The 56,240-nt window shown below is 70.8% G+C and carries 51 protein-coding genes (2 of these 51 cut by a window edge); 32 read left to right on the plus strand and 19 right to left on the minus strand.

What is annotated here, in order from left to right; genetic code table 11:
- Positions 1-2,460, minus strand: partial view of a discoidin domain-containing protein gene (locus ACZ3I4_RS12800; protein ID WP_465382052.1) — the 5' portion only. 612 nt of this gene lie to the left of the window's left edge; the window shows 2,460 of its 3,072 coding nt (coding positions 1-2,460); the start codon lies at positions 2,458-2,460; its stop codon lies beyond the left edge, outside the window.
- A gap of 613 nt (positions 2,461-3,073) precedes the next feature.
- On the opposite strand from ACZ3I4_RS12800, the gene ACZ3I4_RS12805 reads away from it, so the two are divergent.
- The 4 genes from ACZ3I4_RS12805 to ACZ3I4_RS12820 all read left to right on the plus strand — a co-directional run bounded on the left by ACZ3I4_RS12805 (position 3,074) and on the right by ACZ3I4_RS12820 (position 7,410).
- A complete protein-coding gene (locus tag ACZ3I4_RS12805; RefSeq protein WP_465382053.1) occupies positions 3,074-3,430 on the plus strand; it encodes a YciI family protein in 357 nt (118 codons plus the stop codon).
- Positions 3,431-3,612: 182 nt separating this feature from the next.
- Entirely contained in the window at positions 3,613-4,884 is a 1,272-nt protein-coding gene (locus ACZ3I4_RS12810) for an RNA polymerase sigma factor (protein WP_465382054.1), read from the plus strand.
- Between the two features lie 539 nt (positions 4,885-5,423).
- Complete coding sequence (locus tag ACZ3I4_RS12815; protein WP_465382055.1) at positions 5,424-6,113, plus strand: response regulator transcription factor; 690 nt, start codon at positions 5,424-5,426, stop codon at positions 6,111-6,113.
- Positions 6,106-7,410, plus strand: coding sequence for a sensor histidine kinase (locus ACZ3I4_RS12820; protein ID WP_465382056.1), 1,305 nt, complete (start codon positions 6,106-6,108; stop codon positions 7,408-7,410). The genes ACZ3I4_RS12815 and ACZ3I4_RS12820 overlap by 8 nt, the downstream gene beginning before the upstream one ends.
- On the opposite strand, the gene ACZ3I4_RS12825 is transcribed toward ACZ3I4_RS12820, so the two are convergent.
- Complete coding sequence (locus ACZ3I4_RS12825; RefSeq protein WP_465382057.1) at positions 7,404-8,180, minus strand: DUF5995 family protein; 777 nt, start codon at positions 8,178-8,180, stop codon at positions 7,404-7,406. The genes ACZ3I4_RS12820 and ACZ3I4_RS12825 overlap by 7 nt on opposite strands.
- A gap of 166 nt (positions 8,181-8,346) precedes the next feature.
- Positions 8,347-11,151 (minus strand): helix-turn-helix transcriptional regulator, encoded by a 2,805-nt coding sequence (locus ACZ3I4_RS12830; protein ID WP_465382058.1) that lies wholly within the window; start codon positions 11,149-11,151, stop codon positions 8,347-8,349.
- A 179-nt stretch (positions 11,152-11,330) separates the two neighbouring features.
- On the opposite strand from ACZ3I4_RS12830, the gene ACZ3I4_RS12835 reads away from it, so the two are divergent.
- The 3 genes from ACZ3I4_RS12835 to ACZ3I4_RS12845 all read left to right on the plus strand — a co-directional run bounded on the left by ACZ3I4_RS12835 (position 11,331) and on the right by ACZ3I4_RS12845 (position 16,735).
- The gene (locus tag ACZ3I4_RS12835; RefSeq protein ID WP_465382059.1) at positions 11,331-11,963 is read left to right on the plus strand and encodes an adenylate/guanylate cyclase domain-containing protein; all 633 of its coding nucleotides are present in this window, start codon (positions 11,331-11,333) and stop codon (positions 11,961-11,963) included.
- A 184-nt stretch (positions 11,964-12,147) separates the two neighbouring features.
- The gene (locus ACZ3I4_RS12840) at positions 12,148-14,199 is read left to right on the plus strand and encodes a DNA gyrase/topoisomerase IV subunit B (protein WP_465382060.1); all 2,052 of its coding nucleotides are present in this window, start codon (positions 12,148-12,150) and stop codon (positions 14,197-14,199) included.
- Between the two features lie 13 nt (positions 14,200-14,212).
- Positions 14,213-16,735 carry a DNA gyrase/topoisomerase IV subunit A gene (locus tag ACZ3I4_RS12845; protein ID WP_465382061.1) on the plus strand — a complete coding sequence of 841 codons (2,523 nt, stop codon included), beginning with the start codon at positions 14,213-14,215 and terminating at the stop codon, positions 16,733-16,735.
- A 70-nt stretch (positions 16,736-16,805) separates the two neighbouring features.
- On the opposite strand, the gene ACZ3I4_RS12850 is transcribed toward ACZ3I4_RS12845, so the two are convergent.
- The 3 genes from ACZ3I4_RS12850 to ACZ3I4_RS12860 all read right to left on the minus strand — a co-directional run bounded on the left by ACZ3I4_RS12850 (position 16,806) and on the right by ACZ3I4_RS12860 (position 18,394).
- Positions 16,806-17,456 (minus strand): hypothetical protein, encoded by a 651-nt coding sequence (locus ACZ3I4_RS12850; RefSeq protein WP_465382062.1) that lies wholly within the window; start codon positions 17,454-17,456, stop codon positions 16,806-16,808.
- Between the two features lie 72 nt (positions 17,457-17,528).
- Positions 17,529-17,891: a DUF2203 domain-containing protein gene (locus ACZ3I4_RS12855; RefSeq protein WP_465382063.1), complete on the minus strand. Its 363-nt coding sequence runs from the start codon at positions 17,889-17,891 to the stop codon at positions 17,529-17,531.
- A gap of 35 nt (positions 17,892-17,926) precedes the next feature.
- Complete coding sequence (locus tag ACZ3I4_RS12860; protein WP_465382064.1) at positions 17,927-18,394, minus strand: TM2 domain-containing protein; 468 nt, start codon at positions 18,392-18,394, stop codon at positions 17,927-17,929.
- Between the two features lie 35 nt (positions 18,395-18,429).
- Between ACZ3I4_RS12860 and ACZ3I4_RS12865 the strand changes: the two genes are divergently transcribed.
- The 8 genes from ACZ3I4_RS12865 to ACZ3I4_RS12900 all read left to right on the plus strand — a co-directional run bounded on the left by ACZ3I4_RS12865 (position 18,430) and on the right by ACZ3I4_RS12900 (position 27,961).
- Positions 18,430-19,290 carry an NAD-dependent protein deacetylase gene (locus ACZ3I4_RS12865; protein WP_465382065.1) on the plus strand — a complete coding sequence of 287 codons (861 nt, stop codon included), beginning with the start codon at positions 18,430-18,432 and terminating at the stop codon, positions 19,288-19,290.
- 165 nt (positions 19,291-19,455) lie between these two features.
- Positions 19,456-20,457 (plus strand): LacI family DNA-binding transcriptional regulator, encoded by a 1,002-nt coding sequence (locus tag ACZ3I4_RS12870; RefSeq protein ID WP_465382066.1) that lies wholly within the window; start codon positions 19,456-19,458, stop codon positions 20,455-20,457.
- Between the two features lie 89 nt (positions 20,458-20,546).
- The gene (locus tag ACZ3I4_RS12875; protein ID WP_465382067.1) at positions 20,547-22,235 is read left to right on the plus strand and encodes an ABC transporter substrate-binding protein; all 1,689 of its coding nucleotides are present in this window, start codon (positions 20,547-20,549) and stop codon (positions 22,233-22,235) included.
- A 75-nt stretch (positions 22,236-22,310) separates the two neighbouring features.
- On the plus strand, positions 22,311-23,447 hold the full coding sequence (locus tag ACZ3I4_RS12880; RefSeq protein ID WP_465382068.1) for an ABC transporter ATP-binding protein: 1,137 nt from the start codon (positions 22,311-22,313) through the stop codon (positions 23,445-23,447).
- A complete protein-coding gene (locus tag ACZ3I4_RS12885; RefSeq protein WP_465382069.1) occupies positions 23,444-24,424 on the plus strand; it encodes an ABC transporter permease in 981 nt (326 codons plus the stop codon). The genes ACZ3I4_RS12880 and ACZ3I4_RS12885 overlap by 4 nt, the downstream gene beginning before the upstream one ends.
- A gap of 3 nt (positions 24,425-24,427) precedes the next feature.
- Entirely contained in the window at positions 24,428-25,498 is a 1,071-nt protein-coding gene (locus ACZ3I4_RS12890) for an ABC transporter permease (RefSeq protein WP_465382070.1), read from the plus strand.
- Positions 25,499-25,500: 2 nt separating this feature from the next.
- Positions 25,501-26,505 carry an ABC transporter ATP-binding protein gene (locus tag ACZ3I4_RS12895; protein WP_465382071.1) on the plus strand — a complete coding sequence of 335 codons (1,005 nt, stop codon included), beginning with the start codon at positions 25,501-25,503 and terminating at the stop codon, positions 26,503-26,505.
- A 67-nt stretch (positions 26,506-26,572) separates the two neighbouring features.
- Positions 26,573-27,961, plus strand: coding sequence for a GH1 family beta-glucosidase (locus ACZ3I4_RS12900; protein WP_465382072.1), 1,389 nt, complete (start codon positions 26,573-26,575; stop codon positions 27,959-27,961).
- A gap of 23 nt (positions 27,962-27,984) precedes the next feature.
- Here ACZ3I4_RS12900 and ACZ3I4_RS12905 read toward each other — a convergent pair whose 3' ends face one another.
- Entirely contained in the window at positions 27,985-29,223 is a 1,239-nt protein-coding gene (locus ACZ3I4_RS12905) for an ROK family protein (RefSeq protein WP_465382073.1), read from the minus strand.
- A gap of 101 nt (positions 29,224-29,324) precedes the next feature.
- On the opposite strand from ACZ3I4_RS12905, the gene ACZ3I4_RS12910 reads away from it, so the two are divergent.
- The 5 genes from ACZ3I4_RS12910 (at position 29,325) to ACZ3I4_RS12930 (ending at position 33,207) form a co-directional block, all read left to right on the plus strand.
- The gene (locus ACZ3I4_RS12910; protein ID WP_465382074.1) at positions 29,325-30,155 is read left to right on the plus strand and encodes a class I SAM-dependent methyltransferase; all 831 of its coding nucleotides are present in this window, start codon (positions 29,325-29,327) and stop codon (positions 30,153-30,155) included.
- A 53-nt stretch (positions 30,156-30,208) separates the two neighbouring features.
- Entirely contained in the window at positions 30,209-30,424 is a 216-nt protein-coding gene (locus ACZ3I4_RS12915; protein WP_465382075.1) for a hypothetical protein, read from the plus strand.
- 481 nt (positions 30,425-30,905) lie between these two features.
- Positions 30,906-31,229 (plus strand): hypothetical protein, encoded by a 324-nt coding sequence (locus tag ACZ3I4_RS12920; RefSeq protein WP_465382076.1) that lies wholly within the window; start codon positions 30,906-30,908, stop codon positions 31,227-31,229.
- Between the two features lie 104 nt (positions 31,230-31,333).
- Entirely contained in the window at positions 31,334-32,056 is a 723-nt protein-coding gene (locus tag ACZ3I4_RS12925; protein WP_465382077.1) for a hypothetical protein, read from the plus strand.
- A gap of 71 nt (positions 32,057-32,127) precedes the next feature.
- On the plus strand, positions 32,128-33,207 hold the full coding sequence (locus tag ACZ3I4_RS12930) for an App1 family protein (RefSeq protein WP_465382078.1): 1,080 nt from the start codon (positions 32,128-32,130) through the stop codon (positions 33,205-33,207).
- Here the strand turns inward: ACZ3I4_RS12930 and ACZ3I4_RS12935 are convergent.
- Positions 33,181-33,360, minus strand: a complete 180-nt coding sequence (locus ACZ3I4_RS12935) for a hypothetical protein (protein WP_465382079.1) — start codon at positions 33,358-33,360, stop codon at positions 33,181-33,183. The genes ACZ3I4_RS12930 and ACZ3I4_RS12935 overlap by 27 nt on opposite strands.
- A 17-nt stretch (positions 33,361-33,377) precedes the next feature.
- On the opposite strand from ACZ3I4_RS12935, the gene ACZ3I4_RS12940 reads away from it, so the two are divergent.
- Entirely contained in the window at positions 33,378-34,040 is a 663-nt protein-coding gene (locus tag ACZ3I4_RS12940) for a hypothetical protein (protein ID WP_465382080.1), read from the plus strand.
- Positions 34,041-34,106: 66 nt separating this feature from the next.
- Here ACZ3I4_RS12940 and ACZ3I4_RS12945 read toward each other — a convergent pair whose 3' ends face one another.
- Positions 34,107-35,633: a DEAD/DEAH box helicase gene (locus tag ACZ3I4_RS12945; RefSeq protein ID WP_465382081.1), complete on the minus strand. Its 1,527-nt coding sequence runs from the start codon at positions 35,631-35,633 to the stop codon at positions 34,107-34,109.
- 309 nt (positions 35,634-35,942) lie between these two features.
- Here ACZ3I4_RS12945 and ACZ3I4_RS12950 point away from each other — a divergent pair, with 309 nt between their 5' ends.
- Entirely contained in the window at positions 35,943-36,824 is an 882-nt protein-coding gene (locus ACZ3I4_RS12950; RefSeq protein WP_465382082.1) for a sigma-70 family RNA polymerase sigma factor, read from the plus strand.
- A gap of 60 nt (positions 36,825-36,884) precedes the next feature.
- Here the strand turns inward: ACZ3I4_RS12950 and ACZ3I4_RS12955 are convergent, their stop codons facing one another.
- On the minus strand, positions 36,885-37,400 hold the full coding sequence (locus ACZ3I4_RS12955) for a hypothetical protein (RefSeq protein ID WP_465382083.1): 516 nt from the start codon (positions 37,398-37,400) through the stop codon (positions 36,885-36,887).
- Between the two features lie 175 nt (positions 37,401-37,575).
- On the opposite strand from ACZ3I4_RS12955, the gene ACZ3I4_RS12960 reads away from it, so the two are divergent.
- The gene (locus tag ACZ3I4_RS12960; protein WP_465382084.1) at positions 37,576-39,906 is read left to right on the plus strand and encodes a HelD family protein; all 2,331 of its coding nucleotides are present in this window, start codon (positions 37,576-37,578) and stop codon (positions 39,904-39,906) included.
- Positions 39,907-39,948: 42 nt separating this feature from the next.
- On the opposite strand, the gene ACZ3I4_RS12965 is transcribed toward ACZ3I4_RS12960, so the two are convergent.
- Positions 39,949-40,863: a sigma-70 family RNA polymerase sigma factor gene (locus tag ACZ3I4_RS12965; protein WP_465382085.1), complete on the minus strand. Its 915-nt coding sequence runs from the start codon at positions 40,861-40,863 to the stop codon at positions 39,949-39,951.
- Between the two features lie 226 nt (positions 40,864-41,089).
- Here ACZ3I4_RS12965 and ACZ3I4_RS12970 point away from each other — a divergent pair, with 226 nt between their 5' ends.
- Positions 41,090-41,605 carry a DUF456 domain-containing protein gene (locus ACZ3I4_RS12970; RefSeq protein WP_465382086.1) on the plus strand — a complete coding sequence of 172 codons (516 nt, stop codon included), beginning with the start codon at positions 41,090-41,092 and terminating at the stop codon, positions 41,603-41,605.
- 3 nt (positions 41,606-41,608) lie between these two features.
- Here the strand turns inward: ACZ3I4_RS12970 and ACZ3I4_RS12975 are convergent, their stop codons facing one another.
- Complete coding sequence (locus ACZ3I4_RS12975; protein WP_465382087.1) at positions 41,609-42,829, minus strand: D-alanyl-D-alanine carboxypeptidase family protein; 1,221 nt, start codon at positions 42,827-42,829, stop codon at positions 41,609-41,611.
- The gene (locus tag ACZ3I4_RS12980) at positions 42,826-43,254 is read right to left on the minus strand and encodes a hypothetical protein (protein ID WP_465382088.1); all 429 of its coding nucleotides are present in this window, start codon (positions 43,252-43,254) and stop codon (positions 42,826-42,828) included. Before ACZ3I4_RS12980 ends, ACZ3I4_RS12975 begins: the two co-directional genes overlap by 4 nt.
- A 200-nt stretch (positions 43,255-43,454) precedes the next feature.
- On the opposite strand from ACZ3I4_RS12980, the gene ACZ3I4_RS12985 reads away from it, so the two are divergent.
- Positions 43,455-43,805 (plus strand): histone-like nucleoid-structuring protein Lsr2, encoded by a 351-nt coding sequence (locus tag ACZ3I4_RS12985; RefSeq protein WP_465382089.1) that lies wholly within the window; start codon positions 43,455-43,457, stop codon positions 43,803-43,805.
- 35 nt (positions 43,806-43,840) lie between these two features.
- Here ACZ3I4_RS12985 and ACZ3I4_RS12990 read toward each other — a convergent pair whose 3' ends face one another.
- The 4 genes from ACZ3I4_RS12990 to ACZ3I4_RS13005 form a co-directional block, all read right to left on the minus strand.
- A complete protein-coding gene (locus ACZ3I4_RS12990) occupies positions 43,841-44,728 on the minus strand; it encodes an LLM class flavin-dependent oxidoreductase (RefSeq protein ID WP_465382090.1) in 888 nt (295 codons plus the stop codon).
- Positions 44,729-44,742: 14 nt separating this feature from the next.
- Positions 44,743-45,204: a MarR family winged helix-turn-helix transcriptional regulator gene (locus ACZ3I4_RS12995; RefSeq protein ID WP_465382091.1), complete on the minus strand. Its 462-nt coding sequence runs from the start codon at positions 45,202-45,204 to the stop codon at positions 44,743-44,745.
- Positions 45,205-45,274: 70 nt separating this feature from the next.
- Complete coding sequence (locus ACZ3I4_RS13000) at positions 45,275-46,417, minus strand: PP2C family protein-serine/threonine phosphatase (protein ID WP_465382092.1); 1,143 nt, start codon at positions 46,415-46,417, stop codon at positions 45,275-45,277.
- A gap of 92 nt (positions 46,418-46,509) precedes the next feature.
- Entirely contained in the window at positions 46,510-46,902 is a 393-nt protein-coding gene (locus ACZ3I4_RS13005; protein WP_465382093.1) for an ATP-binding protein, read from the minus strand.
- A gap of 160 nt (positions 46,903-47,062) precedes the next feature.
- Here ACZ3I4_RS13005 and ACZ3I4_RS13010 point away from each other — a divergent pair, with 160 nt between their 5' ends.
- Together ACZ3I4_RS13010 and fgd are read left to right on the plus strand one after the other, a co-directional pair.
- Positions 47,063-48,928 (plus strand): sigma-70 family RNA polymerase sigma factor, encoded by a 1,866-nt coding sequence (locus tag ACZ3I4_RS13010; protein WP_465382094.1) that lies wholly within the window; start codon positions 47,063-47,065, stop codon positions 48,926-48,928.
- Positions 48,929-48,938: 10 nt separating this feature from the next.
- On the plus strand, positions 48,939-49,937 hold the full coding sequence (fgd, locus tag ACZ3I4_RS13015) for a glucose-6-phosphate dehydrogenase (coenzyme-F420) (RefSeq protein WP_465382095.1): 999 nt from the start codon (positions 48,939-48,941) through the stop codon (positions 49,935-49,937).
- On the opposite strand, the gene ACZ3I4_RS13020 is transcribed toward fgd, so the two are convergent.
- A complete protein-coding gene (locus ACZ3I4_RS13020; RefSeq protein WP_465382096.1) occupies positions 49,934-51,136 on the minus strand; it encodes a glycosyltransferase family 2 protein in 1,203 nt (400 codons plus the stop codon). The genes fgd and ACZ3I4_RS13020 overlap by 4 nt on opposite strands.
- A gap of 293 nt (positions 51,137-51,429) precedes the next feature.
- On the opposite strand from ACZ3I4_RS13020, the gene ACZ3I4_RS13025 reads away from it, so the two are divergent.
- The 5 genes from ACZ3I4_RS13025 (at position 51,430) to ACZ3I4_RS13045 (ending at position 55,353) form a co-directional block, all read left to right on the plus strand.
- Complete coding sequence (locus ACZ3I4_RS13025) at positions 51,430-52,302, plus strand: LLM class F420-dependent oxidoreductase (protein WP_465382097.1); 873 nt, start codon at positions 51,430-51,432, stop codon at positions 52,300-52,302.
- 2 nt (positions 52,303-52,304) lie between these two features.
- Positions 52,305-52,961: an HAD family hydrolase gene (locus ACZ3I4_RS13030; protein ID WP_465382098.1), complete on the plus strand. Its 657-nt coding sequence runs from the start codon at positions 52,305-52,307 to the stop codon at positions 52,959-52,961.
- A 69-nt stretch (positions 52,962-53,030) separates the two neighbouring features.
- Entirely contained in the window at positions 53,031-54,701 is a 1,671-nt protein-coding gene (locus ACZ3I4_RS13035; protein WP_465382099.1) for a sodium:solute symporter family protein, read from the plus strand.
- A 12-nt stretch (positions 54,702-54,713) separates the two neighbouring features.
- The gene (locus ACZ3I4_RS13040; RefSeq protein WP_465382100.1) at positions 54,714-55,013 is read left to right on the plus strand and encodes a hypothetical protein; all 300 of its coding nucleotides are present in this window, start codon (positions 54,714-54,716) and stop codon (positions 55,011-55,013) included.
- Positions 55,014-55,101: 88 nt separating this feature from the next.
- Positions 55,102-55,353, plus strand: coding sequence for a hypothetical protein (locus ACZ3I4_RS13045; RefSeq protein ID WP_465382101.1), 252 nt, complete (start codon positions 55,102-55,104; stop codon positions 55,351-55,353).
- A gap of 5 nt (positions 55,354-55,358) precedes the next feature.
- Here the strand turns inward: ACZ3I4_RS13045 and ACZ3I4_RS13050 are convergent, their stop codons facing one another.
- Positions 55,359-56,240 carry the 3' portion of a PQQ-dependent sugar dehydrogenase gene (locus ACZ3I4_RS13050; RefSeq protein WP_465382102.1) on the minus strand. The gene runs 240 nt beyond the window's last position, so the window shows 882 of its 1,122 coding nt (coding positions 241-1,122); the start codon falls outside the window, past its right edge; it ends in the stop codon at positions 55,359-55,361.

The following is a 56,240-nucleotide window of genomic DNA, read 5'->3' on the forward strand; positions in this document are numbered from 1 at the left end:
GTCACCCTGCGGATCCGACACGTTGACCGACACATTCAAAGTCCCTCCCGCCGGTACGGCGGTCTGGTTGGCCACGGTCATACTGGCGATCTCCGGCGGCGTGTTGGCCGGCGTCCGCCCGGTCCAGGCCCGGCTCAGCGAGTAGTAGCCGTGCCGCCGCCACCCGCCGGTCGTGGTGTTGAGCCACACCCCGCCGAAGTCGTTCTCGAGTCCGTAGTGGAACTCGGTCGCACCCAGCGCCACGGCCGGGTGCGCGTTGATCGCGGCCCAGCTGCTCGCGTACTGGTCGCGCTTCTTGAGGTCGCTCGGCTCGGTCGGCACCCCGTTGACGTCGTTGGGCACCTCCCACTCGCCCTCCGGGCCGGCCTCGGTGACGATGTACGGCTTGGTGTATCCGCCGGACACCCAGTCGTTGTAGATGTTGCCGATCGCGCCGTACGAGTTGACCGCGAGGAGGTCGAGCGCGGGGGCGTACTGCTTGTAATAGGGCCAGGCGCCGGTGTAGGCGTCGGTCGACGTCACCGGGTGGTTCGGGTCGGCCGCGTGGATCGCCACCGCCACCTCGTTGACAAACTTGGCGTACCCGATGCGCCGCGCCTCGACCTCGGCCGCCGAGAGACCGTGGTCCTGCATGGTCAGGATGACCTCGTTGCCGACGTCCCACAGCAGGACGCCGGGGTGGTTCTTCAGCGTGTTGACCCGGGCCACGATCTCGGCCTTGACCGAATTCTTGTACGCGGTGTCGTTGACGTAGTCGGCGCCCTGGTTGAGCCAGTGCCCGACGATCACCTTGAGGCCCTGCCGGGAGGCCCGGTCGAGCAGCGTCGGCGTGTTCGCGTCGTCGACGCCCCAGGTGCGGATGGTGTTGGCGCCCATGTTCTTCAGGTCGCGCATGTATCCGTCGGCGGCGGCCTGCGGCGGACCGTAGGTGAGGCCCTTGACCTGGTACGGCGCGCCGTTGACCTGCAGCTGCCAGTTGCCCTGGCTGCCGGTGACCTTGACGACGCTGGGACCGCCGGGCACGGCCGGGTCGGTCATCGCCGCCGGGACTGTGCCGGTGGCCGTACGGGCGACGCTGACCGAGTCGACGCTGAGCACGCCGCCCGAGGTCGTGTCCGCGGCCGGGGTCGTGCGGCCGGCCACCGCGTTGGGCAGCGAGCCGCCGATCGCCAGGTCGAGCCGCAGGAAGAAGCCGTGGTGCACGGCCGCGTTCCAGGCCGCCACGCCGACCTGGGACTCGCGCACGATCCAGGTCTGCCGGCCGTCGAGGTAGAACCGGATCTCCTCGTCGGTCTTCGTACGGTCGATGATCTGGGTGTATTCGTGATAGCCGGTCTGGCAACCGGCGCAGGTGGCGAAGCCGGAGGAACGACCGTTGTACTCGGCGCACACCCCGTCGGGCGCGGTGCCACAGTGCAGGGTCTGCGCGAGCTGGCTGCGGCCGTTGACGTTGGTCATGATGTCGGTCTCGCCGACGCCCGGCCAGTTGTTGTAGTTGCCGCGGTACGCCGCTCCGGTCGCCCGGAAACCCGGCCAGTAACCGAGCGCGTTGGCCACATCCGGCTGCTTGAGCACGGCGGTGAACTTGGTCTGCTGCCCGGCCAGCGGCTCGAAGTCGGTGCGCTGAGTCTCGAGGCGGCCCGACGTCCAGTTGCCGCCGCCGTCCTTGATGGCCTTGATCGAGAGCTTGCCGCTGCCGTCGAGCGAGACGTTCGCGGTGCTGTTGCTGGCCGTCTCGACCTCGCCGGTGCCCCAGTTGGCGGCGCCGCCGGGGTAGCTCGTGCCGGTGCGCAGGAGCCAGTTCGCCGACGACGGCGAGGTGCCGGCCGGACCGTCGAAAGTGTCCTGCCAGACCGTGGTGAAGTTGCCGGGCGGCTGGGTGGTCGGCGGCGGATCGGTTGGCGTGGTTCCCCCGATCGTGCCGTAGACCTTGAACTCCCACAGCGAGTATCCGTAGCCGCCGTTACGCGCCGTGCCGTACAGGCGGACATAGCGGCCGCTGCCGTTCACGGTCAGCGTTTCGGTGCCGCCCGTCCCGCCGGTCTTCGACGAGATCGAGGTCCAATTGTTGCCGTCGGCCGAGGTCTGGATCTGGTACGCCGTGCCGTAAGCGTTCTCCCACTGCAGGACGACCGACGTGATGGTCGCGGTCGCGCCGAGGTCGACCCGAAGCCACTGCGGATCCGAGAACTGGCTCGACCAGCGGGTGCCCGCGTTGCCGTCGGTCGCGTTGGCGGCCACGGTGTCGGCGGTCTCGTTCGACGAGGAGGTGGTGGGTTTGCCCTGCGAGATCAGGGTGTCGGCGGCGTACGCGCTGCCGTGCGCCGTCACGGCGAGGCCGGCCGCGACGAGGGCCGTGGTGAGGGGGATGGCGAGGCGGCGCCACAGGCGCGGCGGGGAGGAAGCCGTGTTCACGGAAACTCCTGGGGATGTCGGGACGCTGGGGAAAGCGCTCTCCATGAATGGCCGAAGTGTTACGCCGGGCTTTCATGTGTGTCAATAGTGGTGCGCGAGTCGTGCCCGTCCATGCGGTGTAAAGCCCAGCAATTGCCGCATCACACCCTCATTGTGGATCATGTGGGAGAGCGGTTTCCAGGCGTAGGCGGATGCTGCCCGTGGAGGGGCGGGCGTAGGGCTTTGCGCTGGCCGAACCGATACATGCGGGCGGGATGCCGAGCGGCGGGCGAGGCCGTATCCGATGCGCGCGCGGGAGGGACCGGCGGGCGGACGAGGTCGTATCCGATACGCGCGGGAGGGACCAGGCGGGCGGACGAGGTCGTATCCAATGCGCGCGGGCGGGACCAGCGGGCGGACCAGGTCGTATCCGATACGCGCGGGCGAGACCAGCGGGCGGGCGAGGCCGTAGGCGGCTACGTGCGCGGACCCGGTTACCCGCTCACCGCCACCGCGTCGTGCGGATGGGAGCGTGATGCCGTCGATGGCGCGAGTCGCGATCGACGTTGAGCCGGTCGAGGATTTCGCGAAGAAATGTGGCGGAGGATGTCGAGGGGCGGGCGGCGGCTCCGACTACACCGCGAAAGCCGAGAGCTGAAGGGGTCCGACGATGAAGTACATGCTGATGATGTTTGGTGACGGCGGCGAGATGGCGGCCGCGGCCGACCCGGCCTGGGTGGGCGAGATGATCCGGTTCATGACCGACTTCGACGTCGAGCTGCGCAAGACCGGCGAGCTGGTCGAGGCCCACGGGCTGGCGTTCCCGTCCACGGCCAAGACGATCAGCTACTCCGAGGGGCAGGTCGCGGTCACCGATGGGCCGTACGCGGAGAGCAAGGAGTCGCTGGCGGGCTTCTGGATTCTTGAGGTGGCGAGCGAGGAGCGGGCTGTCGAGCTGGCCGGCCGGGTGGCGTATTGGTCGCGTAAGGCGGAACTGCGGGAGGTCCTCGACCAGGCCCCGGACTACGACGCCTGACCAAGCTTCGGGTGCGGTCCTACCGGCCGTCACCCGCCGGGTCGGGGCAGGTCGGTCGGCGGCGGCATGGTTGCGGTGGGGCGACGAGAGTGGTGGCTAAATCGTGCTGCGGCCGACGGCGGTGGTGGCCCGATTGTGCTGCGGGCGATGGCGGCGGTGGTGGCCTGAGCGGGCTGCGGGCGATGGCGGTAGTGGTGATCGGGCTGGGTGCGACGACGAGGGGAGCGGCCGTGGGTGAGCCGGGGGAGTTGGATGGCTTGCTGCGCGAGCTCGCCCCTCAAGTGCTCGGGGCGCTGATGCGGCGGCACGGGCAGTTCGACGCGGCCGAGGATGCCACCCAGGAGGCTCTGCTGGCAGCCGCCGTGCAGTGGCCGCGGGAGGGCGTACCGGAAAGTCCGCGGGCGTGGCTGGTCTCGGTGGCGACGCGGCGGCTTGTGGACGAGTTCCGCAGCGACAGTGCGCGCCGCCGCCGGGAGGTTGCCGAGGCGGTGAAGGAGACCGCGGGTGCCGAGGCGCGGGATCGGGACGACACGCTGGAGTTGCTTTTCCTGTGCTCGCATCCCTCGCTCTCGCCGCCGTCCCAGCTCGCGCTCACCCTGCGCGCGGTGGGCGGGCTCAGTACGGGGCAGATCGCGGCGGCGTTCCTCGTGCCCGAGGCGACCATGGCTCAGCGGATCAGCCGGGCCAAGCAGACGATCCGGCGGGGCGGGCCGGGCTTCCCGCCTCCCGCGCCCGGCGCCGAGACGGCCGAGCGGCTGAGGGTCGTACGGCAGGTGCTGTATCTGATCTTCAATGAGGGTTACACCGCGAGCGGTGGGCCGGAACTGCAGCGGGCCGAGCTCACGGGCGAGGCCATTCGGTTGACGCGGATGCTGCTCGATCTTGTTCCCGGCGATCACGAGACCGTGGGGCTGCTGGCCCTGATGCTGCTCACCGACGCCCGGCGGGCCGCGCGCGCGACGGCGGAGGGGGAACTCGTGCCGCTGGATCGGCAGGACCGGTCATTGTGGAGCAAGGAGCGGATCACCGAGGGTGTCGCGTTGGTGTCGTCGGCGCTCGGGCGCGGGCCGATCGGTCCCTACCAGGTGCAGGCCGCCATCGCCGCGCTGCACGACGAGGCCGCCTCCGACGGCGAAACTGACTGGGCGCAGATCCTGGCGCTCTACGAGGTGCTGGAAAGGATCTCGCCCGGCCCGGTCGTCACGCTCAACCGGGCCGTCGCGGTGGCCCGCACACAGGGACCGCTCGCGGGGCTGGCCGTGATCGGCGACCTGGTCGGGGATGAGCGGATGGCCGGCAACCACCGCCTCGCGGCCGTACGGGCCCACTTGCTGGAGCAGGCCGGCTTCGCCGACCAGGCACGCGGCGAGTATCTGGCCGCGGCCAAGCTGACGACGAGCGCACCCGAACAGCGCTACCTCACGGCGCGAGCCGCCGCGGTGGGGAGGGCGTAGTCCGCAGTGCGTGGCCCCTTGCCGGGCAGTGTCGCAGCCCGACCGCCTGCAGGGCGTCTGCCTCGGCCCGACCATGTGTTGGGCGGGTTTCCGCGACCGGCCACCTGCTGGCTGGGTGCTGCGGCGCAGCCATGTGCCGGGTGGACGCAGCTGCCCGGCCGCCCGCCGGGTGAGTGCAGCGGCCTGACCACTGGCTGGACCGTTGCAGCGGCCTGACCACCCGCCGGGTGGGTTTCGCGGGCCGACCACAGCCGGGGCCCAAGTGGTTATGCGGGATGCGTCCGCCGCCCGGTCTCTGGGGCCGGCCACCCGCCGGGCCGTGCGGGCGCTACGGCCTTGCGTTACGACCGGATGGCCGCGGCAGCCGCCGAAGGCGGAGTACGGGCCGAGTGCGGTTCAGGGAGTCGACGAGGCGTACGTCTGCGTCTTGGCTCTGACTTGCCTCGGACGTCGCGGTCAGGCTCCGGCATGGCTCCCACGTTTCTCGCTCTTACATTGCTCGAACGTCGGGGACCTCTCCGGAACGGCATGATGGGGCGGTGACCGACGCCTCCCCCAAGGGTCTCGTCCTCGTCGTGGAGGATGAGCGGCCCATCGCCGACCTCGTTCGGCTTTATCTGAGCCGGGACGGGTTCGGGGTGCACGTCGAGGGTGACGGCTCGGCGGGGCTGGCGGCGGCGAAGAAGTTGCGGCCGGTGGCCTGCATCGTGGATATCGCGCTTCCGGGGCTCGAAGGCACCGAGATCGTGAAGCGGATGCGTGCGGACGGTGACTGGACGCCGGTCATCCTGCTCACGGCGCGCGACGACGAGGTCGATCGGATTCTCGGGCTCGAGCTCGGCGCCGACGACTATGTGACCAAGCCGTTCAGCCCGCGGGAGCTGGTTTCGCGGGTGCGGGCCCTGTTGCGTCGCGCCGCGGGGCCGCCCGATGACAACAACGTTCACGTGCTTGGTCCCGTACGCCTTGATCCGGCGCGGCGGGCGGCGACGGTTGGTGGGGTGCCGCTGGGGCTCACGACGACCGAATTTGATCTGCTGCGGCATCTGCTGGCCCGGCCGGGACGGGTTTTCACGCGTGATGAGCTGCTGGCCGCGGTCTGGGGGTACGCGTCGGCGGCGGGCACCCGCACGGTCGACGTCCACGTGGCGCAGGTGCGCGCCAAGCTGGGTGACGCCGCGGCGCTGATCCGCACGGTCCGCGGCGTCGGATACACCGCCGATGCGTAGGACCCTGACCGGCCAGGTCGTGCTGGTCACCGTGGCCACCGCGGTGGTCGCCGTGCTGATCACGGCGGCCGTCGCGATTCCCGTCTCGGTTCGTTCGATCAACACGCAGTTGCGGGCCGAGCTGCAGGAGAAGAGTGCGCTCGCCGTCGAACTGCTGGCCACCGAGCGGCCCGCGGCCCGCGAGCGCATCGTCCGGTCGCTGCGCCGCGACGACATCCGGATCTATCTGATCCGGCGCGGCGTCGTCGACCATGCCGGACTGCCGGACCGGGTCGTGCGGCAGGTCGCCGGCGGCGCGCTCCTCGACACCCGGGCGATGGTCGACGGCCGGGCCGCTTTCGTCGCCGGCCGACCGCTTACGGGGCAGAACAGCGGCGTGGTCCTGACCCGCGACGTCGCCTTCGGGACGGCTTCGCGGGTGTTGAGCACGGTCTGGATCGCGCTGCTGGCCGGCCTGCTCGGCGGCATTCTGGCCGGGGCGCTGCTGGCCCGGTTCATCGCGCGGCCGATCCGGCGGGCGGCGGGCGCGGCGAGCCGGCTGACGGCGGGGGACCGGTCGGTGCGCATCTCGAACAGCGGTCCGGCCGAGTCGGCCGAGCTGGCCGACGCGATCAACCAGCTGGCCACCGCGTTGCAGGTCAGCGAGGGACGGGAACGCGAGTTCCTGCTGTCCGTCTCGCACGAGCTCCGCACGCCGCTGGCCACGCTGCGCGGATACGCCGAGGCGCTGGCCGACGGCGTCGTCGGTCCGGACGACGCCGGGAAGACCGGCACGATCATGCTGGCCGAGGCGGAGCGGCTGGACCGGCTGATCTCCGACCTGCTCGTACTGTCCCGGCTGGAGGCGGCCGACCTGCCGATCGATCTCGCCCCGGTCGACCTGGTCGAGCTGGTCGGGGCGGCGGGCGAGGCCTGGAGGACCCGCTGCCCGTCTCTCGTCGTCGAGCTGCCCGATCGTCCGGTGGTGGTGACGACCGACGCCGGCCGGATCCGGCAGGTCGTCGACGGGCTGTGCGAGAACGCCCTGCGGGTGCTGCCCGAGGGGAAACCGCTGGTTCTGGCCGTGCGGGACAACAGCGTGCAGGTGCGTGACGGCGGGCCGGGCCTGACCGACGAGGACCTGGAGGTCGCCTTCGACCGGGGTGCCCTCAACCGCCGTTACCGCGGGACCCGCAAGGTGGGCAGCGGCCTCGGCCTGGCCCTGGCCGAGCGCCTGGTCACGCGTCTCGGCGGCCGTATCACCGCCGGTCATGCCCCGGAGGGCGGCGCGATGTTCACAGTGGAGCTGCCCTATTGAAGGAACGCGCCCATCGGTGAGAGCAGCAACTTGTTGACGCCGGTGGCCGTGTTGTCGAGCACCGCCCGCTCACGGTCTGTGGCGTTCATGTCATGCCGTACGCCCCAGAGCTTCTGGGCGTTACGCCAGGCGACGTTGCGGGTGTATTCGACCGCCTCGCCCTGCCACCAGTCGTCGAGGCGGCCGTTCATCATGTCGATGAGCAGCTGCCATTTTTCCAGGTAGCCGCGGCGGAGCCCGGGGATCGACTCCGCGAAGATCTCGTTGATCTCGAGGTAGTCGAAGTGCTGTTCGCTCTCGTCGATCGGGTCGGTGCCCAGATGGTCGAACGTGGTCACCAGCGCGAACGGCAGGTCGAAGTTGATGTGCGCGTTGACCCCGGCGCAGGCCGAGGGCAGGGGGCGGCAGTCCGGTCCGCCGATCCGCTGGAACAGGCTCGACCACACCTGCGGGCAGCGCGGGCTCGCCCCGGCGCCGGACCACGCCCGCAACGCGTCGAAGTAGCGCGCGGCGAACTCCACGTCGAGCCGGGACAGGAAGGCCGGGTCGCGGAACTTGCCGGCGTACAGCCGCTCGAGCACGCCCTCGGTGATCGTCAGGTACAGCTTGTTGAAGTCGCAGAGCGGGTTCTCGCCCATCAGCGGGGGGACCCGGGTCAGGATCGCCTGCAGCTCACGCAGCTGCTCGACCACGCCCGGGACGTCGTCGGGGTGGTTGCTCAGGAGATCCGCCATCTCCTGCCGCGCCGGTCCCCAGACCGACTGGATCATGGTTCTCCTCCACAACATCGGCGGAGGGCCCCCTAGCACCACCCGGCGGCGGTGGCCGCCGGGTGGTGCTCCCCCGTGGCCACAGACTTCCAAAGGCGGCCTACGCGGGGATCGGTAGAACGACGTAGTTAAGCGTACGTATCCGCGCCCGAAGATAACGAAAAGGTCACGCCGCGGTGAGATAGACCCGGCTCGCCTGTACGCGGGTGCGTACCTGGAGCTTGTCGAAGATGTGCCCGACGTGGACGCCGACCGTGCGCTCGCTGATGAACAGCCGCTCACCGATCTCGCGGTTGGTCAGGCCCTCGGCCAGCGCGGCCAGCACCTCACGCTCGCGGGTGGTCAGCATGCCCAGCTCGTCGGCCGGTCCGGGCGAGGGCGCCGGCATGGCCAGGGTCGGCATGTCGTCGGCCAGCGCGACCCGGTAGCGCTGGGCCACCGTGACGATCTCGTTGGCGAACGGCCGGGCGCCCATGGCGATCGCCGTCGCGTACGCCTCCCGCAGCGCGGTCGTCGCCACCGCCCGCCGCGACTTGCGTTTGAGGACAGCCTCACCCTGACGCAGGCGCGAGTAGGCCGCCGGGTAGGGCTGCCGGCGCGTGTCCCAGGCGGCCGCCGCCCGGGCCCAGAGCGAGGGGTCGTGACGGCCCTCGGCCCGGCTCAGCTCGGCCGCGCACAGGTCGAGATAGCCGTCGATGGTGGCCCGGACCGGCGCCGCGGCGTTGCCGACCCCGGCCGCCATCCGCTCGACCGACACCTTGAGCCGCCGCAGCGCGCCCGGGTCGACCGGCTGCCCGGCCGCGTGCGCCTCGGCCTCGGCCCGCAGGCCGTGCCAGGCCAGCACCCCGATCAGCACCAGGTCGTCGGAGCGGGTCTCGGTCAGCCCGCGCTGCACCGCGGCCCGGGCCTCGGCGTGCCGGCCCTGCCACATCGCCAGCCCGGCCCGCAGCGTCAGCATCGGAAGCACATGCCGGGCGCCGCCGCCGGCCAGCAGGGTGGCCACCGCGTCGAGGTCGCGGTGGGCGGCGTCGACATCGCCGAAGCCGACCCAGAGCTGGCAGCGCGAGAGCAGCAGCTCGACGGCGTCGGCGCCGGACGGCCGGTGCCGCATCGCGACGTCCAGCACGGCGTCGGCCTCGGACCACTGCCCGACCCGGAACAGGCCCTTGGCCGCCAGGGCGAGCAGGCGGGTCCGATAGGTGCGGGCGGCCCCGAGCGAGGCCAGGCGGTCGGCGCCGCGCCGGGCGACCAGGACACCTTCCTCGATGTTGTTGAGCGGGCCGATGAGCAGCTCGGCCAGGTGCAGATAGGCCACGCCGAGCTCGTCCGGGTGCCCGCTGCGCTCGGCGATCTCGACCGCGTGCCGGATCACCGACAGGCCGACGTCCGGGTCCTCGCGGAACGCCGCGCTGAAACCCAGGGCGGCCGACGCGCGTACGAGGTCCGCTGTGGAGCCGTTGACCTCGGCCATCTCCAGCGCCTCCTGGGCGCGGGCGTTCGCGTCGGCATAGCGGCCCAGGTGCAGCAGCAGCTCGGCCAGGCAGGCGGCCGCCGACGCGCGCTGCCGCGGGGAGCAGTCGGGCGAGGCGAGGACCCGCTCGTATTCCTCCTCGGCGGTGGCCGTGCGCCCGGCCGCGGCCAGGTAACGCGCGCGGCGCAGGTGCAGGTCGCACTGGCTGGGCGCGTCGGGCCGGTGAGCCAGCGAATCCAGGCAGCTCAGCGCGCGCGAGTGCTCGCCGCACAGGTGGGCCGACTCGGCCGCGTGGGCCAGCAGCTCGGTGCGCTCGGGAGCGTCGTCGGTGATCAGCTCCAGCGCCGACGACCAGTGCCGATGCGCTTCGGTGAAGCCGTAGAGCTCCTCGGCCGACCGGGCCGCGGCGACCACCGAGGGCAGCGCCCGGGCCGGCTCGCCCGCCCGCTGCCAGTGGTGGGCCAGCCGGGCGTGGTCGGTCACGGCGTCGTCCTCGAGCGCCTCGGCGAACCGCCGGTGCAGGGCCATCGCCTCGGCCGGCAGCACCTCGGCCGCCAGCACCTCGGCGACCAGCCGGTGACGCAGGCGGTAGCCGTCGCCGGCGCTGGCCACGAACCGGTGCGCGACCGCGGCGCGGACCGCCTCGATCAGCTCGCTCTCGCCCAGCGGCACGACCCGGGCCAGCACGGCGTGCTCGACCGGCTCGACCCCGGCCGCGATCGCGTGCACCACCGCGTGCGCGTTCGGCGCGAGCTCGTCGATGCGGGACAGGAAGATCTCGCGCAGCGTGTCGGACAGCTCGACCCGGCCGTCGCGCAGGTCACGGGCCAGTTCCTCGGCCACGAAGGGGTTGCCGCCGCTGCGCTTGTAGACCCGGTCGGCGTCCTCGGTCTCGACGGTCTCGCCGGCCACCGCGGTCACCAGCTCGACGGTCTGGTCGCGGTCGAGCGGCGCGAGGTCGACGACGCGTACGGACCTCAGCCGGCGCAGCTCGGCCAGCACCTTGCGCAGTGGGTGGGCGCCCTGCAGGGCCTCGGCGCGGACGGCGGCCAGCACGGCGATCTTCACGTCGCTCAGGCCGGCCAGCAGATAGAGCAGCAGCTGACGGGTGCTGCGGTCGGCCCACTGCAGGTCGTCGAGCACCAGCAGCAGCCGCCGGTCGCCGGCCACCGCCAGCAAGTCACGCGAGACGCGATCGAGCAGGTCACCGGCGTCGGCGGCGACGGCCGGACCGCCGTGGCCGGACTGGCGCAGCGCCTGCAGCACAGGGTGCAGGGGCGACGCGTCACCGATGTCGAGACAGGTGCCGGACAGCACGGAGAAACCCGCGTCGCGCATCGCCCGGGCGGTCTCACGCAGCAACCGGCTCTTGCCGACGCCGCTCTCCCCGGTGACGAACACCGCGGAGGTCCCCCCAGGGCCCGCACTGCGCAGGTCGGATTGGATCTGGGTCAACGTGCCGGCGCGTCCGACAAGTGGCCCGTCCTCCTCGCTGGCCATGAAGGTCACCCTAGTGCCCCTCGACCTGGAACCTTCTCGTCGGTTCGGTCTGTTCTCGGTCACATCACCGACGAGCCGGCCGGGCGCTGTCGGAGATACGTCGTTCTGCAGATCCGGTAGTGGACTGCGCCTGACACCGTTCTTCCGGGGCACAGCACGAACTGGGGGAGCGTGAAGACATGACCGCAATCGCTATGGCGGAGCAGGAGCGGCGTCAGACCGTCACCGTCCTCTTCATCGACATCGTGGGATTCACCTCACTGGTCGACGACCTGGACTGCGCGGTCGTCCGCGCACTGCAGCGGGACTACTTCGGAACAGTGTCCGAGGTGGTCCGCGCGGGTGGCGGAGTGGTGGAGAAGTACGTCGGGGACGCGGTGATGGCGGTGTTCGGCACCGGCGTCGCGGGCTTCGGCGCGGAGGCGGCCGCTGCGGCGGTCCGGGTGGGCCTGTCGGTTCAGGAGGCGTTGAGGGGGCAACTTCTGGCCGGCAGGTTCTCCGTACGGACGCGGGTCGGGCTCGCGACCGGCGACGTCATCGTGGACCTGGAAGCGGCCCACGACGGCGGGCACGCGATGATCAGCGGCAGCGTGGTCAGCACGGCCGCGCGCCTGCAGGCGTACGCGCCGCACGACACCGTCGTGGCGTGCTCGCAGACCCGGGCGGCGGCCGGCGACCTGATCGCCTTTCAAGAGCTTCCGCCCGTACGGGTTCCCGGCAAGGCACACGCACTCGACCTCTTCCGGGCGCTCGAGCCACACGGGGTCCGTCCGGCCAAGCGTCATCTGTACGCGCTACCGGTTGCGGCTTAGAAGCTGGGCGACACGGGTACGTCAGCCTCTCGTACCCGTGTCGTAGCTCACCAGCCGTAACTTTTGTCCGTATCATCCCGTTCGTGCGTGGGCCGTCCCGGCTCGGCGAACGAGAGTTGTCGGGGGGTCCCGGTAGGCTCGCCGCGTTCTGAACACCACCTGGGCCGATCGGGAGTGCCACCTCGTGACCGCGGAGATCCTGTACGGGGCCGATGACCTCACGCACCTGGAGGGGCTGGACGCCGTCCGGAAACGCCCGGGCATGTACATCGGCTCGACCGACAGCCGGGGCGTCAACCACCTCGCCAACGAGATTATCGACAACTGCACCGACGAGGGCGTGGGCGGCCACGCCACCAAGGTCGCCGTCCTGCTGCACGCCGACGGGTCCGTGCAGGTCGACGACGACGGCCGGGGCATCCCCACGGCGATCAACACCAAGTCGGGCCTCAACGGCGTCGAGCTCGTGCTCACCCGTCTGCACGCCGGCGGCAAGTTCGGCGGCTCGGGTTACAAGACGTCCGGCGGCCTGCACGGCGTCGGCGCCTCCGCGGTCAACGCGCTGGCCCTGCGGTTCGACGTCACCGTCAAGCGCGACGGCAAGGTCCACGAGATCTCGTTCCAGCGCGGCGTCCCCGGCTCGTTCGACGGCCCGGGCCCGCAGGCCCGTTTCCATCCCGAGTCCGGCCTGCGCGTCGTCCGCAAGATGAAGCGCGGCGAGCCCACCGGCACGTCTATCCGGTACTGGTACGACGCCCGCTACTTCGAGACCGGCGCCCGGCTCGACGTCGAGGCCGTCCGGACCAAGCTGCGCAACACGGCCTTCCTCGTCCCCGGCGTGATTTATTCGCTGCGCGACGAGACTGCGGAAGAGACGACCAACGAGACCTTCCACTTCCCGCACGGCCTCACCGACATGATCGACTTCCTCACCCACCCGGGCGACAAACCGGTCTCCGGCGTCCTCATGGTCAACGGTGAGGGCACCTACAAGGAGAACGCCGCCGACCAGAACGGCGTGATGCAGTCCAACGTCGTCCGGCGGGCCGAGGTCGAGATCGCGTTCCGCTGGGGCACCGGCTACGAGCGCACGATCGAATGCTTCACCAACACGATCCGTAACTCGCACGGCGGCACGCACCGTAAGGGCTTCGAGCGCGCCCTGGTCCGCGCGCTCACCGACGCCATCCGCAACACGCGCGGCCTGCTCAAGCCCAAGGAAGACCCGCCGGTCCTCGACGACCTGCTCGAGGGCATGACCGCGGTCATCCACGTCCGCATCCCCGAGCCGCAGTTCACCTCGCAGACCAAGGACGAGCTCTCCACCGCGGGCATCACCCGCGTGCTGCAGGGCCTGGTCGAGCAGCACATCAAGGGCTGGATCGACGACCGCCGCACCAAGGCCGAGGCCCGCACGGTGCTGCAAAAGGTCGTCGACGCCGCCCGCGTCCGGCTGACCCAGAAACAGCAGAAGGACGCGGCCCGCCGCAAGACCGCCCTCGAGGGCGCGTCGATGCCGCCCAAGCTGGTCGACTGCCGGGCCACCGGCATCGCCCGCTCCGAGCTCTACATCGTCGAGGGTGACAGCGCCCTCGGCACCGCGCGGATGGCCCGCAGCTCGGAATACCAGGCCCTGCTGCCCATCCGCGGCAAGATCCTCAACGTGCAGAAGGCGTCGCTGCAACAGGTGCTCGACAACAACGAGTGCTCGGCGATCGTCCAGGTGCTCGGGGCCGGCTCGGGCCGCACCTTCGATCTGCCCGCGATGCGCTACGGCCGCGTCATGATCATGGCGGACGCCGACGTCGACGGCTCCCACATCCGCACGCTGCTGATCACCCTGTTCGCGAAATACATGCGCCCGGTGATCGAGCAGGGCCGGCTGTTCGCCGCGATGCCCCCGCTGCACAAGGTCGTCACCAAGGGCCGCAACTCCCAGACGATCTTCACCTACACCCAGCAGGAGATGGAGTCCACCGTCGCCCGCTTCGAGCGCGGCGGCACCGCGGTGCAAAAGCCGGTGCCCCGGTTCAAGGGCCTGGGCGAGATGGACGCCGACGAGCTCTGGGACACCACGATGAACCCGGCGACCCGTACGGTCCGCCGCATCACGCTCGACGACGTCGAACGCGCCGAGGCCACCCTCGAGCTGCTGATGGGCGAGCGGGTCGAGCCCCGCAAGAACTGGCTGATCGAGGCGGCGGGCCGCATCGACCAAGAGACGATCGACGCCTGAGAGGTCCTGCTTCATGGCACGCCGCAAGAACAACGAGAACCGCGTCGACCTGTCCGCTTTCGACCAGGCCGGCGCCCGCGTCATCGACAACCCGCTGACCACCGAGGTCGAAGACTCCTACCTCGAATACGCCTACTCGGTCATCCACTCGCGCGCCCTGCCCGACGCCCGCGACGGCCTCAAGCCGGTACACCGCCGCATCCTGTGGTCGATGTCCGAGCAGGGCCACCGCCCGGACAGGGCCTATGTGAAGTCTGCCCGAGTTGTCGGCGACGTGATGGGCAAGTATCACCCGCACGGAGATGTCGCAATTTATGACGCTCTCGTCCGGCTGGCGCAGGACTTCTCGCTCAACGCGCCGCTGATCGACGGGCATGGCAACTTCGGGTCGCCCGACGACGGACCGGCGGCCAGCCGGTACACCGAAGCGCGCATGTCGCGTGAGGCGATGCTGCTGGTCGGCGAGCTGGGCGAGGGCACGGTCGACTTCAAGCCGACCTACGACGGCTCCGACCTCGAACCCCGGGTGCTGCCCGCCGCTTTCCCCAACCTGCTGGTCAACGGCACGTCGGGCATCGCGGTCGGCATGGCCACCAACATGATCCCGCACAACCTCGGCGAGGTCGTGGCGGCGGCTCGGCATTTGATCACCAAGCCCGAGGCCGACCTCGACGAGCTGATGCGGTTTGTGCCCGGGCCCGACCTGCCGACCGGCGGGCAGCTGCTCGGGCTCGACGAGGTGCGCCGGGCGTACGAGACGGGCCGGGGTGTCGTGCGCATGCGGGCGCGGGCCCAGACCGGGCCGCTCGAGGGCGGCCGCGGGCGGCAGGCGATCACCGTCACCGAGCTTCCGTACGGGGTGGGCACCGAAAAGATCATCGAGGCCATCACCGACGAGGTGAAGGGCAAGCTCATCGTTTCCGGTCCCAAGCGGGGGCAGCGTCAGGCGGCCCGGCTGCAGGGCATCGCCGACGTGAAGGACCTGACCGACCGTGAGCACGGCACCCGGCTGGTCATCGAGTGCAAGGTCGGGGTCAACCCGCAGGCGCTGCTGGCCGACCTCTATCGCCTGACCCCGCTCGAGACCTCGTTCGGCATCAACAACCTCGTGCTGGTCGACGGTCAGCCGCAGACGTTGGGGCTCAAGGCGCTGCTCGAGGTCTTCGTCCAGCACCGCTACGACGTCGTCACCCGGCGCACCGAGTTCCGCCGCACCAAGCGGCAGGACCGTCTGCACCTGGTCGACGGCCTGCTCATCGCCCTGATCGACATCGACCGGGTGGTCGCGATCATCCGGGGCAGCGACGACGCGGCCGCGGCCAAGGCGTCGCTCATGCAGGAGTTCAGCCTCAGCGACATCCAGGCGACGTACATCCTGGACACCCCGCTGCGGCGGCTCACCCGCTTCGACCGCATCGAGCTCGAGACCGAGCAGGAACGCCTGCGCAACGAGATCGCCGAGCTCAGCCGCATCCTCGACAACGTCGACGTGCTCAAGCAGGTCGTCTCGGACGAGCTGGCCGAGGTGACGTCGGAGTTCGGCGGGCCCCGGCGCACCACGCTGATCGACGGTGACCTCAAGGAGGTGCTCGCCGCGTCCGCGCCGGCCGGGCCGCTCGAGGTGGCCGACGATCCCTGCCAGGTGATCCTGTCGGCCACCGGCCTGATCGCCCGGACCGCGGCCGAGAGCGAGGAGGCCACCGAGGCTCGCCGCCGTTCGGGCCGGGTCAAGCACGACGCCGTACGGGCGATCGTGCACTCGACCGCGCGTGGTCGCATCCTGCTGATCACCAACCGGGGCCGCGCGTTCAAGACCGACGTGCTGCCGCTGCCGGTGCTGCCCGAGCAGTCGGGCACGGTGTCGATCCGCGGCGGCATGTCGGCCTCCGAGCTGGTGCCGCTGGAAAAGGGGGAGAAGGTCGTCGGCCTGGCCCCGCTGAACGCGGCCGGCTCGCCCGGGCTGGCCATGGGCACCCGGTCCGGCGTGGTCAAGGTGTGCTCGCCCGAGTGGCCGGTGCGCTCGGACGAGTTCGAGGTGATCACGCTCAAGGACGGCGACGAGGTTCTGCAGGCCACGTGGCTCACCGACGGGGCCGAGGCGCTGGTGTTCGTCACGTCCGACGCGTCGCTGCTGCGTTTCCCGGCCAAGACGGTGCGGCCGCAGGGCCTCAAGGGCGGCGGCATGGCGGGCGTCAACCTGACCGCCGACGCCGAGGTGGTGTCGTTCAACGTCGTGGCGACGGCCGACCACGATCACGGTGAGCCGATGGTGGTGACGTCGACCGGCACCCAGACCAAGGTGTCGCCGTTCGCGTCCTATCCGGCCAAGGGCCGGGCGACGGGTGGCGTACGGGCGCAGAGGTTCCTCAAGGGGGAGACGCGCCTGACGGTGGCCTGGGTGGGTCCGCGGCCGGTCGGGTCGAGCAACACGGGCGATCCGATCGAGCTGCCCGAGCCCGACGCGCGGCGGGACGGCTCGGGCGAGGCCGTGCTGATGGCCCCGCAGATCATCGGCCACCTGATCGAGCGCGGCTGAGGTCGGCCGGGTCCGCGCCCGTCCGGGTCACCGCGCCGCTGAGGCGCGGCGGAGCGGGCGCGGCTGAGGTTCACCAGGGTGTGTCGGGCCCGATGTCGAGCAGTTGGACGACGAGCAGGGCCCGGCGCACGGCCTCCCCGGCCGCGGCGGCGTCGGGCCACGAGTCCCGCGGCTCGATGGTGAACAGTTCGTTGCCGCGCACGGTGAAGGGCGGGATCTCGCCGGACAGGAACGACTGACGCAGCAGGGGTCGTTCCAGCCGGGGGGAGTCGCCGACGAAGACGTACGGCAGCCGGGCGGCCATCGGCGGCTCCTGCAGGGGCAGGCCGACGACGACGAACAGGCCCCGGCCCTCCGGGCTGATCGTCGCGTTGCCGAAGGCGCCACCCTCCCACTGCACTTGACCGAAAACGATCGGTAGGCCGTCCGCCGTTCCGCGGTAGGCGAACCGGACCTCGCTGCCGCCCTTGAGGTGCAGGTCCGACCACGGCCACTCGCGCTCGAGCGGGTCGACGGCCGTCCAGCCGCGGGCGGCCCAGCGCACCAGTGACCGCAGGGTCAGGGCGCGGCCGACCGCGATTGCCGTGGTGATGGCCAGCCCCAGACCGAGAAGCACCCCGCATCCCGCGAAACTGCGGTAGCGGAACGCGACGCCCACGAAGAACACGGTGGGCAGGGCCCACGCCCCGGCGATCCACCACGCCCGCGTATCGATGCGCATCGCGACCAGGGTGTCAGACCGGGGCGAGGCGCCGGAACGGGCCAGGGGTGCCAGAGCGGAGCCGGGCCGGCGTCAGGGCATCGGGCGGCGACCGGCGAAACCCAGGTCGGCGCGGTGATACCAGTTCAGGCCGTTCTCGCCCTCGAGCCAGCAGAGGTCCACGTCCACGCCGTCGATCTCGGACGGGAAGTCGATCAGCAGCGGCGCCAGGCCCTTGAGCACGGCCCCGGTCTGCTGCACCTCGGTCATCAGGTCGTCCAGCCGCGCGGTCGCGGCCTTCCATTCCGGCATTCCGCCCAGCGGCGTCGGCGGCCCACCGGCCCCGATCACCGCGCCGAGCTCGGCCGCGTCGGCACGCAGCGCCACGATTTCCTGCAACACGGGCCGTAGCCGTTCGAGCTCGTCCCGAGCCTCGCTCACCGTGAATAGCCCCATGGGCCGAGCCTGCCAGCCCGGCCGCCAAGATCCCACTACAGCGGGCGGGTTTTTTCCGGCTCGACGAGGCCGTAGCGGGCCATCACCGCGGCCCGCCGCTCCCGGTTGACGCTCCGGACGCGCCGGCCGACGACCAGGCCGTCGAGCAGAGCCCACACTCCGAGCCCGCCCAGGGTGAACAGCATGGCGATCGACCGCCCGGTGTCGCCCAGATAGAAGCGGTGGCCGCCGATGATGCCGAGAACGGCCCAGAGGGCGTACGCGATGCGGGGATCCTTGCGGACGGAAGCGAACTCGTCCTCGGCGCGCAGCACACGGATCCGATCCCATTCCGGCAGCGACGACTCGGGGAGCGGCGACGCCCGCAGTGCCGACTCCGGAAGCGGCGACGCCCGGCGCGACGACTCCGGGAGCGACGACGCCCGCCGCGACGACTCCGGGAGCGAAGAGGCCCGCAGCGACGACTCCGGGAGCGGCGAGGGGGAACCCGAGGGCAAGCTCACCGCGGCCACGATAGTCGGCGAGGGATTATGGATGCGTGGACCTACAGGTTGTGGAACAGGTCGCCGAGCTCGCCGACTGGGTGGGCGAGGGCGGCGTCGTGATTCTGAGCGGTGCGGGATTGTCAACCGAGTCGGGCATTCCGGACTATCGGGGCCCTTCCGGATCGGCCCGGCGCAGTACGCCCATGACCTTTCAGGCGTTCACCCGGGATCCGATCGCCCGGCGGCGCTACTGGGCCCGCTCCCATCTCGGGTGGCGGACGATCGGCGAGGCCCGCCCCAACGACGGCCACCGGGCCGTGGCCGCCCTGCAGCAGCGGGGTGTGGTCGACGGCATCATCACCCAGAACGTGGACGGACTGCACCAGGCGGCCGGCGCCGAGGACGTGGTCGAGCTGCACGGCAACCTGGCCCGCATCACCTGCCTCGACTGCGGTGACCAGACCCCGCGCGAGCACCTGGCCGAGCGGCTGGACGCGGCCAACCCGGCCTTCGAGGCCTCGGCCGTCGCGATCAACGCGGACGGTGACGCCGAACTCGACGAGACCGAGCTCGACGGCTTCACGGTGGTGGACTGTCTCGGGTGCGGCGGAATGCTCAAACCGGACGTCGTCTACTTCGGCGAGACGGTGCCCCCGCGGCGGGTCGAGCGCAGCTTCGAGCTGGTCGGCAACGCCCGTACGCTGCTGGTTCTCGGATCTTCCCTGACCGTCATGTCGGGCCGGCGCTTCGTGTTGCGCGCGGCCAAGGACGGCATCCGCGTCGCCATCGTCAACCGGGGCGTAACACGCGGTGAGCCGTACGCAGGGCTCAACGTCGATGCCCCATTGGGCATTGTTCTGCCGAACATCGTCGATGCGTTAGCGACCGTTTCGCCCGCAAAGCTCAGCGTTTGACGTGGCGTTAACGAGGCACGTCCCCCTTGGTTATCGCACTGAAACCTAAATAATTCAGTGGCCCCGTTGACGTGACTGGCCTCACTGGCGTTAACTGCCGAAACCGCTTCCGAAACCGGTTCCGAAATCCGGTCGCAACGAAGCGGTGACACGTCAGGAGGACCAGTGCCAATCACCATCGCCGATGTGGCGGCTCGGGCCAAGGTCAGCAAAACGACCGTGTCCCGGGTGCTCAACGGCAAGGGTGAGCTGGACGAATCGACCGCCGCGCGGGTTCGTGCGGTGATCGATGAGCTGGGTTACGTGCCGAGTTCGCGCGCCGTCGGGCTGGCCCGCGGGCGTACGCGGGTGGTCGGCATGCTGGTGCCCTCGCTCACCTGGCCGTGGATCGGCGAGGTGATCCAGGGTGCGGTCGACGTGCTCGAGACCGAGCGCTACGGCCTGCTGCTGTTCACCTGCAACCGCGGCGAGGAGTCGATGCGCCAGTTCGGCGCGCAGGTGTCCGCCAAGTCGTTCGACGGCCTGCTGGTCATCGAGCCCGAGGGGACCCTCGACTACATCGCCACCCTGCACCGCCGTGGGCTGCCGGTCGTGCTGATCGACGACCGCGACCAGACCTCGGGCGAGATCCCGAGCGTCGGCACCACCAACCACGACGGCGCGGGTTCGGCCGCGCGGCACCTGATCGAGATCGGCCGCACCCGGCCGCTGGTGATCTCCGGGCCCGAGCGGTTCGGCTGCACCCAGCAACGCCACGCCGGCTTCGCCTCGGTCTTCGCCGGCGCGGGCCACCCGATCGACGCCGACCGGCTGTTCCTGGGCGACTTCACCTTCGCCCGCGGCGCCGAGGCGGTGCAGTCCGCGCTGAAGGCCGGAGTGGAGTTCGACTCCGTCTTCGCCCACAACGACCTCGCCGCCATCGGCGCGATGCAGGCCCTGCTCGACACGGGCCGCCGCGTGCCGCAGGACGTGGCGGTGGTCGGCTTCGACGACATACCGACCGCGGCGCACACCCAGCCGCCGCTGACGACCGTGCATCAACCGCTGCGCGAGATGGGTGAGGCCGCGGCTCGTACGCTGCTCGCCCACTTCGAGGGCACACCCCTGCCCAACCGTCCCACCGTCATCCCCACCACCTTCACCCCGAGACCTTCCACAGTGGCCTGACGCGCCACGTACTCACGGGACCGGCGAACCTGCCGGTGCCGCGATAGCTCACGCCCTCTCACCAGTCACTTTTCGAGGAGATTTACGCGATGCAGAGAAGGAAACTGTTCGCGGTCGCCGTGGCGAGCGTGCTCGCCACGGGCGGCCTGGCCGCTTGCGGCGACTCGCCGAACAGCAACAACGCCGACAGCGGGAACAAGTCGTCGGTCGACTTCCTCAAGATCGGCATGCCGAACGGAACGCAGACCGAGAACCACAACCCGTTCGCCGGCACCTCCTCGGCGAACGCGCTCGGGTACAAGTGGATGATCTATGAGCCCCTGACCCAGTGGAACCCGGTGCGCCCGGCCGAGCCGCCCGTGCCGTGGCTGGCCACCGGCGTCAAGTGGGCCGACGACTACAAGTCGGCCGAGGTCACCGTGCGGGACAACGCCACCTGGTCGGACGGCCAGAAGCTGACCGCCGAGGACGTGGCGTACACGTTCACGCTGCTGAAGAGCAACGAGGCGCTGAACCAGAACGCGATCCCGTTCGACCAGATCACGGTGGCCGGCAACGTCGTGAAGGTGACCTTCAAGACGCCGCAGTTCGTCAACCAGAACAAGATCATGGCGAGCACCCCGATCGTGCCCAAGCACGTCTGGGAGAAGATCTCGGACCCGGCCACCGACGTCAACAAGACGCCGGTCGGCAGTGGCCCGTACACCCTCAAGTCCTTCACCCAGGCCGGCGTCACGCTGTCGGTCCGTGAGTCGGGCTACTGGGGCGAGGTGCCCAAGGTCAAGGAGCTGCGGTACGTCTCCTACGCCGACAACAACGCCCAGGGCACCGCGCTGGCCAACGGCGACTCGGAGTGGTCGTTCGTCTTTCTGCCGAACCCGAAGGCCACCTTCATCGACAAGGACCCGCAGCACCACAAGGTGTGGGCCCCCGGCGTGCTCGGCATCCACGGCCTCTACATCAACACCACGATCAAGCCGTTCGACGACGTGAAGCTGCGTCAGGCGATGAACATGGTGATCAACCGGGCCGACATCTTCACCCAGGCCGAGGCCTCGTACTTCCACCCGGAGATCAAGAGCGTGACCGGCCTGCCGCCGGGCGCCGGTGACGCGTTCATCGCTCCGGAGTACAAGGGCAAGGAGTTCTCGAACGACATCGAGGGCGCCAAGGCTCTGCTGCAGAGCGCCGGCTACAAGCTCAACGGCAAGGTGCTCAGCGACCCGTCCGGCAAGCCGGTGAAGATCAAGCTCAGCGACCCCGCGCCGTGGTCGGACTACCAGACCTCGCTCGAGATCATCAAGAGCAACTTCGCCGAGATCGGCATCCAGGCGACGGTCGAGAAGCCCAACCAGGATGTCTGGGACAAGAACGTGCAGACCGGCGCGTTCGAGGCCTCGATGCGGTGGACGAACGGCGGCGCCACGCCGTACGACATCTACCAGACCGTGATGGACGGCGACCTGATCAAGCCGATCGGCACCGCCGCTCAGCAGGGCAACTTCGGCCGCTTCAAGAGCCCGGAGGCGACCGCCGCGCTGACCGCGTACAAGAACGCGACCAGCGACGAGGCGCGGACGACCGCGATGAACCAGATCCAGAAGGTCTTCGTCGAGCAGGCCCCGATGTTCCCGGTCGGCGCCGACAACGTGGGTGCCGCCTACAGCGACAAGAACTGGACCGGATGGCCGACCGACGCCGACCCGTACTCGGGCGCGCAGCCGACCCAGCCGTACGTGTCGCTCATCATCGGCAAGCTCCGCCCCGCCGGTAACTGATCGCCGACGCCGCTCCCCGCGCCGCCAGGCGCGGGGGGCGGCGTTCCCGCCACCCCCGCAAAGGAAGCTTTCGCCATGACGTCTCTCCAGGACGCCAAGGCCTCCAACTTGCCCGGGTCTTCCGGGCCGTCCGGAGGACCAGGCCTCGGCGGCGGCGCAGGCGGTGAGGTAGTGCTTGAGGCGATCGGCCTGACCAAGCACTTCCCCGTCCGCCGGCGGCTGCGCCAATTTTTCACGAGGGAGCAGAACGCGGTTCACGCCGTCGACGACGTGAACCTCACCCTGCGCCGCGGCCATGTGGTCGCCCTGGTCGGCGAGTCCGGCTCGGGCAAGTCGACGGTGGCCCGCCTGCTCGCCCAGCTCTATCCGCGTACCGCCGGCGACCTCCGCCTGCACGGCGAGTCGACCAAGGTCAAGGGCGGCAGCGCCTTCCGGGCGTACGCGGCCCGCGTTCAAATGATCTTCCAGGACCCGTTCGCGTCGCTGAACCCGGTGCACACCATCCGGTACCACCTGACCCGGGCACTGAAGATCCACGGCAACGCCGGAAAGACCGACGACGACCTCGACAGCGCGCTGAACGACCTGCTCACCCGGGTCAGCCTGACGCCGCCCGAGCGTTACCTCGACAAGTTCCCGCACGAGCTCTCCGGCGGCCAGCGGCAGCGCGTCGCCATCGCCCGCGCGCTCGGGGCCGACCCGGAGGCGCTGCTGGCCGACGAGCCGGTGTCGATGCTGGACGTGTCGATCCGGCTCGGCGTGCTCAACCTGCTGCGCGACCTCAAGGAGCGCCTCAACCTGGCGATCCTCTACATCACCCACGACATCGCGTCGGCGCGCTACTTCGCCGACGAGACGCTGGTGATGTACGCGGGCCGGATGGTTGAGGGCGGCGACAGCGAGACCGTCACCCAGACCCCCGCGCACCCGTACACCCGGCTGCTGATCGACTCGGCGCCCGACCCCGACCGCCTGGCCGGCGAGGTCAACCCGCTGGACGAGGACCGGGGCAACGGCGAGCCGCCGAGCCTGATCAGCCCGCCGTCCGGCTGCCGGTTCCACCCGCGCTGCCCGATGGCGATGCAGCGGTGCCTGACCGATCTGCCGGTCCGGCTCGAGATCGGCGACAAGCCCGGTCACTGGGCGGCCTGCTGGCTCTACGACGAGGCGACGGTCGCGTCCTCGACGCCCGGAGAGGCGGCGGCAAAGTGAAGTACTTCCTCCAGCGCATCGCGTTCTACCTGTTCACCGCGTGGGCCGCGATCACCCTGAACTTCTTCATCCCGCGCCTGGTGCCGGGTGACCCGGTGCAGTCGCTGATCGCCAAGTTCCGCGGCCAGCTGAGCACCGAGGCCATCAACTCGCTGTACGTCCTGTTCGGCCTGGACGACAACAAGGGACTGTGGGCGCAGTACGTCGACTACTGGAAGCAGCTGTTCCAGGGTGACCTCGGCCTGTCCTTCACGTTCTTCCCGACGCCGGTCTCCGAGATCATCGCCGATGCGCTGCCGTGGACGGTCATGCTGGTCGGCATCACCACGGTGATCAGCTTCCTGCTCGGCACCGGCCTCGGCGTGCTGGCCGGCTGGCGGCGCGGCTCGTGGACCGACGGCCTGCTGCCGGTCACCACGTTCTTCTCGTCGGTGCCCTACTTCTGGCTCGGCATCATCGCGATCTATCTGCTGACCGGCCCGGACAGCTTCTTCCCGTCGTCCGGCGGCTTCGACTCGTCGCTGGTGCCGGCCTGGGACCAGTACTTCATCCCGAGCGCCCTGCAGCACAGCCTGCTGCCCGCGCTGACCATCCTGATCTCGTCGGTCAGCGGCTGGATCCTGAGCATGCGCAACATGATGGTGACGGTCTCGTCCGAGGACTACATCACCGTCGCGCACGCCAAGGGCCTGTCCGAGCGGCGGGTCGCGATGAGCTACGCGGCCCGCAACGCGTTGCTGCCCAACATCTCCGGCTTCGCGCTGTCGCTCGGCTTCATCGTCGGCGGCACGCTGCTGGTCGAGATCGTGTTCTCGTACCCCGGTCTCGGCTTCATCCTGCTGCAGGCGCTGGGGGCCAAGGACTACCCGCTGATGCAGGGCATCTTCCTGGTCATCACGATCTCGGTGCTGGTCGCCAACCTGCTGGCCGACATGGCCTACCTGCTCCTCGACCCGCGCACCCGCAAGGAGGGCTGAGCGATGACCACGATTCCCACCTCGAGCACCGCGCAGGTCATTCCCGGCCAGGGGGCCATGGCCCAGCCGGAGAGCGCCAAGCCGGCCAAGGCCAAGCGGCAGCGGCTCCTCTTCCTGAAGAACAAGAAGGCGGCCTTCGGCCTGCTCATCCTCGGCCTCTACGTGCTGTTCGCGATCATCGGGCCGTGGATCACCCCGTACGACCCCGACGCGCGCAGCAACGACCTGGTGCAGCCGCCGTCGGCCGACCACTGGTTCGGCACCACCCACCTCGGGCAGGACGTGTTCAGCCAGGTGCTCGACGGCACCCGGCCGGTGGTGTTCGTCGGCTTCCTGGCCGGCACCATCGCCACCGTGCTGTCGGTGATCATCGGCATCACCGCCGGCTACCTCGGCGGCAAGACCGACGACACCCTGTCCGCACTGTCCAACGTGTTCCTGGTGATCCCGGCCATCCCGCTGATGATCATCATCACGTCGATCCTGGACAACGCCAGCAACCTGCTGATCGCCCTGGTCATCGGTCTCACCTCGTGGTCGTGGAACGCCCGGGTGCTGCGCGCGCAGACGCTCTCGCTGCGCCGGCGCGACTACATCGAGGCGTCCCGGGCCACCGGCGAGAAGACGTGGCGGATCATCGGCTTCGAGCTGCTGCCCAACCTGACCGCGGTGATCGCGTCCGGGTTCATCGGCACCGTCATCTTCGCCGTGCTGTCGCTGATCACCCTGGCCTTCATCGGCATCGTCTCGGCGGCCGGCTGGAACTGGGGCACGATCCTGTTCTGGGCGCAGGGCCAGCAGGCGCTCGCCCAGGGCGCGTGGTGGTGGTTCGTCCCGGCCGGTCTGGCCATCGCGTTCCTCGGCACGGCGCTGTCCCTGATCAACTTCGCGATCGACGAGTTCGTCAGCCCGCGTCTGCGCAGCGCCGGCAAGACCAAGCTCAAGACGGCCTCCGGCGGCACCGTACGGATGCGGATCGGCTTCACCCCCGTGCTGTCGAACTCGGCCGAGCCGCACACCCGCGCGCAGATCCGCCCGGACGCCATGACGCCCGTGGCCCGAGAGGCGAAGTGACCATGGAACCTGTCCTCGAGATTCGCAACCTCAACGTCGAGTACGGCCTGGGCGACCGGGCCGTGCGGGCGGTCCGCGACGTCAACCTGACCCTGCACCGCGGCGAGGTTCTCGGTCTGGCCGGCGAGAGCGGCTCCGGCAAGTCGACCCTGGCCTACGGGCTGACCCGGCTGCTCGCCCCGCCCGGCGTGATCACCGGCGGCGAGGTCATCTACCACCCCGAGAAGGGCGACCCGTACGACGTCCTCGGGCTCTCGGACCGGGCCCTGCGCGCGTTCCGGTGGGCCGAGACGGCGATCGTGTTCCAGGGCGCGATGAACTCGCTCAACCCGGTGCACAAGATCTCGACCCAGCTGACCGACGTGCTCCGGGCCCACGACCCCAAGATGAGCGAGCACAGCCGCAACGCCCGGGCCCGCGAGATGCTCAAGCTCGTCGGCATCTCGCCCGACCGGATGGACGCGTACCCGCATCAGCTCTCCGGCGGCATGCGGCAGCGCGTCATGATCGGCATGGCGCTGATCCTGCAGCCGCAGGTCGTCATCATGGACGAGCCGACCACCGCCCTCGACGTGGTGATGCAGCGGCAGATCCTGGGCCAGCTCATCGAACTGCGCGAGCGGCTCGGCTTCTCGGTCATCTTCATCACGCACGACCTGTCGCTGCTGGTCGAGTTCTCCAACCGGATCGCGATCATGTACGGCGGCCGGATCGTCGAGGAGGCGCCCGCGGCCACGATCTATCGGGACGCCCTGCACCCGTACTCGAAGGGTCTGCTCGGTTCGTTCCCGGCCCTGCGCGGGCCCCGGCGCGAGCTGACCGGCATCCCCGGATCACCGCCCGACCTGGCCGGCATGCCCACCGGCTGCTCGTTCCACCCCCGCTGTCCGAAGGCCTTCGAGCCGTGCCCGACGAACATCCCGGTGCTCGGGCGCCCGGACAGCCCGGACGGAGCCGCACGTTCCGTCGCGTGCTGGCTGCATCCCACGGCGCAACCCGTCGGATGAACAAGGGGGCCGGTTCGCCTGGTGCGGGCCGGCCCTCTTGCTGATGAAAATCCCCAACTGGAGAGCCATGAACCCCACCACCACCAAGGTCCCGCTGGCCACCGGCCTGCCGCCGAAGTTCCTCTGGGGCGTCGCGACCGCCTCGTACCAGATCGAGGGAGCGGCCGGCGAGGACGGCCGGACGCCGTCCATCTGGGACACGTTCGCCCGGGTGCCCGGCGCCGTGGTCAACGCCGACAACGGCGACGTGGCGTGCGACCACTACCACCGGATGCCGCAGGACGTGGCGCTGATGAAGAGCCTCGGCGTCGACAGCTACCGGTTCTCGGTGGCCTGGCCCCGGGTGCAGCCGCGCGGAAACGGCCCGGTCAACCCGGCCGGTCTCGGCTTCTACGAGCGGCTGGTCGACGAGCTGCTCGAGAACGGGATCGCCCCCTGGGTGACGCTCTATCACTGGGACCTGCCGCAGGAGCTCGAGGACGCGGGCGGCTGGCCCAACCGGGACACCGCGTACCGCTTCGCCGACTACGCGATGCTCGTGTTCGACAAACTGCAGGACCGGGTCGACACGTTCACGACGCTGAACGAGCCGTGGTGCTCGGCCTGGCTGGGCTACCACGTCGGCGTGCACGCCCCCGGCCGCCGCGACTTCGACGCCTCCCTGGCCGCGACCCACCACCTGCTGCTCGGTCACGGCCTGGCCGTCCAGCGCATGCGGGCCGCCGAGACCCGGCCCCACACGTACGGGATCACGCTCAACATGGGCACGGCCGACCCGCTGGGCGACACCGAGGCCGACCGGGACGCGGCCCGCCGCGCCGACGGCATGGGCCTGCGGCTCTATCTGGACCCGCTGCGCAAGGGCGAATACCCGGCCGACGTGGTCGAGGACCTGGCCGCCCGCGGCTCGGCGATGCCCGTGCGGGACGGCGACCTCGAGATCATCTCGACCCCGTTCGACGTGCTTGGCGTCAACTTCTACTTCGGACAGGACTTCGCCGGCACCGACGACGAGGGCAACCGGCACGACGAGGGTGGCGAGCCGGTCGTGCGGGCGGTGTTGCCGGACACCCCGCGTACGGCGATGGACTGGCCGATCACCCCGGAGCGCTTCACCCAGCTCCTGACCCGGCTGCACCGCGACTACCCGGGCCTGCCCATGGTGATCACCGAGAACGGCGCGGCCTTTGACGACCAGCCGGACGAGTCGGGCCACGTCGCCGACGACGACCGGACCGAATATCTGGCCTCGCACATCGCCGCCGTCGCGGCCGCCCGGGAGCAGGGCGCGGACGTGCGCGGTTACTTCGCGTGGTCGCTGCTCGACAACTTCGAGTGGGCCTACGGCTACGACAAGCGGTTCGGCATCGTGAGCGTCAACTACCAGACCCAGGAGCGTACGCCCAAGCAGAGCGCCCTCTGGTTCCGCGACTCGATCGCCGCGATGCGGTCCTAGCAGCCGCTCGGCCGGGCCTGTCGTTATCGGCGGGCCCGGTCACCGGGACGGCGCGGCCGCGGGGTGAAGGCCAGCACCGGCTCGGTCTGCTCGGCCAGACCGCCCTCGGCCAGCAGCTGCGCGATCGGCAGCGTGGCCGCACCCATCGCGACGGCGTCGGCGCCGAGCTCACAGATCGTGATGGTCGTTTGCGCGTACGGGCGGCGCAGCGCGTGCCGGGCCGCGGCCGCACGGATCTCGGGCAGGAAGCGCGCGCCGAACACCGACCCCGTGTCGCCGCCGAGCACGATCCGTTCCGGGCTGAACAGGTTGATCAGGTCGGCCAGCCCGGCCCCCAGATAGCCCGCGGTCTGCTCGAAGACCTGCCGGGCCGGCTCGGGCAGAGTCTCCTGACCCAGATAGCGCGGCAGAAGCGTTTTCTCGTACGCCTCCCCGGTGGCCGCGGCCAGCCGCAGCCCGATCCGGTCGCCGCCGATGTACGCCTCCAGGCAGCCCCGCGCCCCGCACCGGCACTCGTCCCCGTCGTAGATCAGGGTGGTGTGCCCCCACTCGCCGGCGTTGCTATTCGCGCCCCGGTAGTAGCTGCGCCCGTCCATCACCACGGCCGCGCCCACCCCCGTACCGATCATGACGATGACCGCGTGCCGGGCGCCGCGGCCCGCGCCGAACCACATCTCGGCCTGGCCCTGCGTCTTGGCCCCGTTCTCCACAAAGATCGGCACCTCGCTGCCGGCCCGCAGCATCTGGCCCAGCGGAACCGAGTCCCAGCCCGTCGACTGCGAGTCGACCACGCCGTCCTGATCGACCACGCCCGGCACCCCGACGCCGAAGCCGAGCACGTCGGCCGGGGCGACACCGGTCTGCTCCAGCACCTCGCGCAGCCCGGTCAGCACCCGGCCGGCCACCTGCTCGGGCTCGTCGTCGTGGTCCAGCGTCACCGCGGCCAGGCGCGACATCTCCAGGTCGTACAGCTCGACCAGGACACGCGTCTCGCCCACGTCGGCGCCCACGACGTACCGGAAATTGGGTCTGACCCGCAGCAGCACGCGCGGCCGGCCGCCGTCCGAGCCGACGAGCCCGGCCTCCTCGACCAGCCCTTCCTCGATCATCTCGCCGATCAGGTTGCTGACGCTGGCCTGGCTCAGAGCGGTGCTGGCGGCGAGCTGCTGCCGGCTCTGCAGGCCGCCGTGGAAGAGGTCGGTGAGCAGGCTGGCCCTGTTCGCCCGGCGCACGTCACGCACCGTCGTACGCCTGGTCTCCAAGCTCGCACCCCGCCTCTCGATGGCCCTTCGCTGTGTCATCCAACCCCAGTCCGCCGGAAAATCGTAAGCCGACGTCATCGGCGGCGACATATCGTGCCCGAGTGACCGACTATCGCGACCTGAATCGCGCCAACTGGGACGATCGCGCGTCCGCTCATGCCGCCTCGCCCGGCTACGCCGTTGACCGTTTCGCCGCCGACCCGGCCTATCTCAGCGAGGTCGTCCGGTTCGACCGGTCGCTGCTCGGTGACGTGGCCGGCCTGCGCGCCGTGCACCTGCAATGTCACATCGGCACCGACACGGTGTCGCTGGCCCGCCTCGGCGCCCACGTGACCGGGCTCGATTTCTCGGAGAAGTCGCTCGACGAGGCCCGGCGCATCGCCGCGCTGGCCGGGGCCGACGTCACTTTCGTGCAGTCCGATGTGTACGACGCCGTGGCCGCGGTCGGCGACGGATACGACCTCGTCTACACCGGGGTCGGCGCGCTCTGCTGGCTGCCCGACGTCAAGCGCTGGGCGAACACCGTGGCGGCGCTGCTCAAGCCGGGCGGCCGCCTGTTCATCCGCGAGGGCCACCCGGTGCTCTGGGCCCTCGACTACGACCGCGACGACGACGTGGTCGCCCTCGCCTACCCGTACTTCGAGATGCCCGACGGCCTGGTCCTCGAGGAGGGCGGCACCTACGTCGAGACCGAGGCCGAGTTCAAGCACAACAAGACCGTCGAGTGGAACCACGGCATCGGCGAGATCGTCACCGCGGTGCTCGAGGCCGGTCTGACGCTGACCGGTCTGGCCGAGCACACCAGCGTGCCGTGGGAGGCGCTGGAGAACGGCCGGATGCGCGACATCGGCGACGGCGAATGGCAGCTGGCCGACCACCCGGAACGGCTGCCGCACACGTACACCCTGCAGGCCGTGAATCGTCCCGTTTAGAGATCAAGAGGATCGGGGTATCTCCGGGCATCCCCACGACATAGGAGGCCCCGATGCGCGCAGGCTCGATCGGCGGGCTGATTCTCATCATCTGGCTCGTGCTGGGCGGCGTGGCCGCCTACGAACGAGGCTATTTCTCCGATACCAGCGACACCAGTTGTGCCGAGTTCGGCACGATCGCCGTCACCACCTTGGCCGGCCCGCTCAACTGGATGGGTGTAAACCCGAAAATCACGTGCGACGTCGACGTACCCGAACCCAGCAAGTAAAAACGCCCCACCCGATGGCGCCGGCCCCGGCCGGCGCCATCGCCATGTCCGCCGAACTATCGTCGCGATGCCACCCGGTGAGCGGATGGCGTGCCCGGCGTCCGGCAGCACGTCCGACAGGACCTCGTGGGCCAGGGGACGCTGAATCTCCGACGGCGCGAGTCTGTCGCGATCGAAGGCACCCGGCGCCCAGCGCGCCGAGATCTCGCTCAGGTCGACGGCGGACCGGAAACGGCCCACCGCAAGCGGGCGCCGGGGGCGGAGCAGGGCGGCATCGCCCAGCAGCAGGTTGCGGGTCAGCCCGGACAGCAGCCGGCCACCGGACCGCTGGGAGACTGCGATCGAGCGATCCGCGGCGAGCCAGGACAGCAGACAATCCGCTCCCTGCCGGCCGCCACGGGCGTACGGGGGAATTGTCCGCGGCTGGCCGTAGCTCGGATGAGCCATGCGCGTTCCGGGCGGAAACGGTAGGTTGGGCGGTGTGACGGCCGTGGCGCGAGTGCTTCCCCGAGACTGGGATGCGCACCGCCTGCTGCGTTTTCTCGCCGGGATGGCCATGCTGGCCCTGGCCTTCGCCGCTCACCTGGCGCCGGCCCACCTCGAGACCGCGGCGCCCGCGCCCGTGGCTGCTGTGGCCAGTGTTACCGACGATGCCGTTGATGCCTCTGTGGCCGATCATGTGGCGCCCGCCCTGGTTGTGCCGCCCGTGCTTCCCGCGCCGGTTCTCGTCGTGGTTCTCGTGGCCCTTGTGCTCACCGGCAGCGCGCTGCGGGTGCCGGCCGGTCGCGGGCCTCCTCGCCGCTGATCTGACGCCCATCGCATCGGCAGCGGTCGGCTGCCTGCGGCGTACGGCCGCCTGCACCAGCGTCATTTCTCCTCCGGGTATCCGCGTCTTCATGTGAGGTTGCGATGGAATCCGCCCTGCAGAGCTTCTTCGTCTCCATTCCCCAGGCCGCCGCCTTGTGGCTGGTCATCCTGCTGGCCATCGCCGTGGCCGCGGTCTATGTGGCGCTGCCGCGCTCGGCGCCGGCCCAGCCTCTGACCGAGGCCGAGCGTGACAAGCAGCGCTTCGCCGACGAGGTCGCCGTGGCGGCCGAACGCGCCGCGGCCACCGCCGCCCGCCTCCGGGTCGAGTGGGCCGCCGCCCAGGAGCAGGTCGACGCCGCCGGGGTGGCCTTCGACGAGGCCGACCGGCAGGCCCGGCTGACCGGCCAGGCCGCCGCGTTCCCGCTGATGAGCCGCCGCCGCAAGCCGGGGGAGAACGCCGACCGCCAGCGCTATCTGCACCACGCCGCGATCGCCGCCTGCCGCAACCGGCAGATCTCCATCGCGCAGCTCAACGACGTGCTCGCGCACCGCGGCTGGAACCCGCGGCTGCACCCGGTGGTGCAGGAGGGCCTGCTGCGTAAGGCGATCCGCGAGCACCGGCTGTCACAGTACGAGGACGCGCAGAAGCGGGAGCAGGCCGCGTGGCACGAGTCCGAGCTGGCCGCCGAGGCGCTGCGCAGTCTGCGGGTCGAGGCGGCCGCGGCGATCGTGCGGACCGCGCGGGTCGAGGAACCGGTCGGTGACGAATGGTTCGCCGATCAGTGGGCCACGGGTGAAATGCCGGCGACCAAGGCGTACGCCTGATCCCTCCCCTGTGGAGAGGCGGACCGTTCGCCCGCTGCTGACAGGTTAGGCAGGTACCGTAACCGGGCAGAATGACCGCCGATACCTTATGGGCAGGGGGCCAGAGCGTGGCATCAACTCCGGCGGGCGGGCAGCCACCCGCAATGATCCGGATGCACCGGGCCGCGCGCGTGGAGGACGCCCTCCACGAGATCGTCGAGCGCCGGCTGCGCAACCGGGGCTGGCGGCCGGTGATCACGGCCTACACGGGTTACGGCGCGCCCGGCTGGGCGCGCGTGATGGGCCGTGTGGTGCTCACCCGGGCCAATCAGAACCGGACGCTGGAAAAGGTCCGTGGCTGGCGCAGCTTCACCACCTCGCCGGTCAACAATGCGGTTGTCCGGATCCAGATGGGCGAAAGCATCACCGAGACCCGCACCGACCGCAGCGGTTACATCGACACCCGGGTCAAGGGCGACCTGGAACCGGGCTGGGGAAGCGTGCGGCTGCTCACCGAGGGTGCGGCCCCGGTCGAGGCGCCGATCCGCGTGGTCGACCCGGAATGCCGCTTCGGCGTGATCAGCGACATCGACGACACGGTCATGGTGACCGCGCTGCCGCGTCCGCTGCTCGCCGCCTGGAACACGTTCGTGCTCGACGAGCACGCCCGCATGGCGGTGCCGGGCATGGCCGTCCTCTACGAGCGGCTGATCACGGCGAACGCGGGCGCGCCGGTGTTCTATCTGTCGACCGGCGCCTGGAACGTGGCGCCCACGCTGAGCCGTTTCCTGTCCCGCCATCTCTACCCGGCGGGCCCGCTGCTGCTCACCGACTGGGGGCCGACGCCCGACCGCTGGTTCCGCAGCGGCCAGGAGCACAAACGCGCCACCCTGCAGCGGCTGTCCCGGGAGTTCCCGCACATCCGCTGGCTGCTGATCGGCGACGACGGGCAGCACGACCAGGAGATTTACTCCGAGTTCGCGCACGCCCACCCGGAGAACGTCGCCGCGGTCGCCATCCGGCGTCTGTCGCCCACCCAGTCCGTGCTGGCCGGCGCCATCCCCGGCCCCTCGGGCGAGGCCGAGGCGGTCGGATCCGGCGGCAAGACCTGGTTCACCGCACCGGACGGGGCGGGCCTGTGGTCGCTACTCCGCGATACTGATGTCGTCTGATTCCTGGGCGGCCTCGGCCACCCGCTGGTGCAACCGGTCACGGATCTCATCGGGGGTGTACTGCCGGCGTTTACGCTCCGAGCGCGCCACCACAGCGCCGGTCGCGGCGACTCCCGCCAGACCGGCCAACCCCACTACCTTCCACCAACGCATCACTTGAGGATAGACACGTGGACGCCGCCATCAGCCTCGACGAGGCCATCGACCTGACCCGGACCGGAGACATCTGGATCTTCCGAGGGCGCACGGGCGCCGACCGGGCCATCCAGACGCTGACCAACAGCCCGGTCAACCACGTCGGCATGTCGATCGTCGTCGAGGACATGCCGCCGCTCATGTGGCACGCCGAGCTGGGCAAGTCGCTGCCCGACCTGTGGTCCGGCACCTTCCAGCGCGGCGTCCAGCTGCACGATCTGCGCGACGCCGTTTCCGTCTGGGCGCACCGGTACGGCCAGCGGGGCTGGCTGCGTCAGCTGGAGCCCGGCGTGCCCAAGGAGATGGAGGACAAGGCGCTCAAGACGGTGGCCCGGCTCGACGGCACCCCGTTTCCGTCCTCGGCCCAGCTCGCCTGGCGCTGGGTGCGCGGCCGGGTCCCGCAGGTCCGCCCGCGCTGGCGGATCCGGGGCGGCAAGGGCCCGGCCACCGAGGCGGCCCTCGAGACGGCCTACTGCGCCGAGGTGGTCGCGGTGACGTACGAGGACATGGGTCTGCTCCCGCGTGGCCGGCAGCCCAACTGGTACGACCCGGGCCGCTTCTGGAGCGGCGACGACCTCGACCTGTGCGACGGATTCACCCTCTCGAACGAGATCGAGGTCGACGTTCCGGCCACCTAAGGGCCGAAAAGGTTCGGCGCCCACCCCGGCGAACCGGGGTGAGCGCCGATTTGATGCGGCTGTGGGTCAGCGTCCGCTTCGGCGGCCGCCCACGCGGGTGCCGGCCGAGAAGGCCGCCGCCCCGCTACGCGACTGGCTGGTGTGCACCGGCTTGGAGCCGGAACGAGCCTGGCCCGCCTGGCCCGACGAGCGGGACTGCCCGGCGGTGCGGGACTGCCCGGCGGTGCGCGACTGGCCCGCGTGCCCCGGCGCTGCCGCCGAACGCTGCTGACCGCCCGCCGAGCCGCCCCGGCGCCCGCGCGGTGACGACTTCTGCTCGGACGTTCCGGCCTCGGCCGTGGCCCGGCCGCGACCACCGGCACCGGCACCCCGGCCCCGGCGCGCGCCGGTGCTGGTGGCCGGCGCCTCGGACACCGCAGGCGGCGTGACGAACGTGCGCTCCCCGGGGGCCAGCTCGGCCAGCAGCGGGTCACCCGGACGGGTGCGGCTGGTGGTCGGGCGTACGCCGGCCTTGCGGGTCAGGTCGCGGACCTCGGCGGTCTGGTCGTCGGTCATCAGCGTGATCACCGTGCCCTGGTTGCCGGCCCGGGCCGTACGGCCGGAGCGGTGCAGGTACGCCTTGTGCTCGACCGGCGGGTCGGCGTGGATGACCAGGCCGACGTCGTCGACGTGGATGCCGCGGGCCGCGATGTCGGTGGCGACCAGCGTCTCGGCGCTGCCCTCGGAGAACGCGGCCAGGTTGCGGTTGCGGGCGTTCTGAGCCAGGTTGCCGTGCAGTTCGACGGCGGGCACCCCGGCCTGGACCAGCTGACGGGTCAGCACCTTGGCGCGCCGCTTGGTGCGGGTGAAGACGACCGTACGGCCGGGGGCCGAGAGCAGGTCGACCAGCACCGGGAAGCGGTCGTCGCCGCGTACGTGCAGCACGTGGTGCGACATCTCGATCGGCGCCTCGGTGGCCGAGTCGACGGAGTGCGTGACCGGCTTGTGCAGGAACCGCTTGACCAGAACGTCGACGCCGTTGTCGAGGGTGGCCGAGAACAGCATGCGCTGGCCGTCGCGCGGCGTCTGCTCCATGAGCCGGCGCACGACCGGCAGGAAGCCCAGGTCGGCCATGTGGTCGGCCTCGTCCAGCACGGTGATCTCGACGGCGTCGAGCGAGGCGTGCCCGTTGCGCAGGTGGTCGTCGAGCCGGCCGGGGCAGGCCACGACCACGTCGACGCCCGCCTTGAGGCCCTTGATCTGCGGGTTGGCGCCGACGCCGCCGAAGACGGTGATCGTGCGCAGGCCGAGCTTGGCCGCCAGCGGGGCCAGCACCGCGTCGATCTGGGTGGCCAGTTCGCGGGTCGGCGCCAGGATCAGCGCGCGCGGGCGTCCGGGGCGTCGCTGCGTGCGCGAGGCGGCCAGGCGGGCCAGTACGGGCAGGACGAACGCGTACGTCTTGCCGGAGCCGGTGCGGCCCCGGCCGAGCACGTCACGGCCGGCCAGCGAGTCGGGCAGCGTGGCTGCCTGGATGGGGAACGGGGTGGTGATGCCGAGTTCGGCGAGGGCGCTGTCGAGCACTGCGGGCACGCCGAAATCGGTAAACGTGGTCATGTAGCGGGAGCTCCTGAAACCTAGAGAGGTCGTCCTGCCCGGCGCGACTTTGTCCTCAGCCGCGGCGCGTGGTGGCCGATCCGAGGGACGGTGCGGGGTCTCAAAGCCCTCAACTGTCCGTGGCGGCCCGAGGCAAGACTGGGCGGGCCGCGTGATCAAGCATACCCGCGACGTCGAGCGGGGCACGCCGGGCGGGGAAGCAACCGCCTTACACCCGTACGGGAACCAAATCGCACTTTATCGGGATCACCTTTCATTTCAGTGCCCGGAACCCCCCCTTCCGGCCTGGTTCGCAAGGAGACCCCCCACATGAGCGGTGCCACATTTGCTGCCGACCGCCGTCGCGTGAACCGCGGAGGCGACGATCGCCGCCGCGAAGACCGTGTCCAGGACCACATGCCGCTCGTCGGTCATCTGGTCCGCGAGATGCTGGCGCGGGTCCCGGCGCACGTCAACCGGGACGATCTGCTGTCCGCCGGATACGCCGCACTGGTGCACGCGGCCCGCGGCTACGACGAGAACCGCAACGTGCCGTTCGCCCGGTTCGCGGCGGCCCGGGTACGCGGCGCCCTGCTGGACGAGCTGCGCGGCCTCGACTGGGCCAGCCGTTCGGTGCGGCAGCGGGCCCGGCGCACCGACGGCGCCCGGCAGGAGCTGACCGCCGAACTGGGCCGCGTGCCGACCGTCCGGGAGGTGGCCGAGCGGCTGGGCTGTTCGGTCGAGGACATCGAGCACGCCGACGACGACGTGCAGCGCGCGGTGGTGTTCAGCCTGCAGGGCTTCGCCACGGCCGGCGCCGAGGACATGGTGACCGAGCCGAGCGCCGGTCCCGAGGAGATGCTGCTGATGCGCGAGCGGCTCGGCTATCTGCGGCACGCGATCGAGGCGCTGCCCGACCGGCTGCGCACGGTGGTGCATGGCTACTTCTTCGAGGAGCGCCCGATGGCCCGCATCGCCGAGGAGCTGGGCGTCACCGAATCGCGGGTGTCGCAGCTGCGGGCCGAGGCGCTGACCCTGCTGCGGGACGGCCTCAACACGCACCTCGAGCCGTCGCTGGCCGCGCAGACGCCGGCCAAGGACGGCTGTGTGGCCCGTCGCCGGGCGGCCTACTACGACCAGATCTCGGCCCGCGGCGACCTGCGGGCCCGGCTCGCCCTGACCGGCCCCGACGGCTTGCCGGTCGCGGCCTGATTCTTCACCGGCACTGGGAGGGCCCGCCGCGGTTCGCGGCGGGCCCCTGGTGCTGCCGGTTTACTGGTTGGCGCAGGTGCCGGCCTTCTTCTGAGCGGCGATCGCTTTGGCCGCGCCCTGCTTGTAGAGGGCCAGGCCCTCCTTGGCCGGCTCGAGCTTCCACGAGTCGCCCTCGTAGACCATCGTGTACGACTGCGCGGCCACGAGCTGCTTGGCGATGACGACGGCCCGGTCGGTGCCTTCCATGCGGGCGCTGGTGAGCTGGATCGCCAGGCCCTTGCGGGAGCAGGCCTGGTTCAGCTTGACGTAGTCGGTCTTGCTGATCGCCTGCTTGCCCGCGGTGGTGTACATGTCCCAGGCGCCGGCGAAGTCGCCCCCGGCGAAGCGGTCGAAGACCGTCTGGGCGGCCTGCTTGGCGCCCTCGATGTTCTTTGTCTCGGGGCCGGCCGCGGCCGCCTGAGCCGCGCCGCCGGCCGGGGCCTCGGCGTCGTCCGAGCACGCGGAGGAAAAGGCGAGGGTGGCCGCCGCGGCGAGCGCGAGGGCGCCGAGGCGTCGGATCGGGTGGTTGTGGGTCATGCCGGGTTAATGAGGATCGGCCGCCGTGCGTAACGGCTCGCCGTAAAGCTTGACCGATAGACGACAATTTCGCGGCGAGCCGTAACCCGCCATCGATGCGCTAGTCTGGTCGTTTGTCAGAAACGAAAAAAGCACCCGGCCGGATTGTTCTCAATCCAGGGGTGCTGACCGGCGAATGCTACCACAAAGGGGAGTGGATTTGTCAAGCTCCGCCGCGGTGACGCGAGACGACGACCTCCGTGCCGAACAGGCGTACCTCACCACCCTCTACAACCGGCTGGACGGTCTTCGGGCGCAGGCCGACGACCGTCTCCGCGCCATTCTGCTCGAGGCCGGGGGCACGCCTCAGGGCCGCGCCCAGCGCGAGGCGACCCGGGCCCATTACGCCGAACAACTCGCGCAGATGAATGCTGTGGAGAACGCTCTCTGCTTCGGCCGGCTCGACTTCGTCGCCGACGAGCCCCGCTACATCGGACGCATCGGATTGTCCGCCGAGGAGCACGACCGTGATCCTCTTCTGGTCGACTGGCGCGCCCCCGCGTCGCGGCCGTTCTATCTGGCCACCGCCGTCTCCCCCGACGGGGTGAAGCGCCGCCGGCACCTGCGCACCAAGGGCCGGGTGCTGACCGCCCTCGACGACGAGGTGCTCGACCTCGAGGCGGCCGAGAGCGGCGGCCGGGAGGACGTGACCGGCGAGGCGGCGCTGCTGTCGGCGCTGACCGCCAACCGTACGGGCCGGATGCGCGACATCGTCGAGACCATCCAGGCCGAGCAGGACGAGGTGATCCGGGCCGGGCTGCCGGGCGTCATGGTGGTGCAGGGCGGCCCCGGCACCGGCAAGACCGCCGTCGCGCTGCACCGGGCGGCGTACCTGCTCTACACCTACCGCGGTCAGCTGACCAAGCAGGGCGTGCTGATCCTCGGCCCCAACCCGACCTTCCTGCGGTACATCTCGCAGGTGCTGCCCTCGCTGGCCGAGACCGGGGTGCTCCTGGCCACGCTGGGGGACATGTTTCCCGGCGTACGGGCGCGGGCCGTGGAACCGTCGGCCGCGGCCGCGCTCAAGGGACGCACCGAGATGCTCGACGTGCTGGCCAGGGCGGTCGCCGACTGGCAGACGGTGCCGGAGACGTTCGCCGAGGTCGACCACGACGGCTACCCGCTGCGCATCGAACGGTCGGTGCTCGAGGACGCGCGCGCCGTGGCCCGCCGGTCCGGCCGCCCGCACAACGTGGCCCGGTCGATCTTCGTGACCGAGGCCATCCACGCGCTGTCGCTCGAGATCGCCGAGCGGATCGGCGCCGACCCGCTGGGCGGGGACAATCTGCTCTCCGAGGCCGACCTGGCCGAGACCCGCCGCGAGCTGCGCGAGGACGCCGACGTGCAGCAGGCGCTGTTCGACTTCTGGCCGGTGCTGACCCCGCGCCGGGTGCTGCGCGAACTGCTCAGCGACCCCGACCGGCTGGCCTCGGCGGCGGCCGGGCTGTCCGAGGCCGAGCGGGCCCTGCTGCTGCGTGATCACGACGCCCGGTGGACGCCGGCCGACGTGCCGCTGCTCGACGAGCTGGCCGAGCTGCTGGGGGTCGACGACACCCTCAAGGCGCGGCAGGCGGCTCAGGAGAGGCGCGAGGCCATCGAGTACGCCGAGGGTGTGCTCGAGATCGTCGAGGGTTCCCGGTCGCTCGACTTCGAGGACCAGGAAGAGGAGATCCTGTCCGCGACCGACGTCGTGGACGCGAGCGCGTTCGTCGAGCGGCACGAGGTGCTCGACACCCGTACCGCCGCCGAGCGGGCCGCGGCCGACCGCACCTGGGTTTTCGGGCACGTGATCGTCGACGAGGCGCAGGAGTTGTCCCCGATGGCGTGGCGGCTGCTCATGCGGCGCTGCCCGAGCCGCTCGATGACCGTGGTCGGCGACGTTGCCCAGACCTCGGAACTGGCCGGCACCACGACGTGGGAGCAGGTCTTCGAGCCGTACGTGGGTCAGCGCTGGAACCTCGTCGAGCTGACCGTGAACTACCGCACGCCGGCCGAGGTGATGGCGGTGGCGGCCGACGTGCTGGCCGCGGTCGACCCGGCGCTCGAACCGCCCCGGTCGGTGCGGTCGGCCGGCGTGGAGCCGTGGGCCCTGCGGGTGCCGCCGGTCGCGCTTCCGGCCGAGACAATTGCCGCCGTACGGGTGGAGGCCGCCGACGCCGGTGAGGGCCGTGTGGGTGTTCTGGTGCCCGAGTCCCGTGAGGCGGACCTGGGACGCGCCCTCGTCGAGGCGGTGCCCGGCGCGGCCGTGGGGGAGCAGCCCGACCTGCTCAATCAGGTGGTGCTGATGACCGTACGGCAGGCCAAGGGTCTCGAATTCGACTCGGTGATCGTGGTCGAGCCCGGCGAGATCATCGCGGAGAGCCCGCGCGGCCTGTCCGACCTCTATGTGGCGGTCACCCGGGCCACCCGGCGGCTGGGCGTGCTGCACACGACCGACCTGCCCAAGGTGCTCAGCGCGCTGGCATGAGAAAAAGGGAGGCTCGGCATGATGCCGAGCCTCCCTTTCGCGTCAGACGGCGGCCGTGAGCGGACCGCGGCTGTAAGCGGTGTGGCCGTGCGCGTTGGTCAGCGCCAGCCGGCTGTGCACCGAGGTGCTCTCGGCGATGCTGTTGTAGTAGGACGCGCGGCGACGGGCGGTGATGCTCTCCGGGTTGTCCGGAACCGGCGCCAGGTCGGGGTTGAGGTGCGTGTTCAGGCCGTCCTTGAGCAGCGTCAGCGCCTCGGCCCGCAGCTGCGACACCCGCGACTCGGTGACGCCCAGGTCGGCCGCGATGTCGGCCATCGGCCGCTCCTGCAGGAAGTACTCGGTGATGACGACCTGCAGGCGCTCCGGCAGCGAGCCGATCGCGTGGTGCAGGTAGCCGATTTGCTCGCGGCGCAGCAGCATGTCCTCCGGGCCCGGCGTCTTCTCGGTCACCAGGTCGTCGGCGCTGCTGGTGGTGAAGCCCTGCAGCGACAGCACGGTCGCGCGCTGCACGTCGGTGTCGGTCTGCTTGAGGTCGCTGGTGGTGGTGCCGAGCGCCTGGGCCAGCTCGTCCGCGGTGGGCGTGCGGCCCAGCGTGGTGGTCAGCGCCTGACGGGTGGTGTCGGTGGCGCGGGCCTTGGTGCGCACCGAGCGGGTCGCCCAGTCGAGAGCGCGGAGCTCGTCGAGGATGGCGCCGCGGATGCGGGTGCTGGCGAAGCGGTGGAACGGGATGCCACGCTGCGGGTCCCAGCCGCGGGCCGCGGTGACCAGGGCGTGCAGGCCGGCGCTGGTCAGGTCGTCGCGGTGGATGTGGTTGGGGATGCGGCTGAGCATGTCGCGCACCAGGTGGCCGACGAGCGGCATGTGGGTGCGGATCATCTCCTCCTGCTCAGCGGCGGACAGCACCGTCGTAGCGGCGGTGTCGGCAACGATGTCGGCAGCGTTCGCGATGCTGGTCATGTGGTGTTCCCCCCGTTGTCGGCGGCCCCGTTTTCCAGGAGCTCGTCGGCGTGTCACAGGGAGGTTCGTCAGCGAACCGGTGCCGATTAAGTGGCGAGAGGGTGCGCGACGGTTGCTGTTACATGGCGTCGGGTGGCGTGCCCTGAGCTTCGGTCGTGGCTGTGGGTTGGTTGAGAAGTCCGGCCCCTCTCTTTGCGCCGTTGCCCCGGCCTGGCACCTTTGGCGCATGGATCTGACCGACAGCGCCTGGGTGATCAACCTGATCGCCGGGGTGGCGATAGCCATCGGCGTGGTCGGGGTCGTCGTGCCGGTCGTGCCCGGCCTGCTGCTCAGCTGGGCCGGGGTGCTGTTCTGGGCGATCTTCGGCGACGGCAGCAACGCGGTGCGCTGGCTGGTGCTGGGCGTGGCGACGGCCGTGGCCCTGCTCGGCGCCCTGATCAAATATCTGGTGCCGGGCCGCCGCCTCAAGGGCGCCGGTGTGCCCAACTCGGCGCTGCTGGCCGGCGGCCTGCTCGGCGTGGTCGGCTTCTTCGTGATCCCGGTGCTCGGCCTGCCGCTCGGCTTCGTGCTGGGGGTCTATCTGGTCGAGCGCGCCCGGCTGGGCCCCGGCCGGGCGTGGCCCTCGACCAAGCACGCGCTGCACGCCGCGGGCATGGCCATGCTCATCGAGTTCACGGCGGCCCTGGCGGTGGCCGTCGTCTGGGTGTTCGGCCTGCTCTGGTCGGGCTGGGCGTTGCCGTAGGGACTACGCCGTCGGGCGGCGACGGCGGCGGCGCTGGGCCAGCAGCAGGAGCAGGGGCGCGCCGGCCAGCAGCAGGGCCACCGAGGCGGCCGCGGCCACCGAGAGCAGCTTCGGCGGGTCGCCGGCCCGGGCCGGTCCGGCGTTGGGTGGCGCGGCCGGTTTCAGCGCCGGAGCGGCGGTCACGGGGGCCACGTCCTGCGGCGAGACCAGTTTGCCGACCGACTCGTCGCGGGGCAGCGAGAAACCCCAGTCGAGCAGGGCCGCGCCCTGCTGCCAGCCCCGCAGCGGCCGGGCCTCGGCGCCGAGCAGCGTCACCACCAGGCGGCGTCCGTTGCGCTGGGCCGCGCCCACGTAGCTGTGCCGGGCCAGCGTCGTGAAGCCGGTCTTGCCGCCCAGCGCCCCGGGGTAGTTGTAGATCAGCTTGTTCTCGTTCTGGAACTGGAACCCGCCCTTCTTCAGCTGCGGCTGGGCCGGCATCTGGGCGCTGCGGGTCAGCACGTAACGGCGGAAGTCGGCGTTCGCGAACGCCACCCGGGCGATCAGGGCCAGGTCGTACGCGCTGGTGAACTGCCCCGCCCCGTCGAGCCCGGACGGCGTGACCGCGTGCGTCTGGTACGCGCCGATCCGCCTGGCCAGCGCGTTCATCTCGCCGACGGTCTTGCGGACGCCGTCGGCGCCGCCGCCACCGGCCAGCCGGGCCAGCGCGTTGGCGGCGTCGTTGCCCGAGTTGAGCATCAGGCCCAGCCACAGCGTCGAGATCGGGTACTTGCCGCCGACCAGCAGCCCGACCGCCGAGCTGCCGGGCTCGATGTCGAGGTCGCCGCTGGTCACGGTCATCCGCTGATCCGGGTCGAGCTTGTCGATCACGGTGGCCGCCAGCAGGGTCTTCTGCACGCTGGCCGGGGTATGGAAGACGTGCGGGCCGCAGCCACCGAGCACCTCACCGGTGTCCAGGTCGGCCACCATCCACGTGGTCGCGGTGACCGCCGGCGGCGGCTTGGCGCCGGCCGGGACGACCAGGCCGTGGGTGGCGAGCGCGTCACCGCCGATCGCGCTGCCCACCGGGTCGTCCGGCGGCGGCGCCGGCGGCGCGGGCCGGTTCGGCGGGGGCGCCACCTTGGGCTTCGGGCAGGGGATCTCGGGGGCGGCCGAGGCGGGCGCGGCCGGAACGAGAACAGGGAGGAGGGCGGCGGCACAGGACGCCGCCAGGACACGGCGGATCAAGGCCAGGAGACCCCCGCCTCGAGCCGCCGGTCGAGCAGCTGCCGCAGCGGGATCGTCTCGCCGTCACCGCCGCCGGCGCCGACGATCAGCCGGGGCATGCTCGGGGTCAGGTCGGCCCCGACGAAGCGGGCCCGCAACGAGGCCGGCACGGTCAGCACGTAATACTCCCCGTCCTCGCCCACGGCGACCGACCGGTTCGACTTGAGATACCACCCACGCACATGGGTTCGATACGTGGCGCGGCCGTCGAAGGTTCGAGCCATCAGCGTGTGCGGTGTGAGCCCGCGCTCGGCGGCGCGGCGGATGAAGTCGTCGAGCAGGGCCGCCGCCTCGCGGGCCTCGGCGGCCCGCCCGGCTTCCAGCGCGGCGGCGTGGCCGGCGACGGCCTGCCGTCGCTGTTCCTGCCAGTCGGCTTCCTGCTCCATGCCAGCGACACTAGGTGATGGTCCGCCGCCCGTCCAAGCCGAGCTTTCCGTGCTGATTCCCGTGAATGCGGGGTCGGTCATTTGAATAACCAGTCGGCCGGCCGTGCGGAAAGAATTGCGAATTCGCGTCGGACAGTTGCGCGCGATGCCGGTTTCGAGCAACACTTGGCGCGGTTGGTCGGGCGGACTCGGGAGTCGTTATGGCGCGGCAGGTAATCACCACTCTGATCGACGATCTGGACGGAAAGAAGGCCGACCGCACGGTCGAGTTCAGTCTGGACGGCATTAACTACACGATCGACCTTTCCGAGGCCAATGCGGGGAAGCTGCGTAAGGTCCTCGATCCGTACATCAACGCGGGCACCCGGCTCGGCCGGGCCACCCCCGGCCGCATCTCGCCCCGGCGCGCCGGTTCCGGCCGCACCGCGGGGTCCCGCGACGAAAACCGTCAGATCCGTGAGTGGGCGACGGCCAACGGACATCAGATTTCCGAGCGCGGGCGCATTCCACAGAGCGTGACGCAGGCTTACCGCGCGGCGAACGGGCGCTGACCGGCGCCCTGTTCGCCGCCCGGGCAAATTGCGCGCTACGAAAGGCGTAGCCGCGGCAGCCGTGACGCCACCGATTCCAGGACCTTTTCGTCGCCCGCATACCAACTCGACTCGCGCGGCCAATGTGTGATCACGTCGGTGAACCCCAGCTCCCCGGCGCGGCCCACGGCGTCCTCGAACGCCTCGGCGCTGCTCAGCGAATAGACCGGTGACGAGTCCAGGTTCAGATAGCGCGGCATCGCGTCGCGGCTCCGGCCGGCCGCGTCGAGCGCCGAGTCGAATCCGGCGACGATCCGGGCCACGTTGGCCCACCACTCGGCGGCCGTCCCGGGGGCCGTGCCGGTGACGCCGGTGGTGACCCAGCCGTCGCCGTGCTTGGCGGCCAGCCGCAGGGCGCGTGGCCCGTTCGCGGCGACCACGAACGGCGGGCGGGGCTTCTGGCACGGCCCGGGCGCGCTGCGGGCGTCGACGGCGGCGTAGTAGTCGCCCTTCCACGTCGTCGCCGGGTTTTCCAGGATCGTGCCGAGCAGGTCGAGGAACTCGGTGAACCGGTCGACCCGGGCGCGCGGGGTCAGCTCGGGCTCGCCCAGCACGGCCGAGTCGAAGCCGGTGCCGCCGGCGCCCAGCCCGAGCAGCAGGCGGCCCTGCGAGATGTCGTCGAGCGCGGTGACCTCGCGGGCGAAGTGCACCGGGTGGCGGAAGTTGGGCGAGGCGACGTACGTGCCGAGACGGATGCGGCGGGTGACCATGGCGGCCGCGGTGAGCGTCGGGACCGCGTCGAACCACGGCCCGTCCACCAGATCACGCCAGCCCAGGTGGTCGTACGTCCACGCGTGGTCGAAGCCGTATTCCTCGGCGCGTTGCCAGCGCCGCCCGGCGACGGACCAGCGTTGGTCGGGAAGGATCACGATGCCGATGCGCATCGGCCGACGCTACCTCACGCCGTACGCCGGGACTCGTCCTCCGCCCCGTCGACCGCCGCCGCCGTCGCGAAGGCCCGCAGCGAGTGCACCAGCGCGTCGCGGTCGCCCGCCGGCATCCGCCCGAGCACGTCTTCGAGGGCCCGGCGCCGGAGGTCGCGCAGCTCGTCGAGCAGCCGCCGGGCGGCCGGGGTCAGCAGCAACCGCACCTCGCGGCGGTCACGCGGGTCGGGCAGCCGGCGCAGCAGCCCGGTGGCCTCGAGACGGTCGCAGAGCCGGCTGGCCGACGACGGCACCACCTCGAGCGCCTCGGCCAGGCGGCTCATGTTGGTGTGCTGGTTGCCGGCGACAATGGTCAGCACCCGCAGCTGGGCGGGCGGAACGCTGGAGCTGTGGCCCAGGCCGGCGGATTCGAGCACCGAGACGAGCGCGTCGACCGTCGACTCGACGGCGACGGCGACGTCCGAGACCCGGTCCATGGCGGATGTTTCCCTGTTCGTCAGACGATGCGCGAGCGTGCGGCATGCCACTACCCGCCCGGGGGAAACTTCATGCCGTTCCGCGGAGCCAATCCAGGCACACGATGACGGCGTCGTCCTCCTGGTCGGCGCCGGCGTGGTAGTCACGCAATGCGCGGATCACCGTACCCACCGCCTCGGCCGGCGGCTGCAGGCGCGTCCGCCGCAGCGCGCTGAGCAGACCGGATTCCCCGTACGGGGGACGACCGGCGGGCGCCGCCGCGTGCACGCCGTCGCTGACCACCAGCAGACGGTCGCCCGGCTCGAGATGGAGCTTCTGGGTCTCGTAACGACTGTCGCCGAACATGCCGAGCGGCAGCTGTTGTTCCAGATCGACCGGTCGGATCTCCCCTTCGCGGGCGATCAGGGCCCGCGGCGAGCCGGCGTCGACCGCCTCGAGCGTCCCGCCGGTCAGGTCGATCTCGAGGAGCAGCGTGGCCACGTGCGAGGCGCCGCCGTGTCGCGAGTAGATCGCGTCGGAGGCCAGCTCGGCCTGCTCGACGATGTTGGCGCCGGAGCGGCGGGCGTTGCGCATGGCGTTGACCGCGATCGTGGTCAGCAACGCGGCCTCGATCCCGTCGCCGTGCCCGTTGAGCACGGTGAGGGTGAGCCGGTCGTCGGTGACCGCCCAGTCGTAGTGGTCGCCGTACATCGTGTACGCCGGTTCGAGCTGACCGGCCAGCCGGAACCGCTCGCCGTCGAGCGACCGCCCGGGCAGCAGGTCCCACTGGAGCTCGGCCGCCATGGTGAGGCGCTGCCGGCGCACGATCTGCCGATAGCGGTCGGTGTCCTTGTCGGCGGCGCGCAGCGCCAGGGCCAGCTCGTCGGCGATGCTCGTGAGCTCGGTGCGCATCTCGCTGGTGAGCGTCTCGGTGAGCTCGATCCGCAGCACGCCCAGACGGTCGCCCCACGTGGTCAGGGGGAGCAGCAGGCGCCGGGACCCGTTGCCGGTCACCGGTTGCTGGCTGCCGAAGCAGCGCTGCTCGAGGGAGCCGCCGACCGGGGTCCCGGGGTCGAGGACGGGCCAGAGAGCGGTGAAGGTCAGGTCGCTCAGAAGCAGCTCGGTCCCGCTGACCGGAAACCAGGTGCGCAGATGATCCGCCACGACCTCGGGGAGTCGATCGGGCGGTGCGGCGCGCAGGAACGGGCCGACGGACGCCGGGCGGACGGACACTCGATCTTCCCTTCTGTGCGAGCGTACGGGCGCAATAGTTGCAGGAGAGCAAGGATCATATGCGCTTGCTCCCCGGGTGTCGGCACGAGGTTCTAGGCGAACGACTTCTCGAAATGGATCAAGCTGCCCCGCTTCGGCACGGAGTGCATCCGGACGTTCTCGCCCAGGGCCTTGATCAGGGACAGCCCGCGGCCGCTCTCGCTGGAGGTGCTCGCGGCGCCGATCGCCTCGGGGTCGAACCCCTCCCCGGTGTCGCGCACGTCGATCGAGCAGTGGTTCTCGGCCACGTCCAGGCTGACCTCGAAGTTCTCGGCGCCGCCGGCGTGCCGTACGACGTTCGAGCAGGCCTCGGTGATCGCGATCTCGAGATCGTCCTGGGAGTCCCGGTCGATCTGCAGGACGGAGAGGGCCGAGCGCAGCATCCGGCGGACGGTGGGCACACTGCCCGCCTCGCGGGGCAGGTCCAGCCGGAGTGTCATACGCATGCCCTACTGGTTCCCGCTCGCCGCCGGGCCTAATCGTGGCCGTCCCGTAACACCTCATCCGATCATCGCCGGAAAACGTGTTATCCATGGACGGCTTGGGCGTCTCCCTTCCCGTGGCCGGTGAGGGTCACGGCATGGACGCCCGACGGAAGGTTGGACAATGGCGGAGCAACCCGACATCGCGATCGTGATCGCCGCGCGTGACGGCGACCCGGTCGCGGTCGACCGGCTCGTGGCCGGATATCTGCCGCTGGTGTACACGATCGTGGGGCGGGCGCTCGAGGGTCACGCCGACGTGGACGACGTCGTGCAGGACGTGATGCTGCGCGTGCTGCGCAACCTGCACGACCTGCGCGAGCCCGAAGCGTTCCGGTCGTGGCTGGTGGCGATCACGGTGCGCCAGGTCCGCGAGCGGTTCCGGGCCCGGCGCGGCGCCCCCGAGGCGCTCGTGCACGAGGACGTCCGCGACCCCGGCGCCGACTTCACCGACCTGGCGATCACCCGGCTCGAGCTCAGCGGCCAGCGCCGCGAGACCGCCGAGGCGACCCGCTGGCTCGACGAGGACAACCGTGAACTGCTGGCGCTCTGGTGGCTCGAGGCGTCGGGCGAGCTGACCCGCGACGAGATCGTCGCCGCCACCGACATCACCCGTCAGCACGCCGCCGTCCGCATCCAGCGGATGAAGGGCCAGCTCGAGACGGCCCGGGTCGTCGTGCGGGCGCTGGCCGCCAGCCCGGCCTGCCCCGATCTGCACCTGCTGACCACCGAGTGGGACGGCCGGCCCAGCCCGCTGTGGCGCAAGCGCATCGCCCGGCACACCCGCGAGTGCCGCTACTGCTCACCCTCGTGGAACGGCCTGGTCGCGGCCGAGCGGCTGCTGGCCGGCATGGCGCTGGTCCCGCTGCCGGCCGGCCTGATGGGCCAGAACGTGCTGGCCACCCTCGGCGCGGGCGGTGCGGCCGGAGCGAAGGCCGCGGCCGGAGGCGCGGTCGCCACCAAGGCGGGCGGCGCCGGCGGCTCGCACCTCGCGGCCAAGATCGGCTTCAGCCTGTCCCGCAAGGTGCTCACCGCGGCGCTGTCGACCACCGCGGTCGCGGGCGGCGCGGCGGCCGTGGTCGTCACCCAGCAGTCCGATCCGCCGCCGGTCACCACGGCTGCGGTGGTCGCGCCGACCACCCGTCCGGCGCCCAAGCCCACCACCGCCCGGCCCACCCCGGCCCGCACCACGCCCAGCGCGACCCCGAGCCCGAAGCCGCCGGCCAAGAAGCCGCCCGTGGTGGCCACGGCCAAGGCGAGCAAGAAAAAGGGCGTCGGCGTCTGGGAGTTCACCGGCGCCCGGGCCGCCCTCGACGACATCGGCGCCGGTTGGTACTACAACTGGTCGTCGAACAACAAGAACATGCCCGGCCCGTCCGACGTCGAGTTCGTCCCGATGATCTGGGGCAAGGACAACGTCAACGACGCCACCCTGGCCGAGGCCAAGAAGGAGGGCGACGTCCTGCTCGGGTTCAACGAGCCCGACATGGACGGCCAGGCCAAGATGACCGTCGAGCAGGCGCTGGCCGACTGGCCCAGGCTGCAGGCGACCGGCATGCGGCTGGGCAGCCCCGCGGTCGCGTTCGGCGGCGACACCAAGGGCGGCTGGCTCGACCGGTTCATGACCGGCGCCGGCCAGAAGGGCTACAAGGTCGACTTCATCACGTTGCACTGGTACGGATCCGACTTCTCCGACGCCGCGGTCAACCAGTTCCTCGGGTACGTCGACGCCGTGCACAAGCGCTACAACAAGCCCATCTGGATCACCGAGTACGGCCTGATGAACTTCGGCGGTTCCCCCAAGTACCCGACCCAGGCCCAGCTCGTGACGTTCATCAACGGCACGACCAAGGGCATGCAGAAGCGGTCGTTCGTCGAGCGGTACGCGTGGTTCGGGCTGCCCGCCGTGGGCGACAGCGCCGACTTCGGGCTCTACCGCGACGGCGACAGTCCGACGGAGGCCGGAAAGGCGTACAAGGCCGCGGGGTAACGTCGGCTCCATGATTCGGTTCGGGTACAAGGCTTCGGCGGAACAGTTCCCGCCGGCGGAACTTCTCAGATACGGCGTCCTGGCCGAGGAGCTCGGCTTCGACTCGGTCTTCGTCAGCGACCACCTGCAGCCGTGGCGGCACGACGGCGGGCACGCCCCGGCCGCGCTGCCGTGGCTGGGCGCGCTGGCCGCCCGCACCGAGCGGGTGCTGATCGGCACCAGCGTGCTCACGCCGACGTTCCGCTACCACCCGGCCGTGGTCGCCCAGGCGTTCGCCACGCTCGGCTGCCTCGCGCCCGGGCGGGCGATCCTGGGCGTCGGCTCGGGCGAGTCGCTCAACGAGGTGCCGCTCGGGCTGGCCTGGCCCGACGGCAAGGAGCGGTTCGCCCGCCTCAAGGAGGCCGTGCTGCTGATCCAGAAGCTCTGGTCGGAAGACCGGGTGACCTACGAGGGGCAGTTCTACAAGACCGAGAACGCCACCATCTACGACAAGCCGGAGACGCCGGTCCCGATCTACATCGGCGCCTCCGGCCCGGCCGCCACCCGGCTCGCCGGCCGCATCTCGGACGGCTTCATCACCACCAGCGGCAAGGGCCACGAGCTCTATACCGACACCCTGCTGCCCGCCGTCCGCGAGGGCGCCGAGAAGGCCGGCCGCTCGATCGACGACCTCGACCTGATGATCGAGGTCAAGGTCAGTTTCGACGACGACTTCGACAAGGCCCGCAACGACACCCAGCACTGGGGCGCGCTGGCGCTCTCGCCCGATGAGAAGACCGGCGTCGAGGACCCGATCGAGATGCAGCGGCTCTCCGACGCGCTGCCGGTCGACCGCACGGCCAGCCGCTGGATCTGCTCGTCCGACCCCGACGAGCACGTGGGCAAGGTCGCCGAATACCTCGACATGGGCTTCAAGCACCTGGTCTTCCACGCCCCGGGCCCCGACCAGGAACGCTTCCTGCGCCTCTATTCCGAGCGCATCCTGCCCGAGCTGCGCAAGCGGGCCTAACTGCCCTGCTTCTTGACCGAGCGGAGCCGGGCCCGGCGACCAGTCGTCGAGCCCATGCCCTCGCCGTTGATGACGCGCAGATCCGGTTGGGACTGCCGCACGCCCTGGATGCGGCGGCGACGGCTGCCGACCTCGCGCTGGGCCGGCTGGATTGCGCCGGGGGCGAGGCGCCACGGCGTCTCGGCCGAACGCGGCTGCCGGTCGGGTCCGCCGAGCCGCTCCGGGTGCCCGTCCCGCCAGGACGGCGGCGCGTCGTTGCGGCTGCGGGCCGGGCCGGCGCCGTGGAACGGAGGCTGGACCGGCGGCGTCCACGCCGGTCGGCTCAGGTCGGTCTGTGACCAGCCCTTGGTGCCGGTGAAGCGGCGCACGGTGGTGCGCTCGCGGGCCAGGCGCTCGCCCGCCCGCAGCTCGTCGCCCAGGGCCTCGACGGCGCGCCGGTCGAGGGCGCGGCGGCCGGCGCCGGTCTCGTCGTTCAGTGGTGCGCGACGGTCGGGGCCGGTGTAGGTCAGATTGCGCATCGGGGCCGGTGGCGCCCAGACCGCACGGTCGCCGCCGCGCAGCTCGCCCAGGGCGGTGCGCAGCCAGTGGCGCAGGCGGGCCCGGTCGCGGGCGGCCGGGCGGCGGACCGGGGGATAGGCGACGCTCGGCACCTCGGCCACCCGCAGCCCCCGTACGGCGGGACGCAGCGCCAGCAGCGGGCCCACCTCGGGGCCCTCGCCCCACGCGGCGGCCGCGCGCGAGCCCGGGTCGGCGAGGCCGAGGCCCGGCACGGCGTCGCGCCAGAAGGCGGCGTACCCGAAACCGGGGTCGGTGCGGCGGATGCCCAGGACGGTGCTGAAACACCAGATCAGCAGGAGGTTGGCCCAGCGGCGGAACCGGCCGCCGGTCAGGTCGCGGCCGCCGGCCGAGTAGCGCGAGCCGAGCGCCACGTCCGCCCCGGCGAGCAGCGACGCCACGTACCGGGGGATCTCGGCCGGGTCGGTCGAGCCGTCGCCGTTGAGCGTGACCACGATGTCGCCGTGGGCCGCCCGGACCCCGCAGGCGATCGCGTTACCCAGGCCGGGCCGGGTCGGCGGCACCAGCACGGCGTCCGGCCACGCCGAGAGGTCCAGACCCGTGCCGACCACGATGACCTCGTCGACCCGGGGCAGTCCGCGCAGGCTCAGGTGCAGCCCGGCGGGCTCGCGGGCCGGGATCACGACGCTTACGGAGGGTGACGGGGTTCGGCGGTGGCTCGTCGCTGCGGAAAGCGGCGAAGGAGGCATGGCGGTGCTCCTCAGGCTGGTTCCTGATCAAGAAAACTACCGGTCGGCAACCGAACAGCAACTCACCGGAACGGTGGAGGACGATCAACTTCGCGGACCGTCCGGTGCCCGCCCGACGGTTGCCGGGAGCCCGATAAGGCCGGTTCGTCACTACGCTGCGTACGGGAATGGGGGTTTGCGGGTAGGCTTTGATCCGTTGCGGCGAATGTCCGGGAAAAGAGGGACCCGTGAAACTTGGTTTGCACATCTCGAACTTCACCTGGCCCGAGGGCGCGCCCCGGCTCGGACCGGTCCTCGCCGACATCGCGTCCTCGGCCGATGAGGCCGGCTTCGAGCGGATCAGCGTGATGGATCACCTCTGGCAGATCGGTGTGATCGGCCCGCCGGAGTGGGACATGCTCGAGGCCTACACGGCGCTCGGCTTCGTGGCCGCGCATACCAAGAACGCGAAGCTGCTCACCCTGGTTACGGGCGTGGTCTATCGCGACCCGGGCCTGCTGGCCAAGGCGGTCACCACGCTCGACGTGCTCAGCGGCGGCCGGGCGATCCTGGGCCTCGGCGCGGCCTGGAACGAGGAGGAGTCGCGCGGTCTCGGCCTGCTGTTCCCGCCGACCAAGGAGCGGTTCGAGCGGCTCGAGGAGGCGCTCCGGATCTGCAAGCAGATGTTCGCGGGTGACGAGACGGCCTTCCACGGCACGCACTACCGGCTCGACCGCCTGCTCAACCACCCGCAGCCGCTGGCCCGCCCGCACCTGCCGATCCTGGTCGGCGGCGGCGGCGAGAAGAAGACGCTGCGGCTGGTCGCGCAGTACGCCGACGCCTGCAACCTGTTCCCCGGCCCGGAGGTGCAGCACAAGCTCGACGTGCTCAAGCGGCACTGCGACGACGTCGGCCGCGACTACGACGAGATCCAGAAGACCGTGCTGTTCAACTTCGATCTGGGCGAGAAGGGCGAGCGAGTGGGCGAGATCATCGACGGCCTGCGCCGGCTGCACGGGCTGGGCTTCGAGGTCGGGCACGGCGGCCTGCGCAACGCGTGGGACACCAAGCAGTTCGAGGTCTTCGCCTCCGAGATCGTCCCGGCCGCGGAAAGCTTCTGACCATGACGATCGAGGCAGTGGTCTTCGACCTGGACGGCGTGATCATCGACACCGAGGAGGTGTGGGAGGAGGTCCGGCGGGCCTACGTGGCCGAGCACGGCCGCGAGTTCCTGCCCGACACCCAGGACCGCATGATGGGGATGAGCACCCCGGAATGGTCCGGTCACCTGGCCCACGACGTCGGCGTTCCCCGTACGCCCGAGCAGGTGGCCACCGACGTGCTGAGCCGGATGGCCGAGCGCTACCGCACGTCGCTCCCGCTCATCCCGGGCTCGGTCCAGGCGGTCCGGGCCCTCGGCACGCGCTTCCCGCTGGCGCTGGCCAGCTCGTCGGCCCGCATCCTGATCGACCAGGTGCTCGAGACGGCCGGGCTGACCGACGCGTTCCGGGTGACCCTGTCGACCGAGGAGGTGCCCCGGGGCAAGCCCGCCCCCGACGTCTATCTGAGCGCCTGCGAGAAGCTCGGCTTCGCCCCGGCCGTCTGTGCCGCCGTCGAGGATTCGAGCAACGGCCTGCGCTCGGCGGGCGCGGCCGGCCTGGCGGTGATCGCCGTGCCGCACGGTGTCTACCCGCCCGCCGCGGACGCCCTGGCCCTGGCCTCGCTGGTCGTCACCAATGTGTCCGAGCTCTCTCCGGAAGTTGTCGAAGGTCTCCGTTAGGTAACGCCAAGGTGTGAAAGATATTCGAGTCGGGTAGTCGGCGGCTGACTTTCCCCTCGGAGGTGGCCTGTGGTGCTTGCCGCGGAGAGCGGGCTACGGCTCGATCTCGACATCGTTGATTACCTGATCCTGATCCTGTATTTCGGCACCGTCCTCGGGGTCGGCTTCGCGGCGCGAAGAGCGATCAAGACCAGCGCCGACTTCTTCCTCTCGGGCCGGTCGTTGCCCGCCTGGGTGACCGGCCTGGCGTTCGTCTCGGCCAACCTGGGCGCCCTCGAGATCCTCGGCATGGCCGCCAACGGCGCCCAGTACGGCCTGTTGACACTGCACTACTACTGGATCGGCGCGGTTCCCGCGATGGTCTTCCTCGGCATCGTGATGATGCCGTTCTACTACGGCTCCAAGGTGCGCAGCGTCCCCGAGTTCCTGCGGCGGCGCTTCAACAAGCCGACGCACATCTTCAACGCGATCAGCTTCGCGGTGGCGCAGGTGCTGATCGCCGGCGTCAACCTGTTCGCGCTGGCGCTGATCCTCGACGCGCTGCTCGGCTGGGAGCTCTGGGTCTCGATCCTGGTCGGCGCCGCGATCGTGCTGACGTACATCACGATCGGTGGTCTCTCCTCGGCCATCTACAACGAGGTGCTGCAGTTCTTCGTGATCCTGGCCGGTCTGATCCCGCTCACGATCGTCGGTCTGGTCAAGGTCGGCGGCATCGACGGCCTGTTCGACGCCGTCCGCAGCGGCCCGCTGGGCGACGCGGCCCTGCACACCTGGTCGAACACCGGCAGCAGCGCCGACAACCCGCTGGGCGCCAACTGGATCGGCATCCTGTTCGGCCTCGGCTTCGTGCTGTCGTTCGGATACTGGACGACGAACTTCGCCGAGGTGCAGCGCGCGCTCTCGGCCAAGAACATGAACGCGGCCCGTCGTACGCCGATCATCGCCGCCTTCCCGAAGCTGCTGATCCCGGCGGTCACCGTCATCCCCGGTCTGATCGCCGTCGTGACGGTCAAGGGGCTGGGCGCCGACGAGGGTGAGCTCACCTACAACAACGCGATCCCGCTGCTGATGCGTGACCTGCTGCCCAACGGCGTGCTGGGCGTGGCGGTCACCGGTCTGCTCGCGTCGTTCATGGCCGGCATGGCCGCCAACGTCAGCGGCTTCAACACCGTTTTCACGTACGACATCTGGCAGGCCTACATCAAGAAGGACCGCAGCGACGAGTACTACCTGCGGATCGGCCGTTACGCCACCATCGGCGGTGTCGTCATCGGCATCGGCACGGCGTTCATCGCCTCCGGCTACGGCAACATCATGGAGTACATCCAGCAGCTGTTCTCGCTGTTCAACGCTCCGCTGTTCGCGACCTTCATCGTGGGCATGTTCTGGAAGCGGATGACCCCGTGGGCCGGCTTCTGGTCGCTGTTCCTGGGCTTCATCGCCTCGCTGACGCTCTACATCCTCTACCTGACCGACGCGGTCGCGTTCAACTCGGCGCTCGAGCAGAGCTTCTGGGGCGCGGGCGTCGCCTTCGTGACGGCGGTCGTCGTCGCGATCGCGGTCACCATGTTCACCCCGTCGAAGCCGGAGGAGGAGCTGCGCGGTCTCGTCTACGGTCTCGGCGGCACCTCCGGCGGCACGGCGATCGTGTCCGGCGAGAAGGTCTGGTGGCGCAACCCCGTCCTGCTCGGCGTGATCGCGGTCGTGCTGGCCCTCGCCCTGTACATCCCGGTCTGGTAAGGAGGTCTCACCATGGCGGAGAACAACGACCAGGTCGACGAGAAGAAGCTCTCGGCCGCGGCCCGGCTCTTCGACGTACGGCGGGTCATCGGTGGCCTGTTCGTCGTCTACGGCGTGATCGTCACGATCCTCGGGATCTTCGACAGTCAAGCCGAGATCGACAAGGCCGAGGGCGTCCGGATCAACCTCTGGATGGGCATCGGCATGCTGGTGCTGGGACTCCTCTTCCTTCTGTGGCTGCGGCTCAATCCGCCCACGGCGCCCGATCCGGCGGATCTGGACACGGACGACGACCGGCCCCCGGCGCACTGATGTCCGAGGCGGTGTGACCCGGTAGCCATCGGGTTGCACCGCCTCCGCATTCATCGAGTCGGGCCGGGCGGCGACCGATACACGGGGCATGGAAGCCATCGCCCCCATCAGTAACGCCCGGGCTGGCGGTTACCGTACCGCCGGCTGGCAACAGCAGATCCGAGTCGACTACGTCGTGAACAAGGTCATGCAGACCCACCGCGGTCAACATGAGGACCAGGTCAAGCAGGCCATTCAGGACCAGCTCCGCGCCGTCGGCGTGGTGCCCAACGGCCGGCAGATCGCCCAGTACGCCGCGGCGATCTCGGCCCTTCCCGAACTTCCGCCCAACAACAAGTAGTTCTTCTACCGAGCAGCGAATCGCAGGATCTTGTCGTCGCCGTCGCGGGGATCACCTCGGCCGTCCCGGTTCGAGGTGGTCACCCACAACGCTCCGTCCGGGGCCACGGCGACCGTACGCAACCGCCCGTACTCGCCGCTGAGCGCCGCCTCGGGCTGGCCACCGCCGAGCGGAACGGTCCACAGCCGCTCACCGCGCAGCCCGGCCACGTAAAGCGTGTCCCCGGCCACGGCCGCGCCCGACGGCGACGCCTCGTCGGTGTTCCACTGCACGATCGGGTCGACATAGGCCGACCGGCCCTCCTTGCCCTCGACCTCGGGCCAGCCGTAGTTCTTGCCCGGCTGGATGACGTTGACCTCGTCCCACGTGTTCTGCCCGAACTCGATGCCGTACATCTTCTTGTCCGGCCCCCAGGCCAGGCCCTGCACGTTGCGGTGGCCCATCGACCAGACCGGCGACCCGCCGTACGGGTTGCCGGGCGCCGGCTTGCCGTCCCGGGTGATCCGCAGGATCTTGCCGTTGACGTCGCCGCGGTCCTGCGACTCGCTGCCGTTGCCGGCGTCGCCCGTCCCCACGTACAGGAAGCCGTCGGGCCCGAACGCGATCCGCCCGCCGTTGTGGATGCCCGCCTTGGAGATCCCGTCGAAGATCACCCGGGGGCGGCCGCCGGCGAGCGTGAACCGCACGATCCGGTTGTCGCCGCTCGCGGTGAAATAGGCGTACAGGAACTTGTTCTGCTCGTAGGCGGGGTCAACCGCGATGCCGAGCAGGCCGCCCTCGCCGCCCGCGTCGACGCCCTCGACGGTGTACACCCGCTTCGGGTCGCCGCCGCCGGCCGGGATCCGCCGGATGTCGCCGCTGTCGCGCTCGCTGACCAGCGCCGAGCC

The sequence above is a fragment of the Actinoplanes sp. NPDC021490 genome (genome assembly GCF_055562135.1).

What these genes read in the sequence shown, in the direction of transcription:
- ACZ3I4_RS12805 (WP_465382053.1), top strand. Translation starts at nt 3,074, where the DNA reads ATGCTGATGATGTTTGGTGACGGCGGCGAGATGGCGGCCGCGGCCGAC.
- ACZ3I4_RS12810 (WP_465382054.1), top strand. Translation starts at nt 3,613, where the DNA reads ATGGCGGTAGTGGTGATCGGGCTGGGTGCGACGACGAGGGGAGCGGCC.
- ACZ3I4_RS12820 (WP_465382056.1), top strand. Translation starts at nt 6,106, where the DNA reads ATGCGTAGGACCCTGACCGGCCAGGTCGTGCTGGTCACCGTGGCCACC.
- ACZ3I4_RS12825 (WP_465382057.1), bottom strand. Translation starts at nt 8,180, where the DNA reads ATGATCCAGTCGGTCTGGGGACCGGCGCGGCAGGAGATGGCGGATCTC.
- ACZ3I4_RS12830 (WP_465382058.1), bottom strand. Translation starts at nt 11,151, where the DNA reads ATGGCCAGCGAGGAGGACGGGCCACTTGTCGGACGCGCCGGCACGTTG.
- ACZ3I4_RS12835 (WP_465382059.1), top strand. Translation starts at nt 11,331, where the DNA reads ATGACCGCAATCGCTATGGCGGAGCAGGAGCGGCGTCAGACCGTCACC.
- ACZ3I4_RS12845 (WP_465382061.1), top strand. Translation starts at nt 14,213, where the DNA reads ATGGCACGCCGCAAGAACAACGAGAACCGCGTCGACCTGTCCGCTTTC.
- ACZ3I4_RS12850 (WP_465382062.1), bottom strand. Translation starts at nt 17,456, where the DNA reads ATGCGCATCGATACGCGGGCGTGGTGGATCGCCGGGGCGTGGGCCCTG.
- ACZ3I4_RS12855 (WP_465382063.1), bottom strand. Translation starts at nt 17,891, where the DNA reads ATGGGGCTATTCACGGTGAGCGAGGCTCGGGACGAGCTCGAACGGCTA.
- ACZ3I4_RS12875 (WP_465382067.1), top strand. Translation starts at nt 20,547, where the DNA reads ATGCAGAGAAGGAAACTGTTCGCGGTCGCCGTGGCGAGCGTGCTCGCC.
- ACZ3I4_RS12880 (WP_465382068.1), top strand. Translation starts at nt 22,311, where the DNA reads ATGACGTCTCTCCAGGACGCCAAGGCCTCCAACTTGCCCGGGTCTTCC.
- ACZ3I4_RS12890 (WP_465382070.1), top strand. Translation starts at nt 24,428, where the DNA reads ATGACCACGATTCCCACCTCGAGCACCGCGCAGGTCATTCCCGGCCAG.
- ACZ3I4_RS12895 (WP_465382071.1), top strand. Translation starts at nt 25,501, where the DNA reads ATGGAACCTGTCCTCGAGATTCGCAACCTCAACGTCGAGTACGGCCTG.
- ACZ3I4_RS12900 (WP_465382072.1), top strand. Translation starts at nt 26,573, where the DNA reads ATGAACCCCACCACCACCAAGGTCCCGCTGGCCACCGGCCTGCCGCCG.
- ACZ3I4_RS12915 (WP_465382075.1), top strand. Translation starts at nt 30,209, where the DNA reads ATGCGCGCAGGCTCGATCGGCGGGCTGATTCTCATCATCTGGCTCGTG.
- ACZ3I4_RS12925 (WP_465382077.1), top strand. Translation starts at nt 31,334, where the DNA reads ATGGAATCCGCCCTGCAGAGCTTCTTCGTCTCCATTCCCCAGGCCGCC.
- ACZ3I4_RS12930 (WP_465382078.1), top strand. Translation starts at nt 32,128, where the DNA reads ATGACCGCCGATACCTTATGGGCAGGGGGCCAGAGCGTGGCATCAACT.
- ACZ3I4_RS12935 (WP_465382079.1), bottom strand. Translation starts at nt 33,360, where the DNA reads ATGCGTTGGTGGAAGGTAGTGGGGTTGGCCGGTCTGGCGGGAGTCGCC.
- ACZ3I4_RS12945 (WP_465382081.1), bottom strand. Translation starts at nt 35,633, where the DNA reads ATGACCACGTTTACCGATTTCGGCGTGCCCGCAGTGCTCGACAGCGCC.
- ACZ3I4_RS12950 (WP_465382082.1), top strand. Translation starts at nt 35,943, where the DNA reads ATGAGCGGTGCCACATTTGCTGCCGACCGCCGTCGCGTGAACCGCGGA.
- ACZ3I4_RS12955 (WP_465382083.1), bottom strand. Translation starts at nt 37,400, where the DNA reads ATGACCCACAACCACCCGATCCGACGCCTCGGCGCCCTCGCGCTCGCC.
- ACZ3I4_RS12960 (WP_465382084.1), top strand. Translation starts at nt 37,576, where the DNA reads ATGCTACCACAAAGGGGAGTGGATTTGTCAAGCTCCGCCGCGGTGACG.
- ACZ3I4_RS12965 (WP_465382085.1), bottom strand. Translation starts at nt 40,863, where the DNA reads ATGACCAGCATCGCGAACGCTGCCGACATCGTTGCCGACACCGCCGCT.
- ACZ3I4_RS12970 (WP_465382086.1), top strand. Translation starts at nt 41,090, where the DNA reads ATGGATCTGACCGACAGCGCCTGGGTGATCAACCTGATCGCCGGGGTG.
- ACZ3I4_RS12980 (WP_465382088.1), bottom strand. Translation starts at nt 43,254, where the DNA reads ATGGAGCAGGAAGCCGACTGGCAGGAACAGCGACGGCAGGCCGTCGCC.
- ACZ3I4_RS12985 (WP_465382089.1), top strand. Translation starts at nt 43,455, where the DNA reads ATGGCGCGGCAGGTAATCACCACTCTGATCGACGATCTGGACGGAAAG.
- ACZ3I4_RS12990 (WP_465382090.1), bottom strand. Translation starts at nt 44,728, where the DNA reads ATGCGCATCGGCATCGTGATCCTTCCCGACCAACGCTGGTCCGTCGCC.
- ACZ3I4_RS12995 (WP_465382091.1), bottom strand. Translation starts at nt 45,204, where the DNA reads ATGGACCGGGTCTCGGACGTCGCCGTCGCCGTCGAGTCGACGGTCGAC.
- ACZ3I4_RS13005 (WP_465382093.1), bottom strand. Translation starts at nt 46,902, where the DNA reads ATGCGTATGACACTCCGGCTGGACCTGCCCCGCGAGGCGGGCAGTGTG.
- ACZ3I4_RS13010 (WP_465382094.1), top strand. Translation starts at nt 47,063, where the DNA reads ATGGCGGAGCAACCCGACATCGCGATCGTGATCGCCGCGCGTGACGGC.
- fgd (WP_465382095.1), top strand. Translation starts at nt 48,939, where the DNA reads ATGATTCGGTTCGGGTACAAGGCTTCGGCGGAACAGTTCCCGCCGGCG.
- ACZ3I4_RS13030 (WP_465382098.1), top strand. Translation starts at nt 52,305, where the DNA reads ATGACGATCGAGGCAGTGGTCTTCGACCTGGACGGCGTGATCATCGAC.
- ACZ3I4_RS13040 (WP_465382100.1), top strand. Translation starts at nt 54,714, where the DNA reads ATGGCGGAGAACAACGACCAGGTCGACGAGAAGAAGCTCTCGGCCGCG.
- ACZ3I4_RS13045 (WP_465382101.1), top strand. Translation starts at nt 55,102, where the DNA reads ATGGAAGCCATCGCCCCCATCAGTAACGCCCGGGCTGGCGGTTACCGT.